Raw genomic sequence first — 57,671 nt, 5'->3', positions numbered from 1 at the left:
TCGACTGCCTGGATCCGGCGTTTGCCCCGGGCACCGGCACGCCGGTGATCGGCGGCCTGACCTCTGACCGCGCCATCAAACTGGTGCGCGGCCTGAAGGATCTGAACATCGTGGGTATGGACGTGGTGGAAGTGGCTCCGGCTTACGACCAGTCAGAGATCACTGCTCTGGCAGCGGCCACCCTCGCGCTGGAAATGCTCTACATCCAGGCCGCGAAAAAAGGCGAATAAGCCTTACGCCCGGATTGCTGCTGCGCGACGCATGCGCAGCAGCAACATGCCTCCTGCCAGCAGGGTGATAACCTGCGAGACGACCAGCACCGAAAACCCTGAGCTGACTGAACCCACCGATTTCATGACCATCCCCATCAGCAGCGGAATAAACGCCGCGCAAATATTCCCAATCCCGTTGATGATCCCGTAGGCACTGCCAACGGCTTCCCGCGCCGCATGATGCTGGATAACCGCCGGAATGGCTGCCCCCTGAAGTCCCCAGAAAATATTGGCCGAGAGCATAAATAGCGCCAGCCAGCCGGGCTGGTGGCTCAGCATCAGCATGACGACGGAACTCGCCGTTAAGATCCCGCCCACCACAAACAGCAGCGGTGCCTGGTCCGGGCGCATTTTGTCGAGCAGCACACCGCCCAGAAACTTTGAGCCAAGACTCAGCAGGAAGGGGATAGCCGCGAGAAAGCCGGTCGCGTGCAGGGAGAAGTGGTGTTCATCGCGCAGCCAGGCCGGAAGCCAGGCGCTGCTGCCCCAGAGATAACTCAGCGTGGCGATTTCAACCAGCAGGATCCAGCCCAGAAGCGGCGTCTGCCAGGCAAGCGTAAAGGTCTGCACAAACCCGGACGTTCGGCGCTTTTCCGTATGTTGAGGGGCCGGCAGGAAACGCCAGATTAACCCTCCACCCAGCGCCAGATTGATCGCCGCGAGGGCATAAAATGAGCCCGCCCAGCCAAGGTGTGCCATCAGCCAGGCGATCAGCGGAAAGCCTACCGCCAGCCCCAGTGAAACGCCCAGCGCGGTAACGGCGTTGGGCTTACCAATTTCCCCGGCGCTAAAGTTATCGCTGATAAAGCGTGTTTTCAGTGAAAAGAGTGGGCCTTCGGCAATGCCCAAAATCAGTCGGGCGATGAGCATGCCCATCAGCGACCCCAGCAGTGGCGAGATGGCGCAGACCACGGCCCATATCGCAATGCTGGTTAACAATCCCTGTCGATAATGTAATTTGCTTTCGATAACTGGGGTCAATAGTAAAGCGGAAAAACCATAACCCAGCAAAAAGCAGGTCATGAGCATTCCTTGTAACATTCTGTTTTCATTTAGCTGAAAATGTTCGGCAAATTCAGGGTTTAAAATCATCACCGAGATATTTACGCGGTCAACGTAGGAAATAATAATGAGCACCAGAAGTGCCAACGTGCCTTGCCATCTTGCCGTCATTTAATCCGCCTTAATCGTGCTGTCTGTTTATATTTTTTATGAACGTTATTGTCACGTAACTAAAATGGTTCACCTATGAAACTCATTGTTTTAATGAGATAAATTAAATTAAAGTTTCACAGGTGAAACGCCAGAGGTATGCGCGTATATAATTTTTAAGGAATAAAAAGAAAAGAAGTCAATCTCTATTTTAAAAAATAAAAGATCATCAAAAAAATGTATTCATTCACGCCTGAATAATGAAAATTTCATATCGCTGCATTTTTTCGTGATCGCTTGCACACTTAGCTAATTAAACCTCGACTGATTAACAAATTCGTCACATTCGTGCTTGACGAAACATTCATCGCTTTTATATTGACCGTATTAAATAAGAAACAGAGTTTCATATATGAAACAAAAGCCTGGAGGATCGTGATGAGCTGGATAGGCGTATGTGACGCAGAACAAGTACAGGAAGATTTCCCTTTTAGCGGTAACGTCGAGGGCAAAGAGATCGGCGTTTATTTGATTGATGGCGAATATTACGCGCTGGAAGACGTATGCCCGCACGCTTACGCGCTGCTGAGTCAGGGTTTCGTCGAGGACGGTAAAGTGGAATGTCCGCTGCATGAGGCGGTTTTCGATGTCAAAACCGGCCAGTGCCTGCACGGCCCCGGCGGACGTAACCTCAATCGTTACCCGGTTCGGGTATTTGAAAACCAGATCCAGATTACCTTCGTCGAGGAGACAGTGGCATGAGCGAAAGTCTGAACTTCAACCCGGCGCTGCCGGAAAGCCGTCAGTTTACCCCTCCGGCTGAGGGCGGTAACGGCGCCATCCATAAGCCCGGTGATTACCAGAACCTGATCTGGCAGACCCGCAGCCGCGTACCGGAAAACTGGGAAATCACGCTTATCTCCACGCTGGAAGACCTTTTCGAACAGGGCGCGGAAACCGTGCCGGAACTGGTCAACGGGCTGAACGCGGTACGTATGCACGATCAGCAGGGCGAGCCATGGAGTGATGCCAGCTTCCAGGCTTTCTTACAGGTTAACGGCTACTGAGGGCAATGCGATGACGACTACCGTACAAAACTATCTTGATAAAGGTCTGCGCGGCCTCTGGTACCCGGTGCTGGCCAGTTGGGAAGTTCAGTCTGCGCCCGTGGGGATCACCCGTCTGGGTGAACAGATTGTGGTCTGGCGCAACAAGGATGGCCAGGTGCAGGCGCTGGAAGATCGCTGTCCGCACCGTGGCGCGCGTCTGTCGATGGGCTGGAATCTGGGCGATCGTATCGCCTGCTGGTATCACGGCGTGGAAGTGGCGGGCAACGGCGAAGTGAAGGATGTGCCTGCGGTGGACAAATGTCCGCTGGTCGGCCAGCAGTGTGTGCGCAGCTACAACGTGCAGGAAGTGCACGGGGCCATCTTCCTTTGGTTTGGCGTTACCGCCGATCAGCAACCCGACGAACTGAGCTTCCCGGACGAACTGGCTGACACCGACGCCTACAGCAATTTCCTCTGCACCGCAGCGTGGAAATGCAATTACCAGTACGCACTGGAAAACGTGATGGACCCGATGCACGGCACCTATCTGCACTCTTCGTCGCACTCCATGGCGGAAGGGGATCGCAAAGCGGATATGGTTCTGCAGCCGACGAAAACCGGGTTTATCTTCGAGAAAAAAGGCCAGAGCGGCGTCAACTTCGACTGGGTTGAACTGGGCAACAGCGGCACCTACTGGATGCGTTTGTCCATTCCTTATAAGAAGCGTTTCGGGCCGGGCGGTCACTTCTTCATTGTTGGCATGGTGGTGCCGGAAGATAACGATAACTGCCGCGTCTTCTTCTGGCGTATCCGCCGCGTGCAGGGCTGGCAGCGCGATATGTGGCGTTTCATGTACCGTAACCGTCTGGAAAAACTGCACTGGGAAGTCCTTGAGCAGGACCGCGTGGTGCTGGAGAGCATGGCGCCAGATGCACGGGAACATGAATACCTTTACCAGCATGATGTGGGCCTTTCGCGCCTGCGCCGCATGATGCAAAAAGCGGCGAAAGAGCAGCTGGCGGCGCGTGAAGCTCAGCAGGGAGCCGCCTGATGAATGGGCTGCTGAACGGGAAACGCATCGTGGTGACCGGTGCCGCGCGTGGGCTGGGCTTTCATTTCGCGAAAGCCTGCGCAGAGCAGGGCGCGGCGGTGGTGATGTGCGACATCCTTCAGGGCGAGCTGGCTGAAAGCGCGCATGGCTTAAGTGAGAAGGGCTATGTGATTGAATCACACGTTATCGATCTGGCCGATCCGCTCTCCATTTCGCGGGTGTTCAGCACCATTGGCAAACAGGGACCGATCGACGGTCTGGTCAATAACGCGGCGATGGCGACCGGGGTCGGCGGCAAGGACATGCTTGATTACGATCCGGATCTGTGGGACCGGGTGATGAGCGTTAACGTCAAAGGCACCTGGCTGGTTACCCGGGATGCGGTACCGCTGCTGCGCGAAGGGGCAGCCATTGTCAATGTGGCTTCCGATACCGCGCTGTGGGGCGCGCCGCGTCTGATGGCCTACGTGGCCAGCAAGGGCGCCGTGATTGCCATGACCCGTTCAATGGCGCGCGAGCTGGGTGAAAAACGCATTCGTATTAACGCCATCGCCCCGGGCTTAACCCGCGTCGAAGCGACGGAATATGTTCCTGCAGAGCGGCATCAGCTTTACGAAAACGGCCGGGCGCTCACCGGGGCGCAGCAGCCGGAAGACGTCACCGGCAGCGTGGTCTGGCTGTTAAGCGATCTGTCGCGGTTTATCACCGGCCAGCTGATTCCGGTCAACGGCGGTTTTGTCTTTAACTGAGGTAAAGCAAATATGGCAAGCGATCACGAAGTGAAGTACCTGGTGCCCGGGCTGGAGCGAGGCTTACAGCTGCTGCTGGCCTTTGGCGAGCAGCACCGTGAACTGACCTTTGCCGAGCTGCACAGGCTGGTCGATATGCCGAAAGCCACCGCCTACCGCGTGGTACAAACGCTGGAATACATGGGTTTTCTGGAGCGCAACACGCGAACCAATACCTTCTCGCTTGGCATGAACGTCCTGCGTCTGGGCTTTGAATACATCGCCTCACTGGATGTGGCGCAGGTCGGTCAGCCGGTCATCGAGCAGCTGCGTGACGTCAGCCAGTGCAGCAGTCATCTGGCGATCCGCGACGGGCGCGACATCATCTATATCGCCCGCGTCAGCGCCGCCGGTTCTCGCATCAATCAGGTGAGCATTGGTACCCGTTTGCCGGTGCACTGCACGTCGCTGGGGCGCATGCTGCTGACCGATATTTCGCGAGCCGATTTCGAACAGCTGTTCCCGCACGAGCGTCTACCGGGCAACACGCCGGGCCAGATCCACGACCGTGAAGCGTTGTGGCAGATGGTGCAGCAGGACAAAGCACGCGGCTATGTGATCGGCGAATCCTTCTTCCGTCATGGCATCTCCTCCATCGTTTATCCGGTGTATGACCGCAGCGGAAGGGTGGCGGCCGTGGTGAGCATTCTGGTGCCTTCGGAGGAGATCCCGCAGACCGATCGCGAGCGCCTGCAAAACGATGTCCGCATGGCGGCGGATAAAATTTCTGGCTTCTTAGGGTATTTGTCACAGGCCAGTTAAATCATCAGGTTAACGCCAGGCGCTTCATTGCGTCGGGCATGTTTTACGCCCAATCTGGGCCAGACGAGGCAACGAACGATGTGTATAACCGGAATTGAAAAGCTGGAATTTGGCGTCGAGAACCTGACGCACTGCGCCAAATTTATGCGTGATTTTGGCCTGACGGGCGATGCCAGCGGCCAGCGTTTTACTACCCTGAGCGGCGCGCGCGTGGAGCTTAATCCTGTCGACAGCCCTGACCTGCCGCCAGCGTTTGAAGCAGGAAATACGTTGCGCCGGATGACCTGGGCAGTCGCCACCCGGGACGATCTGGAGGCGCTGCGCCCGAAGCTTGCGAAGCAGCCCGGTTTTCGTGAGGTGGGCGACGCGCTGGAGTGCCGCGATCCGAACGGCATGACCCTGCGCGTACAGGTCAGCCATCAGGTGCCGGTGGAGCTGAACGTCGAGCCGATTAACCAGTGGGGCGATGCCCGCCGTATCGACACGCCAAGCCCGGTCTACGATCGCGCCCAGCCTATTAATGTAGGCCACGTGGTGTTCTTCGTGGAGGAGCTGGCGGCGGTGGAGACGTTCTACAGTGAGGTGCTTGGGTTCCAGGTGTCTGACCGCTACATCAACCGTGCGGTGTTCCTGCGCTGTGGCGTGCGCGGCGGGCATCACAACCTGTTCCTTCTTCAGCTGCCTAACCGTAAGCGGGGTCTGAACCACGTGGCCTTTACCGTACGCGACATTCACGAGGTGATCGGCGGTGGGATAGCGATGAACAAAAACGCCTGGAGCACCTTTATTGGCCCGGGGCGTCATCCGGTCTCCTCGGCCTATTTCTGGTACGTCAACAGCCCAACCGGCGGGGCGTTTGAATACTACACCAACGATGATTACCTCACCGAAAACTGGCAGCCGCGCGAGCTGGAACATTCGCTGGTGTCGTTCACCGAGTGGGCGGTAGAGGGTGGGATTGACCACGACACTCGCCGTCAGCAGAAAAAGCCGGAGGCGGTATGACCTCGCGCATTGTCATTATTGGCGGCGGTCAGGCAGGTGGCTGGGCGGCGAAAACCCTGCGTGACGAAGGCTTCGACGGCGAGATTTGCGTCGTGGCGGAAGAGGCGTGGGATTTCTACGAACGCCCGCCGCTGTCCAAGGCTGCGTTACTGGAGCCAGACGCGCCGCTACCGCGTCTCTTTCCTGAAGCGGCGCAACAGGCATTGAACCTGACATGGCGCCGGCCGGTGCGCGCGGAATCTCTCGATCGTCACGCGAAAACGGTGCGCTTAAGCAACGGTGAATGCCTTAGTTACAACATTCTTTTAATCGCTACCGGTGGTCGGGCGCGTCTGCCGGGCGATGCATGGGCGGCCCACCCGCAGGTCTATACCCTGCGCCACTGGCAGGACGCACAGCGGCTGAAGGCGCGCCTGGCAGAGAGTCAAAACCTGGCGATTATCGGCGGAGGCTGGATTGGCCTGGAGATTGCGGCCTCCGCGCGTAAATGTGGCGTCGACGTGACGCTGTTTGAGCAGCAGCCCGCGCTGTGCATGCGTTCGGTGAGTGCCGAGGTATCGCAGCAGCTGGAAACACTTCACCGCGAACAGGGCGTGGATATCCGCACCGGCTGCGGAACGCTGGAGCTGGAAGATAACAATGGTCTGCCGGTCATTCACTGTGACGGCAAGCGTGAAACCTTTGATGCCGTGGTCGTCGGGATCGGTGTTGATCTCAATCTGGAGCTGGCGCGCGATGCGGGTCTGCAGACTGAGCGCGGGATCGTGGTGGACGCTCAGGGGCGAACGTCGGATCCGTTTATTTTTGCTGCCGGTGATGTGGCCCAGCACCATCACTATGGGCTGTGTATTCAGTCGTGGGCCTTTGCCCAGAATCAGGCGGTTGCCACGGCAAAGGCGATGCTCAATCCCGATGCCCCCGGCTATGACGACGCGCCGTGGCTGTGGTCGGATCAATACCAGCACAACATTCAGATCCTCGGTATTCCGCAGGCCGGCTGCACAACCCTTGCCCGGGATAATGCGCTGTTTTTCTCACTGGATGAAAACGGACGGCTGACCCAGCTGGTGGCGTTCAACGATGCGCGTACCGTCAAGCTGGCGAAGCGCTGGATGGCTGCCGGAAGGGATCTGTCCGATGTGCCGCTGGCTGACCCGACTTTTTCACTGATGTCATTGCGATAGCTAACCCGCACCCGTAGGGGGAGACATGACCACATTTGAGACTAACACCGCGCCGGTTGAGGCAAGCGGTGAGGGCACCCGCACGCCGGAAAAAGCGGTGCGCTGGGCCATCCCGCTGTCATTGCTGGCCTGCGTGCTGCTGGCATTTTTCGACAAAATCAGCATTGCGGCGCTCTTTTCCGACAGCCATTTCCAGCAGGCGATGGGCATTGATTTTGACACCACGCGCCTCGGCATTCTGATGAGCGCCTTTCTGTTGAGCTACGGCTTCTCATCGGTCTTTTTAAGCGGACTGGGGGACAAGATTGCACCGCTTCGCCTGCTCACCGGCATGATGGTGGTGTGGTGCGTGCTGATGGTGGCCATGGGGTTTACCCATAACTACACGGTCATGATCGTCCTGCGCATTTTGCTGGGCGTGGCAGAAGGGCCGCTGTTTCCACTGGCGTTTGCCATTGTGCGGCATAACTTCCCGCAGCATCTGCAGGCGCGAGCGACCATGTTGTGGCTGCTGGGTACCCCGGTAGGCGCGGCGATTGGTTTCCCTCTTTCTATCTGGCTGCTGAATGCCTTCGGCTGGCAGAGCACCTTCTTTGTGATGGCGATGCTCACCGTGCCGGTGCTGGTGTTCGTGCGCATTGGCCTGCGCGGGATCCGTCTGGGTGCCAAACCGGCTGCGGATCGCGAATCACAGGATGAACGACGTGCCGCGCGGCGCGAGCTGTTTGTCAGCCCGCACTTCTGGATTATCTGCATCTTTAACATCGCGTTTCTCACCTACCTGTGGGGAATCAATGGCTGGCTGCCGGGTTACCTGATTAAAGGGAAAGGCATTCATCTTGAACACGCGGGCTGGCTGTCGTCGATGCCGTTTATTGCCATGCTGGCGGGTGAGGTGATTGGCGCATGGCTTTCTGACCGGGTCGATAAACGCGCGGTGGCCTGCTTTATCTCGATGGCTGGCGCGGGGTTAGGCCTGACGGCGGTCATGCATCTTGATACCCCGCTGGCCGTTATCGCGGCGATGAGCTTTAGCACCTTTATGTGGGGCACCGGTGCGCCGAACATTTTCGCACTGCTGGCGAAGGCTACCCATCCCCGGGTGAGCGCGACGGCGGGCGGTATTTTCAACGGGCTGGGAAACTTTGCGGGCGCGCTGTCGCCGGCGGTGATGGGCGCGTTGATCGCCTTCACCCACAGCATGGATTCCGGGCTGATTTTTCTGGCGGTGATGGCGGCGGTGGGCTGCGTCCTGTTACTGCCGCTGCTGAGACGTTACTGAGGAGAGTGTCATGACTGATTCAACCGTAACTGCAAAACCAGGCATTAAACCTGACCATCTGACCATGGAAGAGTGGGTCGAGTCGCGCATTGCGCGCTTTGAAGGGCGTAAATATGACTGGAACGCGCTGAAGTTCCAGGCCGATTTCGATCCTAAATACCGCCGTGCGCAGATGCGCTACATCGGTACCGGGGCGACGGGCGTGGCAAGCGATACCAATACCGTGCCGGCTGAGCACTTTACCTTCTCCACCATGGTGCTGCCGTCGAAGTGCGAGGGACCATTGCATCTGCATGACGACGTGGAAGAGGTGTTCTTCATGCTTAAAGGGCAGATCACGCTGATGATCCAGGACGGCGATCACTACACCGAAACCGTGCTGCGTGAACGCGATCTGATCTCCGTTCCCCCGGGCATCTATCGTGGTCTGTTCAATCATGGTGAAGAAGAGGCGCTGATGTGCGTGATGCTCGGCACCAACAAGCCGGAAATCCCGACCTATCCGGCCGATCACCCGCTGTCGAAAGTGAAGCGGAACTAAGGGGGCGCGATGACGGGCTTTCGTGAACAGGGAAGCGGCATCCCGCTGATGCTGCTCCACGGCATCAGCTCCGGTGCTGCCTCCTGGCATAAACAGATGGCGCTGAACGGTTTTCGCGTGCTGGCGTGGGACATGCCCGGTTATGGCGAAAGCCCGATGCTGGCGGTTGAGCGCGCCAACGCGGGGGATTACGCCGACGCGCTGGCGGCCATGCTGGACCGCGCGGGCGTCTGGCAGGTTGTTCTGGTCGGGCATTCGCTTGGAGCGCTGGTGGCAAGCGCCTTTGCGGCGAAGTATCCCGAACGCGTGCTGCATCTGGTGCTGGCCGATGCCGCGCAGGGTTACGGCCAGGCCGAGCCGGCGCAGCGCGAGCAGGTCTGGCGTAATCGGGAGCAGCAGATGGCGCTCGGGGGCGAGATCCTGGCGCAAACCCGGGCCGCTAAATTATTACGCCCGGGCGCGCGTGAGGACGATATTGCCACCGTTGCGGCGGGCATGCGCAAACTGCGCCCGGAAGGCTACCTCGCTGCCGCATGGATGCTGGCACATGACGATATTCACGGCTGGCTGAAGCGTTACGCCGGTGACTTTGAAGTCTGGTGCGGCGAGCAGGACGCCATTACCCAGCCTGAGCTGGTTCAGGGGCTGGCGCTACGTTACGGCATGCCGTTTACCGCGATTCCCCTGGCCGGGCACGCCAGCTATCTCGATAACGACGCGTTTTTTAATCAACAGCTTTTACGTATCAACGAAGAGGTGCGCGATGAATGCACAAATTGACGGGCGCGTAGCGGTAGTCACCGGCGGTTCTTCTGGCATTGGTTTTGAAACACTGCGCTTGCTGCTGGGCGAGGGGGCAAAAGTGGCGTTCTGTGGCCGCGACCCGGACCGGCTTGCCAGCGCACATGCGTCGCTGCAAAACGAATTCTCTGATGGCGAGATTTTCTCTCACCGCTGCGACGTGCTGGATGCAGACCAGGTTCAGACCTTTGCCCAGGCCGTTAAGTCCCGCTTTGGCGGGACAGACTTGCTGATTAATAACGCCGGACAGGGGTATGTGGCGCACTTCAATGACACCCCGCGCGAGGCCTGGCTGCATGAAGCCGAACTGAAACTGTTTGGGGTGATTAACCCCGTGCAGGCTTTTCAGCCGCAGCTGGAGCAATCGGACATTGCCTCCATTACCTGCGTGAACTCGCTGCTGGCGCTGCAGCCAGAGGAACACATGATTGCCACCTCCGCAGCACGTGCCGCGCTGCTCAACATGACGCTCACGCTCTCGAAAGAGCTGGTGAGTAAGGGTATCCGCGTGAATTCCATTTTGCTTGGCATGGTGGAATCCGGCCAGTGGCAGCGTCGCTTTGAGAACCGGGCGGATAAAAGTCAGAGCTGGCCGCAGTGGACGGCGGATATCGCCCGCAAACGCGGCATTCCGATGGCGCGTCTCGGTAAGCCACAGGAGCCTGCGCAGGCTCTGCTGTTCCTCGCTTCGCCGCTGGCTTCGTTTACCACCGGTGCGGCGCTGGACGTTTCCGGCGGCTTCTGCCGTCATCTGTAAGGACACATCATGAAAAAAATCATGTTAATCGGCTACGGTGCCATGGCGCAGGCGGTCATTGAGCGCCTGCCCGAGCAGGTTGCCATCGGCTGGATCGTGGCGCGCGAGACGCATCATGCCGCGATTCGCCAGCAGTTTGGCGATGCGGTGGTGGCACTGACCTCGCCCGCATTATGTACGGATACTCCCGATCTGGTGCTGGAATGTGCCAGCCAGCAGGCGGTGGCGCAGTACGGGGAAGCGATTTTACGCCGTGGATGGCATCTGGCGGTGATCTCCACCGGCGCGCTGGCAGACAGCGCGCTGGAACAGCGTCTGCTCAACGCAGGCGGAAAGCTGACGCTGCTCTCCGGGGCGGTGGCGGGCATTGATGGCCTGGCAGCGGCAAAAGAGGGCGGGCTTGAGAAGGTGACCTACCAGTCGCGTAAAAGCCCGGCCAGCTGGCGCGGCAGCTATGCCGAGCAGCTTATCGATCTTAACGCCGTGTCCGAGGCGCAGATCTTCTTTGAAGGCAGCGCACGCGAAGCGGCACGACTGTTTCCGGCCAACGCCAACGTGGCGGCGACCGTGGCACTTGGCGGCGTGGGGATGGATGATACCCGTGTGCAACTGATGGTTGACCCGGCCACTCAACGCAATACCCACACGCTGCACGTCGAAGGGATGTTTGGCGAGTTCCATCTGGAGCTGAGCGGGCTACCGCTTGCCAGCAACCCCAAAACCTCCACCCTGGCGGCACTCAGCGCGGTTCGCGCCTGCCGTGAACTGACGCAGCGCTGAGGAGCGACGATGGACGATCTTAACATTTTCATTGGCGGCAACTGGCGGCGCGGCGGCGGAAACCTAATGCAGAGCCATTTCCCGGCAGACGGTGCGGTGAACGCCACGCTCCACGCGGCAAGCCTGGACGATCTGCAGGAGGCTATCGACGCCGGAGAGCGCGCGTGGCGCGATCCTGCCTGGCGTAACAGCCTGCCGCATGCGCGTGCGAAGATCCTGCATAAGGTGGCGGATCTGATCGAATCCCGCGTCGATGAACTGGCCCGCATGCAGAGTCGCGACAACGGTAAACCGCTGGCGGAAGCGCGGGGTCTGGTGATGAGCGCGGCAGGCACGGCGCGTTATTTTGCCGCCGCCTGCGAGCTGCTGGAAGGTGAACTGCCGACCCCACGCCAGCACGATGTGCTTACCCTCAGCCGATATGAACCGCTCGGCGTGGTGGCGGCTATCACGCCCTGGAATTCCCCCATTGCCAGCGAAATGCAGAAAGTGGCACCGGCCATTGCTGCCGGTAACGCGGTGGTTCTCAAACCAGCCGAAGCCACCCCGCTGATGGCGCTGGAGCTGGCGCGTATTTTTGAGCAGGCAGGCTTACCCGCCGGGCTGCTGAGCGTGCTGCCGGGCAAAGGCTCGGTGATTGGCGATGCGCTGGCGCGTCACCCGAAAGTGCGAAAAATCTCCTTTACCGGTGGTACCACCACGGGCCGTCATCTGGCGCACGTGGCGGCGGAAAAGTTGATCCCGGCTTCGCTGGAACTGGGCGGTAAATCCCCGACCATCGTACTGGAAGATGCCGACGTTGAGCTGGCTGCGCGCGGGATCTGTTACGGCATTTTCAGCTCGGCAGGTCAGGCCTGTATTGCCGGTTCGCGGCTCTTTATCCATGAGCGCCTTTACGCCCCACTGATGACGAGGCTGCTGGAATTAACGCGCGGCCTGCGGGTCGGGCATCCCTTTACCGACGGCACCCATGTGGGACCGCTGATTAACGACGCGCACCGCAAGAGCGTGCAGGCTTACGTTGAACTGGCAAAGCGTGAAGGGGGCCGCGTGCTGTGTGGCGGGGAGAGTCCTGCCGATCCACTGCTGGCAAACGGCAGTTACTTCCAGCCCACCATCATTGAAGGCCTGACCAACAGCGCGCGCGCCTGTCAGGAGGAGCTCTTCGGCCCGGTGCTGGTGGCGATGCCCTTTAGCGATGAAGCCGCGTTGATCCGTGAGGCGAATGACTCCGTTTATGGCCTTGCCGCCGGGATCTGGACGCGGGATACCGGGCGCGCCCTGCGCCTGAGCGAGCAGCTTGAAGCGGGCACGGTGTGGATAAACACCTACAAAGTGTTTGCGATTTCGACCCCGTTCGGGGGCTTTAAAGAGAGCGGTCTGGGCCGCGAAAAGGGCATTCAGGGGCTGAAAGCCTGGATGCAGCAAAAGAGCATTTATCTGGCGACGGGTAACAGCGTCAACCACTGGTGCGACTGAGAAAGGGTGAGTAATGAGCGAAATGATAACCGTCGGCGACGCCATCGCCAGAACGCTGGAGCAGTATCAGGTTGAGGCCATCTACGGCGTCATCTCCATCCACAATTTACCCATCGCCGATGCGGTAGGGCAGCGCGGGAATATTCGCTTTGTGCCCGCACGTGGCGAGGCGGGGTCGGTCACCATGGCCGATGCCCACGGCCGTTTTTCCGGGCTCGGCGTGGCGCTGACCAGTACCGGTGCCGGGGCGGGTAACGCCGTCGGCGCGCTGGTGGAAGCCATGAATGCCTGCACGCCGCTGCTGCATATCACCGGCCAGGTGGAAAAAGCCTGGCTGGATGCTGACACCGGCTTTATCCACGAAACCCGCGACCAGCTGACCTTCCTGAAGGCCAGCTCAAAACGGGCATACCGCATCAGCAACGCGAACCAGGCGATAGCGATCCTTCACAAGGCCATTCAGGAGGCGCAAACTCCGCCGTGCGGGCCGGTCTCCGTGGAGATCCCGATTGATATTCAGGGGGCGAAAATCCCCGTGTCGCTGATCACCGCTCCGGTGAAACCGACGTCGGTTTCCGCGGTTGATACGACAGTGGTCGACACGCTGTGGGCGCAGCTTAAACAGGCCAGACAGCCGCTGCTGTGGCTGGGTGGCGGAGCGCTTGGTAGCGCTGATGCGGTAAAAAAACTGGCGGATGCGGGAGTGACGGTTATCTCCAGCACCCACGCGCGCGGCGTGCTGCCGGACAGCCATCGCGCCAGCCTGCGGGCGTTTCATAACTCGCCGTCAGTTGAGGCGTTGATCGCCCAGTGCGACTTTACGCTGGTCGCCGGCTCACGCCTGCGCAGCAACGAAACTCGCTCGTGGACGCTTGAATTACCGCATCCCCGCGTCCAGATCGATATCGACCCCGCGGCGGCGAGCCGCAACTATCTGATGGACACAACCCTTGTGGCCGACTGCGCGGCGCTGTTAACCGCGCTGGCGGCTAAAGCGCAGGGGCGGGAATGGGGCGATGCACAGTGGGATACTCAGGTGCAGCAGGCGCTGGCGAAAGCCGTTGCGGGACTGCGTGAGCAGTGCGGTGCTTATGCGAAGCTCAACGACGCCATCGAGAACGCGCTGCCGCAAGATGGCCTGCTGGTTCGTGATATCACCGTTTCCGGAAGCCTGTGGGGCAGCCGTTTGTTCCGCGCCAACGGACCGCTGATGAACATTCACTCGCTGGCAGGCGCCATCGGCATGGGGCTACCGATGGCGATTGGCACGGCGATTGCCAACCCGCAACGCAAAGTGGTGGGGCTGGTGGGTGATGGTGGCGTAAGCCTGAATCTGGGCGAGATGGCAACGCTGGCGCAGGAGAAGGCCAACGTGACGCTGCTGGTGATGAACGACGGCGGTTACGGCGTCATGCGCGGCATTCAGGACAAGTATTTCGGCGGGCGTCAGTATTATAACGAGCTGCATACCCCGGACTTTACGCAGCTGGCGCATGCGATGGGGTTACAGGCGTGGAGCGTCGAACGGGCGGAGGATTTTGACGCGGTGATGACCGAAGCGCTTGCCATGCCAGGACCGTCGGTAGTGGAAGTGCGGATGGGACAGATTGGCGCGCTTAAGTTTGCCGGGCCGCCGCAGAAGACGTTGTACTAAACGTGTTTACCCTCACTCGCGCCCTCTCCCTTAGGGAAAAGGGCGGGTGAGGGGCTTAATCAGAACACGTTAAATGGGTATTCCACGTACGCGCGGATCTCATCCCCGCCCACGTTATAGTCGCTGGCGTTGCTGGACACGCGCAGGACGGAGTAACGGAGTTTCAGTTTCAGATCTTTAGCCGGGCCGTCCTGCACCTGATACTGGATCTGGTTAAACCACTCATGCTCTTTACCGTTGCTGGTTTCAGAGGTCTTGATGTTGTCGCCACGCACGTAAGCAGTGGTCCAGCTCAGGCCCGGTAAGCCCAGACCGCCGAAGTCCAGCGCGTAAGAAGCCTGCCAGGAGCGCTCGTCTTCGCCGTTGAAATCAGACCAGTAGGAGTTCGTCAGCCAGATGGTATTGCCGCCGTCACCTACGCCACCCTGATCGCGATAGCTGCCATAGTGATAGCCGGTGCTGCCGCTGCTCTGCTGATACGCCACCTTGAAGGTATGAATATCCCAGATGTAGCTTGCCGCCAGGCTCCAGATGCTATTGCTGCGTCCGGTATCAAGGCTGTCTGCGTAGCGCTGATCCAGGCGTGAGTTATAGCCGTTGAAATCGAGCACCAGCTGTTGCCCGGTGCTGAACGGCTGTTTGAAGTTCATTCCCAGGTACTGCTTGTTCATCACCTCTTCCACATGAGAGGCATACAGCGCACCGCTGAACTGGTCGTTGAACTGGTAGCTCGCACCGCCGAAGGAGAGGCTCTTCAGGCCACTGTCGTGGCGGTCGTCACTTTTGCGCTGCTCATCGGTGAAGTAACCGGCGTTCACTTCCAGACCCGCGATCTCTTTTGAGGTCAGCATGGTGCCGGTAAAGCTTTCAAACAGCAGACGGGAATTGTCGGCATTAACAATCGGTAATTCCGGACGCTGGTTACCGTAGCTCAGTACGGTATTGGAGATACGCATTTTTGCTGTGGCGCCAAATTTCGCCAGATCGGATTTAGCCCGGCCATCGTCTTCCTGTTTAAAGAAGTCAATGCCGCCCGCGCCGCTCTTTCCACGACCGCCGTCCAGACGCACGCCATACTGGGCAATGCCGTCCACACCAAAGCCAACCAGCCCTTCGGTATAGCCGGATTCAAACGTGGCAACGATGCCCTGACCCCATTCGGCTTTGTCCTGCTGGCCCTGATGATAATCACGGCTGATATACGCATTGCGTAAAAACAGATCTAAATGGCTGTCGTCAACAAACCCTTTGCTGTCGGATTGCTGGCTTGCAACGGCGGGTAATGCGGCGAATAAACTTAACGCAATTAATGATAATTCTTTTTTCACGGAGGGAACGTCTCTGTCTTAATATTGTAAATTGAATTACTGCGAGTTCGATAATTACCCGAATGGTAAATGATTGCAATAATTATGTGACGAGACGTTTCAGGGCGATAAGCCAGTGTTTGCGCGGCTTAGAAAGGTACTCAAGCGCTATTACCGATATGTGCGGTTAAATTAACAATTCATGCGAAATAAAAAGGAGGCAAATATGCCTCCTTTCGAATTATTTAATTCCGTCTGCGGCCATACGGTCGCGAATATGCTGTGCGCGCTCTTCTGACGCCGGGTGGTCATCAAACATAGAGCTCTGGCGACCGGCTTCCAGTTTGGCCAGTTTTTCGAAGCTGGTGGCTAAACCTGATGGATTAATGCCGCGTTTGCGCAACAGATCGTAGGAGTAGTCATCCGCTTCGGATTCCTGACGCTGCGAGAACTGAGAGTTAACCAGCTTTTCACCCACATCGCCAAGCTGCGACTGTGACAGGCTGCCGACGATACCGCCCGTAGACGCCGCCGCGGCGCGGATGGCGTTAGTGCCTAACGCAACCTGCATGCCTTTCTTCACGTGGCCAAGTGCAACGTGGCCCATTTCATGGCCGATAACCGCTTCAACTTCGTTGTCGGTCATCATATCCATCAGCCCGCTGTAAACGCGGATGCAGCCGTTCGCCATCGCGAAGGCGTTTACATCTTTGGCCATGTACACCTTATAGTTCACCGGCTGGCCATTAATGTTATCACCCAGCGCGGAGGCTATCTTATTCAGACGCTGCGTGTAGGTACTATTGGCCGGGGCAAGCGTGGCTTTTCCGTCCATATCTTTACAGGCCTGGTCGCTCAGCGCTTTAACCTGTGCGTCGCTCAGGGAGTAGGCCTGAAAGGCTTCTGCGCCTGAGGACATCAGGCCGTTAGAATCCATATTCTGACAGCCGCTCAGCAGGAGCGTTGTACCCAGGGCCAGCACTATTGCACGCATTTTCATGATGTCGCTTCCGTACTCGTTAATCTGAATAAAATCTGAAAAGTGCACCGGCAACGAAGCCGGGGTCGGGCTAAGTATAAGGAATATCTACGGGGCCGGGCGAGCAGATTGCGCAACATGCGAGCATGATCCAGAGATTTCTTAAGCTGCAAAAGAATGCTCCATGTACATGACATGCCGCTTGGGTTACATTGTTGGCACTTTTTTCCGGCGTAGCCCAAAACGCGCTGTCGTCAAGGGCATGGCCTTTAACAGTCCGATCTGGAGTTAAAATGTCCTCACGTAAAGAGCTTGCTAATGCTATTCGTGCGCTGAGCATGGACGCAGTACAGAAAGCCAAATCCGGCCACCCGGGCGCCCCTATGGGGATGGCTGATATCGCCGAAGTCCTGTGGCGCGATTTCCTGAACCACAACCCGCAGAACCCTTCCTGGGCTGACCGCGACCGTTTCGTGCTGTCTAATGGCCACGGCTCAATGCTGATCTATAGCCTGCTGCACCTCACTGGCTACGATTTGCCAATTGAAGAGCTGAAAAACTTCCGCCAGCTGCACTCCAAAACGCCAGGTCACCCGGAAGTGGGTTACACCGCAGGTGTAGAAACCACCACCGGCCCGCTGGGTCAGGGTATTGCTAACGCGGTGGGTATGGCGATTGCCGAGAAAACCCTGGCCGCGCAGTTCAACCGTCCAGGTCATGACATTGTTGACCACTTCACCTACGCATTCATGGGCGACGGCTGCATGATGGAAGGCATTTCTCACGAAGTGTGCTCCCTGGCAGGTACCTTGAAGCTGGGCAAACTGGTTGCGTTCTATGACGACAACGGCATCTCCATCGACGGTCACGTTGAAGGCTGGTTCACTGACGACACCGCGAAGCGTTTCGAAGCTTACGGCTGGCACGTTGTGCGTGGCGTTGACGGTCACGATGCTGACTCGATTAAACGTGCAGTAGAAGAAGCGCGCGCAGTGACGGACAAGCCGTCACTGCTGATGTGCAAAACCATCATTGGTTTCGGTTCCCCGAACAAAGCGGGTACCCACGATTCCCACGGTGCGCCACTGGGCGACGCGGAAATCGCTCTGACGCGCGAAGCGCTGGGCTGGAAATATCCTGCTTTCGAAATCCCATCTGAAATTTACGCGCAGTGGGATGCTAAAGAAGTGGGTCAGGCGAAAGAATCCGCATGGAACGAGAAGTTCGCTGCCTATGCGAAAGCCTTCCCACAGGAAGCGGCTGAATTTACCCGTCGTATGAAGGGTGACATGCCGTCTGACTTCGACGCCAAAGCGAACGAGTTCATTGCTAAACTGCAGGCGAACCCATCCAAAATCGCCAGCCGTAAAGCCTCTCAGAATGCGATTGAAGCGTTCGGTCCGCTGCTGCCAGAATTCCTGGGCGGCTCCGCTGACCTGGCGCCATCTAACCTGACAATCTGGTCTGGTTCTAAAGCAATCAACGAAGACACTGCCGGTAACTACATCCACTACGGTGTGCGTGAATTCGGTATGACTGCGATTGCGAACGGTATCTCCCTGCACGGTGGTTTCCTGCCGTACACCTCTACCTTCCTGATGTTTGTCGAGTACGCGCGTAACGCCGTGCGTATGGCTGCGCTGATGAAACAGCGTCAGGTGATGGTCTACACCCACGACTCCATCGGTCTGGGCGAAGATGGTCCAACTCACCAGCCGGTAGAGCAGGTGGCTTCCCTGCGCGTGACGCCAAACATGAGCACATGGCGTCCATGTGACCAGGTTGAGTCCGCCGTGGCGTGGAAATACGGTGTTGAGCGTCAGGACGGCCCAACCGCACTGATCCTCTCCCGTCAGAACCTGGCACAGCAGGAACGTACTCCAGAGCAGCTGGCGAACATCGCCCGTGGTGGTTACGTGCTGAAAGATTGCGCGGGTCAGCCAGAGCTGATCTTCATCGCGACCGGTTCTGAAGTTGAGCTGGCTGTTGCCGCATGGGAAAAACTGTCTGCCGAAGGCGTTAAAGCGCGCGTGGTTTCCATGCCGTCTACCGATGCGTTCGACAAGCAGGATGCCGCCTACCGCGAATCCGTACTGCCTAAAGCCGTTACCGCGCGCGTGGCAGTAGAAGCGGGTATCGCTGACTACTGGTTCAAATATGTGGGCCTGAACGGCGCAATCGTCGGCATGACCACCTTTGGTGAATCTGCTCCGGCAGAGCTGCTGTTCGAAGAGTTCGGCTTCACCGTTGAAAACGTTGTCGCGAAAGCAAAAGAACTGCTGTAATTGTTTGTAGGGGAGGGGCGCGAGCCCCTGTCCGTGCTCTCGCTGAGAAGAGGGCGCAAACACCCTAAACGGTAACCTTTGGGTTACCGTTTTGTTTTTTTCACACTATCCGCCTTATATGTCCACTATTCCTCAAACATGTAACGTTCCTGTGAATTATTCCATCCAAAATGTGACGCAAGTCATATAGCGCGCTTATTGCTCTGGACAGACATTCCTTTTATTCCCTGATTCGCTTATTCTAGCTGAAGCGTTTCAGTCGATTAAATGTTCGACAATTGACCAATCAATCGCAGTTTGTGACAGCAAGGATTCCCCTTCGGGCGTAGCTGGATTACTCTTTCAGCCACCTCAAACTCAGGGATAGCTTTGCAGGAGATCTATGACCGTACGCGTAGCGATTAATGGCTTCGGTCGCATCGGGCGTAACGTGGTTCGTGCTTTATATGAATCCGGGCGTCGGGCGGAAATAACCGTGGTGGCTATCAACGAACTGGCGGATGCTGCGGGCATGGCGCATTTGTTGAAATATGACACCAGCCACGGACGCTTTGCCTGGGATGTTCGCCAGGAAAGAGATCAGCTGTTTGTCGGCGACGATGCCATCCGCGTGCTGCATGAGAGCAGTATTGCCGGGCTACCGTGGCGTGAACTGGGTGTGGATATCGTACTTGACTGTACTGGCGTATACGGTAACCGCGAGCATGGCGAAGCGCATCTGACAGCAGGTGCGAAAAAAGTCCTGTTTTCCCATCCTGGCAGCAACGACCTCGACGCGACCGTCGTATTTGGCGTGAATCAGCATGAGCTGCAAGCCGAACACCGCATTGTTTCCAACGCCTCCTGCACCACCAACTGCATTATTCCGGTCATCAAACTGTTAGACGATGCGTATGGCATTGAATCCGGCACCGTAACCACGATTCATTCAGCGATGCACGATCAGCAGGTGATTGACGCCTATCATCCGGACTTACGACGCACGCGAGCCGCGAGCCAGTCAATCATTCCGGTGGACACAAAACTGGCGGCAGGTATCACCCGTTTTTTCCCGCAGTTTAACGATCGTTTTGAAGCAATTGCCGTACGTGTACCGACGATTAACGTCACCGCAATTGACCTGAGCGTGACGGTGAAAAAACCGGTAAAAGCCTGTGAAGTCAACCTGTTGCTGCAAAAAGCGGCACAGGGGGCATTTCATGGTATAGTTGACTATACGGAATTACCGTTGGTCTCAGTAGATTTTAACCACGACCCGCACAGCGCCATTGTCGATGGCACTCAAACGCGCGTCAGTGGCGCACACCTTATCAAGACGCTGGTCTGGTGTGATAACGAATGGGGCTTTGCTAACCGAATGCTCGACACCACGTTAGCAATGGCCGCTCAAGGTTTCAGGTAAGACGCATCGTGCGTCTGCAAAACTTTAAGAATCAACGAGAGGATTCACCATGTCTGTAATTAAGATGACCGATCTGGATCTGGCTGGTAAACGCGTTTTCATCCGTGCTGATCTGAACGTACCGGTTAAAGATGGCAAAGTGACCAGCGACGCGCGTATCCGTGCATCTCTGCCAACCATCGAACTGGCTCTGAAGCAGGGCGCTAAAGTGATGGTGACCTCCCACCTGGGTCGTCCAACTGAAGGCGAGTACAATGAAGAGTTCTCTCTGCTGCCAGTTGTTAATTACCTGAAAGACAAACTGTCCAACCCGGTTCGCCTGGTAAAAGATTACCTGGACGGCGTAGACATCGCTGCCGGTGAACTGGTTGTTCTGGAAAACGTTCGCTTCAACAAAGGCGAAAAGAAAGACGACGAAGCGCTGTCCAAAAAATACGCTGCACTGTGTGACGTATTCGTGATGGACGCCTTCGGTACTGCTCACCGTGCGCAGGCTTCAACCCACGGTATCGGTAAATTCGCAGACGTTGCGTGTGCCGGTCCTCTGCTGGCTGCTGAGCTGGACGCACTGGGTAAAGCGCTGAAAGAACCTGCTCGTCCAATGGTTGCAATCGTTGGTGGTTCTAAAGTTTCTACCAAACTGACCGTACTGGATTCCCTGTCTAAAATCGCTGACCAGCTGATCGTTGGCGGTGGTATCGCGAACACCTTCGTGGCGGCACAAGGCCATAACGTCGGTAAATCCCTGTACGAAGCGGATCTGGTTGACGAAGCAAAACGTCTGCTGACCACCTGCGATATCCCGGTTCCAACGGATGTTCGCGTCGCGACTGAGTTCTCTGAAACAGCGACTGCGACCCTGAAATCTGTTAACGACATCAAAGATGATGAGCAGATTCTGGACCTGGGCGACGTTTCTGCACAGAAACTGGCTGAAATCCTGAAAAACGCAAAAACTATCCTGTGGAATGGTCCTGTTGGCGTGTTCGAATTCCCGAACTTCCGCAAAGGTACTGAAATCGTTGCTAACGCTATCGCAGACAGCGAAGCGTTCTCTATCGCAGGCGGCGGTGATACGCTGGCAGCAATCGACCTGTTCGGTATTTCTGACAAGATCTCCTACATCTCCACTGGTGGCGGCGCATTCCTCGAGTTCGTAGAAGGCAAAGTACTGCCAGCAGTAGCAATGCTCGAAGAGCGCGCTAAGAAGTAAGCCATTCAAGGGCAGGGAAACCTGCCCAATTTTCAGCGCGCTTTAAGAGCTCGCACCTTTTCTAACGGCCGAAGATACAGGACTAAGCAACATGTCTAAAATTTTTGATTTCGTAAAACCTGGCGTGATCACTGGTGATGACGTTCAGAAAGTGTTCCAGGTAGCTAAAGAAAACAACTTCGCTCTGCCAGCAGTTAACTGCGTTGGTACCGACTCCATTAACGCCGTACTGGAAGCTGCTGCAAAAGTTAAAGCACCGGTTATCGTGCAGTTCTCTAACGGTGGCGCAGCATTCATCGCTGGTAAAGGCGTGAAAACTGACGTTCCTCAGGGCGCGGCAATCCTGGGCGCAATCTCTGGTGCGCACCATGTACACCAGATGGCTGAACACTACGGTGTTCCGGTTATCCTGCACACTGACCACTGCGCGAAGAAACTGCTGCCGTGGATCGACGGTCTGCTGGACGCGGGTGAAAAACACTTCGCAGCGACCGGTAAGCCACTGTTCTCTTCTCACATGATCGACCTGTCTGAAGAGTCCCTGCACGAAAACATCGAAATCTGCTCTAAGTACCTGGCGCGCATGGCCAAAATGGACATGACCCTGGAAATCGAACTGGGTTGCACCGGTGGTGAAGAAGACGGCGTGGACAACAGCCACATGGACGCTTCTGCACTGTATACCCAGCCAGAAGACGTTGATTACGCTTACACCGAGCTGAGCAAAATCAGCCCACGCTTCACCATCGCAGCGTCCTTCGGTAACGTACACGGCGTTTACAAACCAGGTAACGTGGTTCTGACCCCAACCATCCTGCGTGATTCTCAGGAATACGTTTCTAAGAAACACAACCTGCCGCACAACAGCCTGAACTTCGTCTTCCACGGCGGTTCCGGTTCTTCTGCTCAGGAAATCAAAGACTCCGTAAGCTACGGCGTAGTGAAAATGAACATCGATACCGACACCCAGTGGGCAACATGGGACGGTATCCTGCAGTACTACAAAACGAACGAAGCTTACCTGCAGGGCCAGCTGGGCAACCCGAAAGGCGAAGACCAGCCGAACAAGAAATACTACGATCCACGTGTATGGCTGCGTGCTGCGCAGACTTCCATGGTGGCGCGTCTGGAGCAGGCTTTCAAAGAACTGAACGCGGTTGACGTTCTGTAATTTAAGCAGCTCATAGCATCAGAAGGCCCGCGAATGCGGGCCTTTTTTTATGCTTTTTCAATGGACTGCCCGGCCCGTTTATGTGATCTGTTTGGCAAAACCGGTCCTTTTTGTTTACCCTTTACTGACCTGCCTGTCTCCATGGGGGATGGATTTTGTGTTTTTGGGATAACAAAAGGAAGACTAAATGGAACAACTCGATGTTGTAGACAGCATCAATAATGCCGGTAACTGGCTGGTGCGCAACCAGGCGCTGCTGCTGAGCTATGCCGTTAACATCGTCGCGGCGATTGCCATCATCATCGTCGGGATGATCGTGGCACGTATCGTATCAAACGCCGTAAACCGCGTGATGCTGGCGCGTCACATTGACGCCACTGTGGCTGACTTCCTCTCTGCACTGGTGCGCTACGGTATTATTGCCTTTACGCTGATTGCTGCACTGGGGCGTGTTGGCGTACAGACTGCCTCGGTGATTGCTGTTCTCGGTGCCGCCGGTCTGGCCATTGGTCTGGCGCTGCAGGGGTCGCTCTCGAACCTGGCTGCGGGTGTGTTGCTGGTAACCTTCCGTCCGTTCCGCTCTGGCGAGTACGTTGACCTGGGCGGTATTGCCGGCACCGTACTGCAGGTGCAGATTTTCTCAACCACCCTGCGAACTGTTGATGGCCGTATCGTGGTGGTACCGAACGGGAAAATTATCGCGGGCAACATCATTAACTTTTCCCGCGAGCCGGTGCGTCGTAACGAGCTGATTATCAGCGTGGCGTATGATTCTGATATCGATCAGGTGAAATCGCTGATCGCCAATATCATTGCCTCCGACGATCGTATTCTGAAAGATAAAGAGCAGACCGTTCGCCTGAACGAGTTGGGGGCATCCTCCATCAACTTTGTCGTGCGCATCTGGAGCAAAAGCAGCGATCTGCAAAACGTTTACTGGGATGTTCTGGAACGTATCAAACGTGATTTTGATGCCAACGGGATCAGCTTCCCGTATCCACAGATGGACGTGAACCTTAAACGCGAGAAAGAAGCCGAGTAATCCTCTTCCTCAGGAGGCCCGGTGAGCGGCAACACCACCGGGCCTTTTTATTAGCAATACTAATCACCAATTAATATTATCAATTTCCTCTAATAAGGTTCTCGCAGTATAGTCAGCTCCCAGGACAACTTGCTGAGAATTTATTCATGTTATCTTATTATTTTCAAGGCCTTGCATTAGGTGCGGCCATGATCCTTCCCCTTGGCCCGCAAAACGCGTTCGTGATGAACCAGGGCATTCGCCGTCAGTATCATCTCATGATTGCCCTGCTGTGCGCGGTGAGCGATTTGCTGCTGATCTGCGCCGGAATCTTTGGCGGCAGTGCGCTGCTGATGCAGTCTCCCTGGCTTCTGGCGCTGGTGACCTGGGGTGGGGTAGCGTTCCTGCTGTGGTATGGGTTTGGGGCGCTGAAAACGGCAATGAGCAGCAATCTCGAACTGGCGAGCGCCGAGGTCATGAAGCAGGGCCGCTGGAAGATTATCGTTACCATGCTGGCGGTCACCTGGCTCAACCCGCACGTTTATCTGGATACCTTTGTGGTGCTGGGCAGCCTGGGTGGGCAGCTCGACGTTGAGCCAAAACGCTGGTTTGCCCTGGGTACCGTCAGCGCCTCATTCCTGTGGTTCTTCGGTCTCGCGATTCTGGCGGCATGGCTGGCCCCGCGTCTGCGTACCGCTAAAGCCCAGCGGATCATCAACACGCTGGTGGGCGTGGTGATGTGGTTTATCGCCTTTCAGCTGGCAAAAGAGGGGATTCATCATGTTCAGGAATTGCTCAACTAAGCGTTGTCTTATGGACAACTGAGCGAGAGCCGCTAAGCTTGCTGGCATGCGCCCTGTTGTTGGGCACTCTTCGCAACATGGAGGAATGACAGTGAAGTTTAAAGTGATGGCCCTGGCGGCATTAGTGAGTTTAGGTGCGGTGTCGGTGCAGGCAAGTGAATTGCCTGATGGCCCGCACATCGTCACTTCAGGCACCGCAAGCGTGGATGCGGTACCCGATGTTGCAACGCTGGCAATTGAAGTGAACGTGGCCGCGAAAGATGCCGCTTCTGCCAAGAAGCAGGCTGACGATCGTGTTGCGCAATATCTCTCTTTCCTGGAGCAGAACGGTGTCGCTAAAAAAGACATCAGCTCTGCCAACCTGCGTACCCAGCCTGATTACGACTACCAGAACGGTAAAAGCATCCTGAAAGGCTACCGTGCCGTGCGCACCGTTGAAGTGACCGTGCGTCAGCTCGATAAACTGAACTCGCTGCTGGATGGCGCGCTGAAAGCGGGTCTGAACGAAATTCGTTCCGTCTCACTGGGCGTTGCGCAACCGGAAAAATACAAAGACCAGGCGCGTAAAGCCGCCATTGATGATGCAATCCATCAGGCGCAACAGCTGGCGTCCGGGTTCAACAGTAAGCTCGGTCCGGTATACAGCGTGCGTTACCACGTCTCAAATTATCAGCCAAGCCCGATGGTGCGGATGATGAAGGCCGACGCGGCACCGGTGTCTGCTCAGGAAACTTATGAGCAGCCGACGATTCAGTTCGACGATCAGGTTGATGTGGTATTCCAGCTGCAGCCGACCCAAAGTCAGCAGACTGAGCCGGCAAAAGCGCAGTAATCTGTCTTCACTTTCCCCCTCTCCCGTCAGGAGAGGGGGATTGTTCCTTAATCCTGTCTCAACACCTTATGCCCATACGCCAGCAGCGCGTCGGTGACGTTGCGCATCATGCGGCTTTCTGGCGCAAAACGGTGCCAGTAGAGCATCCGGCGCTGATACAGCCCCGGCGTTAAGTCAATCAGCTCACCGCTTTTCAACTCTTTCTCTATCTGCAGGTGCGGGATCATACAGCAGGTGGTGCCCTGACGTGCGAGCTGCACAAACGCTTCAGACGAGTTCACGATATGACATGGCACGCTGCCCGGCGGCAGATCGAAGTTTTGCTGCAGGAAGGCCTGATGCATATCGTCCAGATGGTCGAACGCCACCGCAGGGGCTTTCAGCAGCGCGGCGCGGGTGACGCCGTTCGGGAAGTAGCGCTCGGCAAACGCTTTTGAGCCGACAAACAGGTAGTCCAGTGCGCCCAGCTGATCGACAAGACAGCTCGGCAGCGCCTGAGGCTGGATACTGACTGCCCCAACCACTTCACCGCGACGCAGGCGCTCCTGCGTACGGGTTTCATCTTCAACCTGCAGATTCAGGCGAATCGGGGAGTCAGCTAACACCGGCGCAAGGGCCGGCAACAGCCAGGTTGCCAGACTGTCGGCGTTCACCGCCAGCGAGAGCAGCAGCGGCGTTGAGCCAGTCTGTTCGTCACCCAGCCACTCATCTTCGAGCAGCTCAACCTGGCGCAGCAGGGCGAGGAGCTTTTGCCCTTGCTCCGTTGGACGCGGTGGAACAGTACGTACCAGCAGAGGCTGCCCGAACATGTTTTCCAGCTGCTTGATGCGTTGTGATACGGCGGACTGAGTGATACAAAGCTTTTGCGCTGCGCGCTCAAAACCGCGTTCACGAATAACTGCATCAAGTGCCTGTAGTGTTCTGTAGTCCGGACGTTTCATTGCTCTGGCTGACTCCTTAATTTTGCTTAATCTGCACTATGACACAATTTTCCCTTCGTGGCAGACGAAATCCATCCGACGTGTTCTATAATGCGGCCTACGTTTTCACACCACAGGCTAAACGATCATGACGCAGGATGAACTGAAAAAAGCAGTAGGATGGGCCGCTCTCCAGTATGTGCAACCGGGTACCATTGTCGGTGTTGGTACGGGCTCGACGGCGGCACACTTTATCGATGCGCTGGGCACGATGAAAGGGCAGATCGAGGGCGCAGTTTCCAGCTCCGACGCTTCCACGGAAAAGCTGAAAAGCCTTGGCATCACCGTTTTCGATCTGAATGAAGTTGACCGTCTTGGCATCTACGTTGATGGCGCGGATGAAATCAACGGCCATATGCAGATGATCAAAGGCGGCGGTGCGGCGCTGACGCGTGAAAAAATCATCGCCTCCGTGGCGGATAAATTCATCTGTATCGCCGATGCGTCAAAGCAGGTTGATATCCTGGGTAAATTCCCGCTGCCGGTAGAAGTGATCCCAATGGCGCGTAGCGCTGTGGCGCGTGAACTGGTGAGACTGGGTGGACGCCCGGAATATCGTCAGGGCGTCATCACTGACAACGGCAACGTGATCCTCGACGTTCACGGTCTGGAAATTCTCGACGCCATTGCGCTGGAAAATGCGATTAACGGTATTCCAGGCGTAGTGACTGTAGGGTTATTCGCCAACCGTGGCGCGGATGTCGCGCTGATCGGCACGGCAGATGGCGTGCAAACCATCGTAAAATGATCTGATGGGGGGAGGCCTCCCCCCGCTAAAAAAATTTTGAAAAGCTAAATTCGGTGACTTGTGTCACGCTTTTTACCTCTCGTTTGCCGATCCTGCCGCATTCGCAAATTTCTACAGCATTTTCCTCTGTCATTTTGCTCTGTATGACTTTTCTTCAGAGTGCCGACGCAAACGTTCATATTGCTGCAATAGTTTTTTTTGATATGTTGGCTACAGCGGATTTAAATCCAGCACAACATCAGTTCAGACAAAAACAGGGTCGGGTAAGGTAAATGGCAAAGGTATCACTGGAGAAAGACAAGATTAAATTCCTGCTGGTTGAGGGCGTGCATCAGAAAGCGCTTGATAGCCTTCGTGCAGCAGGTTACACCAACATCGAATTTCACAAAGGCGCGCTGGACACCGAAGAGCTGAAAGCGTCCATCCGTGATGCCCATTTCATTGGCCTGCGATCCCGTACCCAACTGACTGAAGACGTGATTGCCGCGGCGGAAAAGTTGGTTGCCATCGGCTGTTTCTGCATCGGTACCAACCAGGTTGATCTGAATGCCGCCGCAAAACGCGGTGTGCCTGTCTTTAACGCCCCGTTCTCCAACACCCGTTCCGTGGCGGAGTTAGTGATTGGCGAGCTGCTGCTGTTGCTGCGCGGTATTCCGGAAGCTAACGCCAAAGCGCACCGCGGCGTGTGGAACAAACTGGCTGCGGGTTCATACGAAGCCCGTGGTAAAAAACTCGGTATCATCGGCTATGGTCACATCGGTACTCAGCTGGGGATCCTGGCTGAATCCCTGGGGATGCATGTCTATTTTTATGATATCGAAAGCAAACTGCCGCTGGGCAACGCCACTCAGGTTCAACACCTCTCTGACCTGCTGAACATGAGCGACGTGGTCAGCCTGCACGTGCCGGAAAATGCGTCGACGAAGAACATGATGGGTGCTGAGGAACTGGCGCTGATGAAGCCGGGGTCACTGCTGATCAACGCCGCGCGCGGTACGGTTGTCGATATTCCGGCGCTGTGCGATGCGCTGAAGCGTAAGCATCTGGCGGGGGCGGCAATCGACGTCTTCCCGACTGAGCCTGCTACCAACAGCGATCCGTTCACCTCTCCGCTGTGCGAATTCGACAACGTGATCCTGACGCCGCACATCGGCGGCTCGACGCAGGAAGCGCAGGAAAATATCGGTCTGGAAGTCGCGGGCAAGCTGAGCAAATACTCCGACAACGGTTCTACGCTCTCTGCCGTGAACTTCCCGGAAGTGTCTCTGCCGTTGCACGGTGGCCGTCGTCTGCTGCACATCCATGAAAACCGTCCGGGCGTGCTGACTGCGATCAACCAGATCTTTGCCGAGCAGAGCGTCAACATTGCCGCGCAGTATCTGCAAACGAACTCTCAGATGGGTTACGTGGTAATTGATATTGAAGCGGACGAAGATGTAGCGGAAAAAGCGCTGCAGAGCATGAAGGCTATTCCGGGTACCATTCGCGCCCGTCTGCTGTACTGATTCTGTTTCTGTGAGCATAAAGCCGGGTCGCTACCCGGCTTTATTTTACCAGCGCCAGGTTTTGCCCGGCGTCACTACCGCAGGCAGCGGAATATCCCACTTCTCTACCGGCAAGGCTTCCACGCCCTGACAGTCATGTGCGTACCCCACAGGCTGCAAATTATAAAGCTGCCAGTTTTGCAGCGTCCTGTCATAAAAACCGCCACCCATCCCTAAGCGCTGACCCTGCTCATCAAATGCAACCAGCGGCGTGATCAGTACATCCAGTTCTGAGAGGGGGAGGACGTCGCGGACGTCGAGTTTTGGTTCGGTGATTTTCAGACGATTCACCACCAGTTCGCTGTGCGGATGGTAGTGTAAAAACAGCAGATTTCCCTGGCTAAACGGATGCAGCACCGGCAGGTACACTCTTTTCCCGGCGCGCCACAGCTGTTCTATCAGCGGTTGAGTATCCAGTTCGCCATCAAACGAGAGGAACAGGGCGACGGTACGCGCCATCACAACAGGGGGATAGGCCATCATACGGGCTGCGCCTTGCTGGGCAAACTGTGCTTGCTGTTCGGGAGTTAACGCACGACGGCGTTGACGCATGAGCTGACGGATGTCCTGGCGTGAGGAAGAGACTTCAGGGAGTTGGGTCATGGTAGTCGGTAGAAGAAAAAGAGAGGGAATCTCCGAGATGCCGCCGCAGGCTGTAACCCTTGAACCCTTGGTTCAAGGTGAATGTGTCGTCATAGTTTTAAGGCTTCTCGGACGAACCGAGCATGCTCACCAACCATGGAGCGCCACATTCTTGTGGTATGAAATATCGGCTCAGGGGACTGGCCCGCTTGCGAACATCTCAGAGAAATTTTGTCTTCACAGTTACTCTACCATAGTCAACTGAGAAGTGTTATTCAAACTTTGGTCCCGGTCTTTCGGGATTGCGACCTTGATCAAGCAATGCCTGTTCTATGGTCTGCTGGAGCATTTTAATGCGCTGCTCCATGCTTGCCGCGTAATCGCGGGTCTTCGCTTTTTCCTGAGTCAGTTCATAACTGATGTTCAACGCGGCGATGAAAACCAGCTGCTCAGTATTTGTGACTCTAGTGCGTTCTTTGAGATCTTGCAACCGCTGATTCAAATCGTCCGCAGCCTGATTCAAGGCATCCCTTTGTTCAGGTGGACAATTCACTCGCAGTGAACGGCCAAAAATCTGGAGATCGACGGGTTGTGCAGACATGCCACCTTCCTGCTGATTGACTGCGCTGCCTTCGCTTACTGCCCCGGGGGCTGCGAAGGGGCGACACTATAGCTACCCTGATGTGAAGATACAAGCCCTTTTCTGGTATCACCAGGGTCCAAAGTGGTAGCATATCATGAATATTCCTCCCAACGATGACGAATGCGCATGTCTATACAGAACGAAATGCCTGGTTACAAGGATTTAAACCAGTTACTGAACCAGCAGGGAGTCGGTTTAACCTCTGCGGAAATGCACGGTCTGATCAGTGGCATGCTGTGCGGTGGAAACAGCGACAGCTCATGGCAGCCGCTGATCCACGACCTGACGAACGAAGGGCTGGCGTTTGGTCACGAGCTGGCGGAAGCCGTGCGTAAAATGCACTCCGCGATCAGCGATTCGCTGGAAGACGATGGCTTCCTTTTTCAGCTTTATCTGCCTGAAGGCGATGACGTCAGCGTCTTCGATCGTGCCGATGCGCTCGCAGGTTGGGTCAACCACTACCTGTTGGGGCTGGGCGTCACGCAGCCGAAACTCGATAAAGTGACCGGCGAAGCGGGTGAGGCGATCGACGATCTGCGTAACATTGCGCAGTTGGGCTACGATGAAGACGAAGACCAGGAAGAGCTGGAAATGTCTCTCGAAGAGATCATCGAATACGTTCGCGTTGCAGCGTTGCTGTGCCACGATCACTTTACGCGTTCGCAGCCGACCGCGCCGGAAGTCCGCAAGCCAACCTTACATTAAGAAAAATAACGCACAGGAGGGTGTCATGGTTATCTTAAATCAAGAGTATTCGCGCCGTCGTCAGGCGCTGCTGGCCAATATGCAGCCGGGCAGCGCCGCGCTGATTTTTGCTGCGCCAGAAGTGACGCGCAGCGCCGACAGCGAATACCCCTATCGCCAGAGCAGCGATTTCTGGTACTTCACCGGCTTCAACGAGCCGGAAGCGGTACTGGTGCTGATTAAGAGTAATGACACCCACAACCACAGCGTGATTTTTAACCGCGTACGCGATCTCGCTGCCGAAATCTGGTTCGGCCGCCGCTTAGGGCAAGAGGCTGCGCCAGAGAAGCTGGGGGTGGATCGGGCGCTGGCATTCAGTGAAATCAACCAGCAGCTCTATCAACTGCTCAATGGCCTGGATGTGCTTTACCACGCGCAGGGCGAGTATGCGTATGCCGATGAGATTGTCTTTACCGCTCTGGATAAGCTGCGCAAAGGTTCGAGGCAGAATCTGTCCGCGCCAGCCACCCTGACGGACTGGCGTCCGGTGGTGCATGAGATGCGTCTGTTCAAATCCCCGGAAGAGCTGGACGTGATGCGCCGCGCGGGGGAAATCAGCGCGCTGGCGCACACCCGCGCCATGGAGAAATGCCGCCCGGGAATGTTTGAATACCAGCTGGAAGGGGAGATTCATCACGAATTTAACCGCCACGGCGCGCGTTATCCTTCTTACAACACCATTGTCGGCGGCGGTGAAAACGGCTGCATTCTGCACTACACCGAAAACGAAAGTGCGCTGCGCGATGGCGATCTGGTGTTGATTGACGCCGGATGCGAATTCCAGGGGTATGCGGGCGATATTACCCGTACGTTCCCGGTGAACGGTAAATTCACCCCCGCACAGCGCGCGGTGTATGACATCGTCCTCGAATCGCTCGAGACGGCGCTCAGGCTGTACCGTCCAGGCACGTCCATTCAGGAAGTGACCGGCGAAGTGGTGCGCATCATGATCACCGGTCTGGTGAAGCTCGGTATCCTGAAAGGCGACGTGGATACCCTGATTACCGAGAACGCGCATCGTCCGTACTTTATGCACGGCCTGAGCCACTGGCTGGGGCTGGATGTGCATGACGTGGGAGCATACGCTGCCGATCGTTCCCGCGTGCTGGAGCCAGGCATGGTATTAACCGTTGAGCCGGGGCTGTATATCGCGCCGGATGCCGACGTGCCGGAAGCATACCGTGGGATTGGCATTCGTATCGAAGATGACATCGTCATTACCGAAACCGGCAACGAAAACCTGACCGCCAGTGTCGTGAAAAATGCTGACGATATCGAGGCGCTGATGGCAGCGGCACGCGTATGAGCGTGATTATCGTTGGCGGCGGGATGACCGGAGCCACGCTGGCACTGGCCATCTCGCATTTTACGCAGGGAAAACTGCCGGTGCATCTGGTGGAGGCCGTTGCGCCAGAGGCCTCTGATCACCCCGGTTTTGATGCCCGCGCCATTGCACTGGCGCAGGGTACCTGTCAGCAACTCTCACGCATTGGCATCTGGCAGGCGATAGCCGACTGCGCGACGGCGATTAACACCGTTCACGTCAGCGATCGCGGTCATGCCGGTTTCGTTACTCTGGATGCGCATGATTACCGTATAGATGCGCTGGGCCGGGTTGTGGAGCTGCACGACGTCGGGTTACGCCTGTTCCGCCTGCTTAAGGATGCGCCAGGCGTGACTCTGCATTGCCCGGCGCGTGTGGCCAGTTTTAGCCGCAGTGACGCGTCGGTCAACGTGGTGCTGGATAACGGTACCGTCCTTGAAGGCCAGCTTCTGGTAGCGGCAAACGGTTCGCGCTCTTCGCTCGGCACGCAGTGCGGCGTGGAGTGGCGACAACAGCCCTACGGGCAGGTGGCCATCATTGCTAACGTTTCGACAGCGGGCGCTCACAACGGCCGCGCTTTTGAGCGTTTCACGCAGCATGGCCCGCTGGCGATGCTGCCCATGTCCCACGATCGCAGTTCGCTGGTATGGTGCCATCCGCAGGACAACGCGGCTGAGATACAGACCTGGTCTGACGAACGTTTTTGTACCGAGCTGCAAAAAGCCTTTGGCTGGCGGCTGGGACGTATTACCCACACGGGAAAGCGGAGCGTATACCCGTTGTCGCTGACCACCGCCTCGCAGTCCATCTCCCATCGCATGGCGCTGGTCGGCAATGCCGCGCAGACATTGCATCCCATCGCCGGGCAGGGGTTTAACCTCGGGCTTCGCGACGTGATGAGCCTGGCAGAAACGCTTTCACAGGCGTGGAGCGAGCAAAAAGACTGTGGTGCCTGGTCGGTGCTCAGTCATTACCAGAAGCGACGCCGGGCAGATAAAGAGGCGACGATTGGTGTGACGGATGGTCTGGTGCACCTGTTTGCCAATCGCTGGGCCCCCCTGGTTGCAGGCCGCAATCTTGGGCTGATGGCGATGGAATTATTCATTCCGGCACGTGACGTGCTGGCGCAGCGGACTCTTGGTTGGGTCGCGCGTTAAGGAGTTATCACCGTGCAAAATGTTGATGTCGCCATCGTTGGCGGCGGAATGGTAGGACTGGCGCTGGCCTGTGGTTTACAGGGCAGCGGCCTGCGCGTTGCGGTACTGGAGCAAAACGTGCCTCAGCCTGTCGCGCAGGACGCGCCGCCGGAACTGCGCGTCTCGGCAATCAATGCGGCCAGTGAAAAGTTGCTGACGCACCTTGGCGTCTGGTCAGATATCGTGGCGCAGCGTGCCAGCTGTTATCACGGCATGGAAGTGTGGGACAAAGACAGCTTTGGTCATATCGCGTTTGATGATGAAAGCATGGGCTACAGCCATCTGGGACACATCATCGAAAATGCCGTTATCCACCATGCTCTGTGGCAAAAGGCGCAGTCCTGCAGCGATGTCACGCTGCTGGCACCGGCGCAAATCCAGCAGGTTGCCTGGGGAGAAAACGACGCCTTTATCACCCTGCAAAGCGGTGACATGCTGACCGCGCGACTGGTTGTGGGCGCTGACGGTGCCAACTCCTGGCTGCGTAACAAGGCGGATATTCCGCTGACGTTCTGGGACTATCGCCATCACGCTCTGGTGGCAACGATTCGCACTAAAGAGCCGCACGGTGGGGTGGCGCGCCAAATCTTCCACAATGACGGCATTCTGGCATTCCTGCCGTTGAGCGATCCGCACCTGTGTTCGATTGTCTGGTCTCTGGTTCCTGATAAAGCGCAACAGATGCAGGAGGCGACTCCCGAGGCGTTTAACCAGGCGCTGTGCGTCGCGTTTGATAACCGTCTTGGGCTATGCACCCTTGAAAGCGAGCGGCTGGTGTTCCCGTTAACCGGGCGCTATGCGCGTCAGTTTGCGGCGCACCGTCTGGCGCTGGTGGGTGACGCGGCGCATACGATCCATCCGCTGGCCGGGCAGGGCGTGAACCTTGGCTTTATGGACGCGGCAGAGCTGGTTGAAGAGTTGCGTCGCCTGCATCGCGAAGGCAAAGATATCGGCCAGCATCTCTATCTGCGTCGCTACGAACGCAGCCGTAAGCACAGTGCAGCGGTGATGCTGGCAGGCATGCAGGGTTTCCGTGAGCTGTTTGCCGGCGCGAATCCAGCGAAAAAACTGCTGCGCGACCTCGGCCTTAAACTTGCCGATACCCTTCCGGGCGTAAAACCTCAACTCCTTCGCCAGGCGATGGGTCTTAACGACCTGCCGGACTGGCTGCGCTAATATAGACCCCCGTCACACTTTGTTTTCCCGGCCTCTGCGCCGGGGAAATTCACTCGTTTGAAATAATCTAATTTCACCGCATTTTTCGCATTAGAAAATCTAATCTTACTATTTTTATGTTACGGAAATTCCGCCCGTTTTTCAGCATGAAATATCACCATCTGCTAAATCCTGTTAGAGCAATGTTAATTTTATGCGGGTTTAATCGCAGTTTGCCAGTGAATAACTCTGTAAGCTTTTTCGTGTTTTTAGGTCATAAGCTAATGTGATGACCCGTTTTACCTTATGGTTAATCGCCGGTTTCGGTGGTAAGTTCAGGTAAAAGAGAACGTTTGCGTCGGGGTCCAGAAAGCGATCGCGGCGCCGGGTTTTGTGGCACTGTTCAGGTGTGCGAAACGCAAGACAGCCCTGCTTATTCAACGAGGAAAAGATGGCTCAACAGACTCCTTTGTACGAACAACACGTGTTATGCGGCGCACGCATGGTGGACTTCCATGGCTGGATGATGCCGCTGCACTACGGCTCGCAGATTGATGAGCACCACGCGGTGCGCACCGATGCCGGTATGTTCGACGTGTCACACATGACGATTGTCGACCTGCATGGCAGCCGCACCCGGGAGTTTTTACGTTATCTGCTGGCAAACGACGTCGCCAAACTGAAGACGCCAGGCAAAGCGCTCTACACCGGCATGCTGAATGCCTCCGGCGGCGTAATTGATGACCTCATCGTCTATTACTTCTCTGAAGATTTCTTCCGCCTCGTTGTAAACTCCGCCACCCGCGAAAAAGACCTCTCCTGGATTACCCAACACGCTGAACCTTACGCCATCGACATCACCGTCCGCGATGATCTGTCGCTGATCGCCGTACAGGGGCCGAACGCGCAGTCTAAAGCCGCCTCTCTGTTCAGCGATGAGCAGCGTAAAGCCACCGACGGCATGAAGCCGTTCTTCGGCGTACAGGCGGGCGATCTGTTTATCGCGACCACCGGCTACACCGGTGAAGCGGGCTATGAAATTGCCATGCCGAATGAGAAAGCCGCCGATTTCTGGCGTGCGCTAGTGGAAGCCGGCGTTAAGCCGGCAGGTCTGGGCGCGCGCGATACGCTGCGTCTGGAAGCCGGTATGAACCTCTACGGGCAAGAGATGGATGAAGGCGTGTCACCGCTGGCGGCCAACATGGGCTGGACCATCGCCTGGGAACCGGCTGACCGTGAGTTTATTGGCCGTGAAGCGCTGGAAATGCAGCGTGAAAAGGGCACTGAACAACTGGTAGGCCTGGTGATGACCGAGAAAGGCGTGCTGCGCGGCGAGCTGCCGGTGCGTTTTACAGATGCTGACGGCAACCCGCGTGAAGGCGTGATCACCAGCGGTACCTTCTCCCCGACGCTGGGCTACAGTATTGCACTGGCGCGTGTTCCGGCGGGCATTGGCGAAACGGCAGTGGTGCAAATCCGCAACCGTGAAATGCCGGTCAACGTGACCAAACCGATTTTTGTTCGCGCCGGTAAGCCGGTCGCCTAATCATTTTTATCAGGAGAACTTCAATGAGCAATGTGCCAGCAGAACTGAAATACAGCAAAGAACACGAGTGGCTGCGCAAAGAGGCGGACGGCACTTACACCGTAGGGATCACCGAGCATGCGCAGGAGCTGCTGGGCGACATGGTGTTTGTTGACCTGCCTGAAGTCGGCGCATCCGTGGAAGCAGGCGATGACTGCGCCGTGGCCGAGTCCGTAAAAGCGGCTTCTGATATCTACGCCCCGGTAAGCGGTGAAATTGTTGCCGTGAACGACGCCCTGAGCGACTCCCCGGAGCTGGTGAACAGCGAGCCTTATGAAGGCGGCTGGATCTTCAAAATCAAAGCCAGCGACGAATCGCAGGTCGCCGCGCTGCTGGATGCCACCGCGTACGAAGCGCTGTTAGAAAACGAGTAAGCCTTAACCCTCTCCCCTTTGGGGGGAGGGTAGGGTGAGGGGAACAGACGACACCCTCACCCCAGCCCTTTCCCTCCGGGAGAGGGAGAAAACACATTCACTGCACGTTTCAGGAACCATCGCTCATGACACAGACTTTAAGCCAGCTTGAAAACCGTGGCGCCTTCATTGAACGTCACATTGGGCCGGATGCTCAGCAACAGCAGGAGATGCTGAAGACAGTTGGCGCGGATTCATTAAATGCACTGATCGGCCAGATTGTGCCAAAAGACATCCAGCTTGCCACGCCGCCTCAGGTGGGTGAAGCCACCACTGAATTCGCCGCTCTGGCGGAGCTGAAGGCGATTGCCGGCCTGAACAAGCGCTATAAGTCTTACATTGGCATGGGCTACACCAACGTGCAGTTACCCCCGGTTATTCTGCGTAATATGCTGGAAAATCCGGGCTGGTACACCGCCTACACCCCGTATCAGCCAGAAGTTTCTCAGGGCCGTCTGGAAGCGCTGCTGAACTTCCAGCAGGTTACGCTGGATTTGACCGGCCTGGATATCGCGTCCGCTTCACTGCTGGATGAAGCCACCGCCGCCGCCGAAGCAATGGCAATGGCGAAGCGCGTGAGCAAACTGAAAAATGCCAACCGCTTCTTCGTGGCAGCGGACGTGCATCCGCAAACGCTTGATGTGGTTCGTACCCGTGCCGAAACCTTTGGTTTTGACGTGATTGTCGACGACGCCGACAAAGTCCTCGATCATCAGGATGTGTTTGGCGTGCTGCTGCAACAGGTCGGCACCACCGGTGACGTTCACGACTACAGCGCACTGATTGCTGAGCTGAAAGCCCGCAAAGTGGTTGTCAGCGTCGCGGCTGATTTTATGGCGCTGGTCCTGCTGACGGCTCCAGGTAAACAGGGCGCGGACATTGTTTTCGGTTCTGCACAACGCTTTGGTGTCCCGATGGGCTACGGTGGCCCACATGCGGCGTTCTTTGCCGCAAAAGATGAATTCAAACGCTCCATGCCTGGCCGTATCATCGGCGTTTCAAAAGATGCCGCCGGTAACACCGCGCTGCGCATGGCAATGCAGACTCGCGAGCAGCATATTCGTCGCGAGAAAGCGAACTCCAACATCTGTACCTCGCAGGTCCTGCTGGCCAATATCGCCAGCCTGTACGCTGTCTTCCACGGTCCGGTTGGCCTGAAACGCATTGCCAGCCGTATTCACCGTCTGGCGGATATTCTGGCCTGTGGTCTGCAGCAGAAAGGCCTGAAACTGCGCCACGCCCATTACTTTGACACGCTGTGCGTTGAAGTGGCTGACAAAGCCGCGGTGCTGGCTCGTGCTGACGCGGCAGAGATCAACCTGCGTAGCGACATCCATAACGCGGTAGGCATTACCCTGGATGAAAGCACTACCCGCGAAGATATCGTTAACCTGTTTAACGTCTTGCTGGGCGATGCACACGGCCTGGATATTGATACGCTCGATAAAGATGTCGCGCTCGACAGCCGCTCTATCCAGGAAAGCATGCTGCGTGATGATGCGATCCTGACTCACCCGGTGTTCAATCGCTACCACAGCGAAACCGAGATGATGCGCTATATGCACTCTCTGGAGCGCAAAGACCTGGCGCTGAATCAGGCGATGATCCCGCTGGGCTCCTGCACCATGAAGCTGAACGCTGCGGCAGAGATGATCCCAATCACCTGGCCTGAATTTTCCGAGCTGCACCCGTTCTGCCCACCAGAGCAGGCGGAAGGTTACCATCTGATGATCAACCAGCTCTCCGACTGGCTGGTGAAGCTGACCGGTTACGATGCACTCTGCATGCAGCCAAACTCCGGGGCGCAGGGGGAATACGCGGGCCTGCTGGCAATTCGTCACTATCACGAAAGCCGCAATGAAGGGCATCGCGATATCTGCCTGATCCCGAGTTCTGCGCATGGCACCAACCCGGCGTCTGCCCAGATGGCGGGTATGGAAGTGGTGGTGGTGGCCTGCGACAAGAATGGCAATATTGACCTGGCCGATCTGCGTGCGAAAGCCGAGCAGGCGGGCGAAAAACTCTCCTGCATCATGGTGACCTACCCGTCCACCCACGGTGTGTACGAAGAGACCATCCGTGAAGTGTGTGAAGTCGTCCATCAGTTCGGCGGTCAGGTTTATCTCGACGGTGCAAACATGAACGCACAGGTTGGCATTACCTCTCCGGGCTTTATCGGCGCGGATGTGTCGCACCTGAACCTGCATAAAACCTTCTGTATTCCACACGGCGGTGGCGGCCCGGGTATGGGCCCAATCGGTGTGAAAGCACACCTGGCGCCGTTTGTCCCAGGCCACAGCGTAGTGCAGATTGAAGGCATGTTGACCCGTCAGGGCGCGGTCTCTGCGGCACCGTTCGGTAGCGCCTCAATCCTGCCCATCAGCTGGATGTATATCCGCATGATGGGCGCGGAAGGGCTGAAGCAGGCAAGCCAGGTGGCTATCCTCAATGCTAACTACATCGCAACGCGTCTGAAAGAAGCGTATCCGGTGCTCTACACGGGCCGTGATGGTCGCGTGGCGCACGAGTGCATCCTCGATATCCGTCCTTTGAAAGAAGAGACAGGTATCAGCGAGCTGGATATTGCTAAGCGTCTGATCGACTACGGATTCCATGCGCCAACCATGTCGTTCCCGGTGGCGGGTACGCTGATGGTTGAACCCACCGAGTCTGAAAGCAAAGTTGAGCTGGACCGCTTTATTGACGCGATGCTGGCTATCCGCGCTGAAATCGACCGCGTGAAAGCCGGCGAGTGGACGCTGGCTGATAACCCGCTGGTTAACGCACCGCACACCCAGAATGAGCTGGTCTCCGGGTGGGAGCACGATTATACCCGTGAGCAGGCGGTGTTCCCGGCTGGCATAGCAAACAAATACTGGCCGACCGTGAAACGTCTCGATGACGTCTACGGTGACCGTAATCTGTTCTGCTCTTGTGTGCCAATGAGCGAATACCAGTAATCTTTCCGCGGTTATAACGTGTACAGGCCGGGTCAGCGTTAACGCTACCCGGCTTTTTTTATAAGGAGACATAGATGGCAATTGCACTGGTCACCGGCGCCAGCCGCGGTATTGGTAAAGCTACCGCGCTGCAACTGGCGCGCGAAGGCTACACCGTGGCGGTGAACTATCACCACAACATCAAAGCCGCGACGGATGTGATCACGATGATTACCGACGCGGGGGGTAACGCGTTTGCCGTGCGTGCAGATATCAGTGATGAAGCTCAGGTGCTGGCAATGTTCGACAGTATCGATCGTGAAGCCGGACCGCTTACCGCACTGGTGAACAACGCCGGGATCCTGTTTGAACAATCCACGATTGAACACCTCTCCGCTGAACGGATCAACCGCGTGTTAGCTACGAACGTGACCGGTTATTTCCTCTGCTGCCGCGAAGCGGTAAAACGCATGTCGTTCAGACATGGTGGCAAAGGCGGCGCGATCGTGAACGTGTCATCCGCGGCATCGCGCCTCGGTGCTCCGGGTGAATATGTGGATTACGCCGCGTCCAAAGGTGCTGTCGATTCGTTGACGACGGGATTATCGCTGGAAGTGGCAGCGCAAGGGATCCGCGTAAACTGCGTGCGTCCCGGGCTGATTTACACCGAGATTCATGCATCTGGCGGTGAGCCGGGCCGGGTGGATAGGGTCAAATCCATGCTGCCTATGCAGCGTGGCGGTCAGCCGGAAGAGGTGGCGCAGGCGATTGTCTGGCTGCTGAGCGAGAAAGCCTCGTATGTGACGGGAAGTTTTATTGAACTGGCGGGTGGGAAATAAACATCTCCTCTCCCCATCGGGGAGAGGAGAAAAGCGTTAAAGCGTCTCGCCGTTGCTGGCAATCACGTCTTTGTACCAGTTAAAGCTCTTTTTCCGCGAGCGTGACATATCGCCGGTACCGTCGTCGTGCTTGTTCACATAGATAAAGCCGTAGCGCTTGCTGTACTGGCCGGTAGTGAACGACACGCAGTCGATGCAGCCCCACGGGGTATAACCCATCAGATCCACGCCATCATACGTGACGGCTTTCATCATCTCTTCCACGTGCGCACGCAGGTAGTCGATGCGGTAGTCATCATTGATGCTGCCGTCTTCTTCTACTTTGTCGTAGGCGCCAAAGCCGTTTTCCACGATAAACAGCGGTTTCTGGTAACGCTCGTACAGTTCGCACAGGGAATAGCGCAGACCCACCGGGTCAATCTGCCAGCCCCAGTCAGAGGCTTTCACATGCGGGTTCGGTACGCTGCCTTCAAAGCCTGAGATAGCATCGCCAGTACCGCCTTCCGCTTTCACGGCGTTGGTCATGTAATAGCTGAAGCCCAGATAGTCACAGGTGCCTTCACGCAGGATCTGCTCGTCACCCGCTTCCATATGGATGGTGAAGCCACGGCGTTCCCATTCATTAAGCACATAGGATGGGTAGTAACCGCGCAGCTGGACATCGGTAAAGACATAGCGTTCTCGCATGGATTCCTGTGCAAACATCACGTCCTCTGGTTTACAGGAGAACGGATAGAGCGCCACCATTGCCAGCATACAGCCGACTTTCATTTCCGGGTTAATGCGACGCGCCGCTTTCACCGCCAGCGCGCTGGCAACGAACTGGTGGTGCAGCACCTGGTACATGGTCTCTTCCGGATTGTCATGCTCGGTATAAACCACGCCTGAGCAACAGTAGCCAAACAGCGGCGCACGCCAGTTACGCTGGTTGTTGATCTCGTTAAAGGTCATCCAGTATTTGACCTTATTTTTGTAGCGCTCAAACACCACTTCCGCGAAGCGCACAAAGAAATCCACCACTTTACGGTTGGTCCAGCCGCCGTACTCCTGCACCAGGTGGAGCGGCATTTCGAAGTGGGAGAGGGTGATGACCGGTTCAATATTGTATTTCAGCAGCTCATCGAACATGTCGTCGTAGAACTTCAGGCCTTCTTCATTCGGCTGTGTTTCATCCCCTTTCGGGAAGATACGCGTCCAGGCGATAGAGGTGCGGAAACATTTGAAACCCATCTCAGCAAACAGCTTGATGTCTTCTTTGTAATGGCCATGGAAGTCGATAGCTTCGTGGTTCGGATAGTACTTCCCCGGCACGACTTCCTGCGTGATTTCGCGCGGCACGCCGTGCGCACCGCCCGTTAAGACATCGCAGATACTCGGCCCTTTACCGCCTTTGTTCCAGCCGCCTTCAACCTGGTGAGCGGCCACTGCGCCGCCCCATAAAAAGTCTTTTGGTAGGGTAAGTTTTTTCATCGCTGCTATTCTCAGTAAATGACATATTGCGTTCGAGTCTAGCAAAGCGGAATTAAATGTCACGATATAACAATTCGCTGAAAATGTAATTTGTCACATCGAAAAAACAGGGTGTTTTATTCTGTCAGTTTCTTCGCCAGTTTCCGGCCAAGCGATTCGAGAATATAGATGACGGGTATTTGTGTGGTGATATCGTACACGCCGCCTATCCGTGTCTGAGGGACATGCCAGGAGAGGTTAAAGTCCGCGAGCTTTGCCAGGCGCGAGTGCTCGTGGCTGGTAATGGAGAGCACTTTGCAGCGATGCAGGCTAAACTGGCTGGCAAAGCGCAGGATCTCTTCAGTTTCACCGGATACCGACAGCACAATCGCCAGCGCGTTTTTAGCCATATCATTGGTGACCGGGAAATAAGGATCGTCGATGTGGTTGCTGAATTTACCGATATTCGAAAAGAAGCGTGCGCCATATTTTGCCAGCGAGCCAGACGTGCCCGCACCGACAAATATAATACGTTCGGAAGATAAAATAATATCGACCGCCTCATCTAATAAAGCATCGAACTCTTCGTTATTAACGCCTTTAAAGAAGCTAATAATTTCACTGGCACCAAAATTTGCCTGCTGAGGTTCGTTCTGCTCTAAATAGAGCTTAAAGCGCACGCGGAATTCAGAGTAGCCTTCGCAGTTGAGTTTGCGGCAAAAGCGCAGGATAGTGGTCGTTGAGACGCCAGCCGCATCCGCCAGCTCGCGGATGGTCATGTACATGACTTTGTCACGATTTTTAATGACATAGTTGTAGACCATCATTTCCAGATTATTGAGACTGGCAATGGCGGCGTGGGTGAACATACTCACAATGGCGAAACTCTCATTCAGACATCATTTATCCATCATAACATGCAGCAAGTCGGCAGGATCCAATTTTATGCCCTTGATTCTTAATGATTAAATTTTAATGTGAACAAATGTTAGGTGAATAATTTGTTTATGTTCATGATTTATAGATAAAAATTATGTTTGTGAAATTATTTTAGCTAACAGGTGTTCACTGGAATCATTCTCAGTTAGCATAGACAGGTGATGAATATTCATCGTTAGTTTTCCCGGAGTTTTGTATGGTGAGCAGACCATTAATTGCACAGGGATATTCGCTGGCTGAGGAAATAGCCAACAGTATTAGCCACGGTATTGGCCTGGTTTTTGGGATTGTCGGTTTAGTGTTATTGCTGGTGCAGGCGGTGGATACGAATGCCAGCGCAATGGCCATCACCAGCTACAGTCTGTATGGCGGGAGTATGATCCTGCTGTTCCTGGCGTCGACGCTGTACCACGCTATCCCGCATCAACGGGCCAAGATCTGGCTCAAGAAATTCGACCACTGCGCTATCTATCTTCTTATTGCAGGGACCTACACGCCTTTCCTGCTGGTGGGTCTTAACTCGCCGCTGTCGCGTGGCCTGATGATTGTTATCTGGAGCCTGGCGCTGCTGGGGATCCTGTTTAAGCTGACCATTGCGCACCGGTTTAAGGTGCTGTCGCTGGTGACCTATCTCACGATGGGCTGGCTTTCGCTGATTGTGGTTTATCAACTGGCGATCAAGCTGGCGGTAGGGGGCGTGACGCTTCTGGCCGTTGGGGGCATCGTCTACTCGCTGGGCGTCATTTTCTATGTCTGCAAGCGTATCCCGTACAATCATGCTATCTGGCATGGGTTTGTGCTGGGCGGTAGCGTGTGCCACTTTTTAGCGATTTATCTCTATGTGGGGCAGGTTTAATTTCAGAACGTTGATCTTCTTGCCTCAGCCCTCTCTTTGTGAGAGTAAGCAAAAAAAACGGTAACCGTCAGGTTACCGTTTTTTTATCTCGTCGCCGGGCAATGACGCCTTACTCTTCCAGCGAATACGGCAGTGGCTCAATGCTCAGCGTATTGGCATCGTCACGCACGCGGAACACGCTGTCGGCTTCCATATCGTTGTTCATGACGGCCTGAACCAGAAGGCGGCCATCATCCAGTTGAACTGCGGCTAACACCGTGCCGGTACGGCGCCAGTTCTCGCCCATCTTCAGTTCTAAATCTTCACCAGCGTCAGGCACGCGGCTGGCGTGGCCCGCCAGGGTCCACAGTGCGCGTTTGTTGGCTCCGCGGAATTTGGCGCGTGCCACCATCTCCTGGCCGGTATAGCACCCTTTCTTAAAGCTAATGCCACCCAGCGCCTGCAGGTTGGTGGCCTGAGGAATGAACTGCCCGCTGTTTGCGGCGTCAATCACCGGCAGACCGGCTTCAATGTTCAGCGCCAGCCACTGTTGGCTGTTATTAAACTGGGCTTCACCACGCAGCGCCTCGGTGACGCGTTCGGCGGTCGCGGTATCCGTGACTAACAGAAAGCGTTCCGCCGGGTGTTCAAACCACAGAATAGACGTTGCGCCTTCGCTGACGACCTGTTTCTGGGCATCCGGGAGTTCACTGAACAGATTTTTCAGCGCCGCACGGGCCTGGAAGCCTGCCACGCCCAGCAGAACGTGTTCATCATCCGCGGCGATAGTGACTTTTGAGAAGACCGCGTATTTTTTCAGCTCGGTGAGCTGCGCGTCCCGCAGGCTGCGGCGCTCAATAAAGGCAAAACCCTCCTGACGACGGAACAGGCGCAGGTTGCTCCACATCTTCCCTTTTGGATCGCAGTGTGCGACCAGCAGATGCTGATGTTCGTCCATCTGGCTGACGTCGGCGGTTACCTGGCCCTGCAGGTATTTTTCGCTGTCTGCACCGGTGAGTGTCGCCAGCGCCCAGTCATCAAGAGTAATAAGCGTCAGCGGCAGACGCGCAGAGGCGGCGGGCTGGCGAGGAGAAAATGGTGTAAAGGCCATAACGATATCCTGAATTGCTTAACGCTTTGATAATGCCTAATGGTAAAAGAGCCTGCTGGCATTGCAAGCGCTTTCAACAGGCCATTTGTGCCATAGCCCGGTTATGCGTAGCGCCACGCAAAATAGTGTAATCCGCTGTCTTTATAGGGTTTATTGTGGAAGCGCGCTCGTGGTTCGCAATATTCCAGTAAAGAAACGGTCAAAAACACGTTACACTAGCTGGTGTCCCCGCAGAGAAATCAAGAACACTGGACGGGGTGCCGACTGTGCCAAACGTAATGCAGGAAACAGAACATGGATATTAACAACAAGGCCCGTATTCACTGGGCGTGCCGTCGCGGCATGCGTGAACTTGATATTTCCATCATGCCTTTCTTCGAATATGAGTATGACAGCTTAAGCGATGATGATAAGCGTCTGTTTGTTCGCCTGCTTGAGTCTGACGATCCTGATTTATTTAACTGGCTGATGAATCACGGCAAACCCGCCGACACCGAGTTGCAACGGATGGTGCAATTAATTCAAACACGGAATCAGGAACGTGGTCCTGTGGCAATCTGACCTTCGCGTCTCGTGGCGCTCGCAGTGGATGTCGTTGTTGCTCCACGGCCTGGTCGCGGCCTTTGTGTTACTGATGCCGTGGCCGCTTAGCTATACGCCTCTGTGGCTGCTGTTGCTGTCGTTTGTGGTGTTTGACAGCGTGCGCAGCCAGCGCCGCATTCATGCCCGTCAGGGGGAGATCAAATTACTGATGGATTCCCGCCTGCGCTGGCAGGGAAAAGAGTGGGAAATTCTCGGTATGCCCTGGATGATCGCTTCCGGCATGATGCTGCGGCTACGTAGCGTGGACAGCGGGCGTCGCCAGCATCTGTGGCTGGCCGCGGACAGTATGGATAGCGCTGAGTGGCGGGACCTGCGTCGGATGTTATTACAGCAGCTGACGCAGGAGTAATTCGCGTTAGCTAAACTGTTCTGCCATTTCGCCCAGAATCTGCTCACACCAGCTTTGCAGGCGCTCATCGCTGAGATCGTACTGGTTGGTTTCATCCAGTGCCAGCCCGACAAACAGCTGCCCATCGGCAATAATCGGTTTCTTACTGGTGAACTCGTACCCTTCGGTTGGCCAGTAACCGATAAACGTGACGCCCTTCGGTGCCAGTTTGTCGTGCAGCATGCCGAGTGCGTCCAGGAACCACTCACCGTAACCCAGCTGATCTCCCATGCCGTACATGGCAATGATTTTGCCGTCGAGGTTAAGCGTATCAAGCTGGTCCCAGATGGCTTCCCAGTCTTCCTGTATTTCGCCGAAATCCCAGGTCGGGATGCCGAGGATCAGCACGTCGTACTGCTCCATCAGCGTAAGCGCGTCATCTTTCAGGTTATGCAACGTCACCAGTTCCGGGCCAATGATGTCCCGAATTTTCTCTGCCGCCATTTCGGTGTAGCAGGTGCTGGAACCATAGAACAGACCAATATTCATCGCGTGACTATCTCAATTCTTGCTTTGACTTTGCGCGTAGTGTACCAGAAACCGATCGCAATCAGGCATAATGGCCTGACTGCAGAATCAAAGGGGCTGATGTGGAAAAGGATCTCGCACTCATCGAACAGTTTCTCGATGCACTGTGGCTGGAGAAGAACCTGGCCGAGAATACGCTCAGTGCCTACCGGCGCGATCTCACCATGCTGGTGGAGTGGCTGGCGCACCGCGGGCTGTCGCTGGCGAACGCCCAAAGCGACGACCTGCAGGCGCTGCTGGGCGAGCGGATGGAAGGGGGCTACAAGGCCACCAGTTCCGCACGTTTGCTCAGCGCAATGCGTCGGCTGTTCCAGCACCTCAACCGTGAGAAAATTCGCGAAGACGATCCCAGCGCGCTTCTGGCCTCCCCGAAACTCCCGCAGCGGCTGCCGAAAGATCTCAGCGAAGCACAAGTTGAGAGATTATTACAGTCACCCGCAGTTGACCTGCCGCTGGAGTTACGCGATAAAGCCATGCTTGAGCTATTGTATGCTACCGGTTTGCGTGTTTCTGAACTGGTCGGCCTGACGATGAGCGACATTAGCCTTCGTCAGGGCGTGGTTCGCGTAATCGGTAAAGGAAACAAGGAAAGGCTGGTACCGCTGGGTGAAGAGGCGGTGTACTGGCTGGAAACGTATCTGGAGCACGGTCGTCCATGGTTGCTTAATGGCGCTTCAATCGACGTCTTGTTCCCCAGCCAGCGCGCACAACAGATGACGCGGCAAACGTTCTGGCATCGCATCAAACATTACGCCACACTGGCGGGTATCGACAGTGAAAAGCTTTCGCCACACGTTTTGCGTCATGCCTTTGCGACGCATCTGCTGAACCACGGCGCCGACCTGCGCGTGGTGCAGATGCTGCTGGGACACAGCGATCTTTCCACGACCCAAATTTATACCCATGTCGCGACGGAACGGCTGCGGCAGCTACACCAACAGCACCACCCACGAGCGTGAGTGCCGACGAATTAGGATCTTATATGAAAAAGTCTTTCGCGCTGTTCACCCTGCTGGCAGCCTCATTTACCGGTTTTGCCCATGCGGATGACGCCGCTATCAAACAGTCTCTGGCGAAGCTAGGCGTCACCAGCAGTGATATCCAGTCTGCACCGGTTGCCGGCATGAAAACGGTTCTGACGAACAGCGGCGTGCTGTACGTGACCGAAGACGGAAAACACATTATTCAGGGGCCAATGTACGACGTGAGCGGTGCACAGCCGGTCAACGTAACCAACCAGCTGCTGATGAAAAACCTGAACGCGCTCGAAAAAGAGATGATCGTTTATAAAGCGGCGCAGGAAAAACACGTCATTACCGTCTTCACCGACATCACCTGTGGCTACTGCCATAAGCTGCATGAAGAAATGAAAGATTACAACGCGCTGGGGATCACCGTGCGTTATCTGGCCTTCCCGCGCGCGGGCGTTGAGAGCAAGCCAGAGCAGGATATGAAAGCTATCTGGTGTGCGAAAGACCGCAACAAAGCCTTTGATGACGCGATGAATGGCAAAGGCGTGCAGCCTGCATCCTGCGACATTGATATCGCTAACCACTACGCGCTGGGTGTGCAGTTTGGCGTGAACGGTACGCCAGCGATTGTCCTGAGCAATGGCTATGTTGTTCCGGGTTATCAGGGACCTAAAGAGATGAAAGAGTTCCTCGACGCGCACCAGAAACAGTTTGGTGGTAAATAATTCGCGTGAAAGCCCCAATAAAACTGCGCCGCCGCGAGGCGGTTGAACATGCTGATTTGCCTGACGACCTCCCGCCGCTGCTAAAGCGGCTATACGCCAGCCGTGGCGTGCGTACCGCCGCCGACCTTGAGCGCAGCGTTAAAGGGATGTTGCCATGGCAGCAGTTAAACGGCATCGAAAAAGCCACAGAAATACTCTACAACGCGCTGTGTGAAGGTACGCGTATTGTGGTGGTGGGGGATTTTGATGCTGATGGCGCAACCAGTACCGCGCTGAGCGTGCTGAGCCTGCGCGCGCTGGGCTGCGACAACGTGACATATCTGGTGCCGAACCGGTTTGAAGATGGTTACGGCCTCAGCCCGGAAGTGGTCGATCAGGCCCATGCCCGCGGTGCACAGCTGATCCTGACCGTTGACAACGGGATCTCTTCCCATACGGGCGTCGATCATGCGCATCAGCTGGGGATCCCGGTGCTGGTTACCGATCACCACCTGCCGGGTGAAACGCTGCCTGCCGCGGAAGCGATCATCAACCCGAATCTGCGCGACTGCGATTTCCCGTCGAAATCACTCGCAGGCGTCGGCGTGGCATTTTATCTGATGCTGGCGTTACGCACGCTGCTGCGTGATAAGGGCTGGTTCGACGCCCGCGGTATTGCCGTGCCGAACCTGGCCGAGTATCTCGACCTGGTCGCACTGGGGACCGTCGCGGACGTGGTGCCGCTCGATACCAATAACCGTATTCTGACCTGGCAGGGCTTAAGCCGCATCCGGGCGGGCAAATGCCGTCCTGGTATCAAAGCGCTGCTTGAGATTGCTAACCGCGATCCGCTCAAGCTGGCGGCAAGCGATCTGGGCTTCGCTCTGGGGCCTCGCCTGAACGCGGCCGGCAGACTGGACGATATGTCCGTTGGCGTTGCGTTGCTGCTGTGCGACAACATTGGTGAAGCGCGCGTGCTGGCTAATGAACTGGACGCCCTGAACCAGACCCGTAAAGAAATTGAACAGGGAATGCAGGTTGAAGCGCTGACCCTGTGCGAAAAACTGGAACGCAGCGGCGATACGCTGCCGGGCGGCCTGGCGATGTATCACCCTGAGTGGCATCAGGGCGTGGTGGGCATTCTGGCTTCGCGTATTAAAGAGCGTTTCCACCGCCCGGTCATTGCGTTTGCACCGGCTGGTGATGGCACCCTCAAAGGCTCCGGGCGTTCGATTCAGGGGCTGCACATGCGCGATGCGCTGGAGCGTCTGGATACCCTCTACCCGGGTCTGATGCTCAAGTTCGGCGGCCATGCCATGGCGGCAGGTTTGTCGCTGGAAGAGGCGAAGTTCGACGAGTTCCAGCGTCTGTTCGGCGAGCTGGTCACCGACTGGATTGACCCGGCCCTGCTGCAGGGCGAAGTGGTTTCCGACGGCGAACTCACGCCGGTTGAGATGACGATGGAAGTGGCACAGATGCTCCGGGATGCAGGGCCGTGGGGGCAGATGTTCCCGGAACCCCTGTTCGATGGCCGCTTCCGTCTGCTGCAACAGCGCATTGTTGGTGAGCGCCATCTGAAAGTGATGGTCGAGCCTGTAGGCGGTGGCCCGCTGCTGGACGGTATTGCCTTTAACGTCGATACCGCTGTCTGGCCGGACAACGGCGTGCGCGAAGTTGAGCTGGCATACAAACTGGATATAAACGAGTTCCGCGGTAACCGCACCCTTCAGATCATCATCGACAATATCTGGCCAATTTAGCGGCAGTAATCTCTATAAAAAAGGGCGTGGATTCGGTACAATCCCGCTCTTATCACCGCATTTTGACAAGTCCATAAAAGAAAACAGACCATGTTTGAAATTAATCCGGTAAAAAACCGTATTCAGGACCTCACGGAGCGCTCTGACGTTCTTAGGGGGTATCTTTGACTACGATGCCAAGAAAGAGCGTCTTGAAGAAGTAAACGCCGAGCTGGAACAGCCGGACGTCTGGAACGAACCTGAACGCGCGCAGGCGCTGGGTAAAGAGCGTTCCTCTCTCGAAGCTATCGTAGATACGCTGGATCAAATGGCTCAGGGGCTGGAAGATGTTTCCGGTTTACTGGAGCTGGCCGTCGAAGCTGACGACGAAGAAACCTTTAACGAAGCCGTGGCTGAACTCGACGTGCTCGAAGAGAAGCTGGCACAGCTTGAATTCCGTCGCATGTTCTCCGGTGAATACGATAACGCTGACTGCTATCTCGATATTCAGGCAGGTTCTGGCGGTACCGAAGCCCAGGACTGGGCCAGCATGCTGATGCGCATGTATCTGCGCTGGGCGGAAGCCCGCGGCTTCAAAACCGAAATCATCGAAGAGTCTGAAGGTGAAGTGGCCGGTATTAAATCTGTCACCATCAAGATTATTGGCGATTACGCCTACGGCTGGCTGCGTACCGAGACGGGGGTTCACCGCCTGGTGCGTAAGAGCCCGTTCGACTCCGGCGGCCGTCGTCACACCTCCTTCAGCTCCGCATTTGTCTATCCGGAAGTTGACGAAGATATCGATATCGACATCAACCCGGCGGATCTGCGTATCGACGTTTACCGCGCATCCGGCGCGGGTGGTCAGCACGTTAACCGTACGGAATCTGCGGTGCGTATCACCCACATTCCAACCGGGCTGGTGACGCAATGCCAGAACGACCGTTCCCAGCATAAGAACAAAGACCAGGCCATGAAGCAGATGAAAGCGAAGCTTTATGAGCTGGAGATGCAGAAGAAAAATGCTGAGAAACAGGCGATGGAAGATAACAAATCTGACATCGGTTGGGGCAGCCAGATCCGTTCTTACGTCCTTGATGACTCCCGCATCAAAGACCTGCGTACCGGGGTTGAAACCCGTAACACGCAGGCGGTGCTGGACGGCAGCCTGGACCAATTTATCGAAGCAAGTTTGAAAGCAGGGTTATGAGGAACCAACATGTCTGAACAACAAGCACAGGGCGCTGACGCGGTAGTCGATCTTAATAACGAACTGAAAACCCGCCGCGAGAAGCTGGCAGCACTGCGCGAGCAGGGCGTGCCGTTCCCGAACGATTTTCGTCGTGACCATACCTCAGACCAACTGCACGCTGACTTCGACGGTAAAGAGAACGAAGAGCTGGAAGCGCTGAACATCGAAGTGGCCGTTGCTGGCCGCATGATGACCCGTCGTATCATGGGTAAAGCCTCCTTCGTGACGCTGCAGGACGTTGGCGGCCGTATTCAGCTGTACGTCTCCCGCGACGACCTGCCGGAAGGCATCTACAACGAGCAGTTCAAGAAGTGGGACCTGGGCGATATCCTGGGGGCGAAAGGTAAGCTGTTCAAAACCAAGACCGGTGAGCTGTCTATCCACTGCACCGAACTGCGTCTGCTGACCAAAGCCCTGCGCCCGCTGCCGGACAAATTCCATGGCCTGCAGGATCAGGAAGCGCGCTACCGTCAGCGTTACCTGGATCTCATCTCCAACGATGAATCCCGTAAGACCTTCAAGATTCGCTCTCAGATCATGGCCGGTATCCGCCAGTTCATGGTTAACCGCGACTTTATGGAAGTGGAAACCCCAATGATGCAGGTGATCCCAGGCGGTGCGTCTGCACGTCCGTTCATCACCCATCACAACGCCCTCGATCTGGACATGTACCTGCGTATCGCGCCGGAACTGTACCTGAAGCGTCTGGTCGTCGGTGGTTTTGACCGCGTGTTCGAAATCAACCGTAACTTCCGTAACGAAGGCATCTCCGTGCGTCATAACCCAGAGTTCACCATGATGGAACTCTATATGGCGTATGCGGATTATAAAGATTTGATCGAGCTGACCGAATCTCTGTTCCGTACCCTGGCGCAGGACATTCTTGGCACCACTAAAGTGCCTTACGGTGAAGAAGTCTTCGACTTCGGCAAGCCGTTCGAAAAACTGACCATGCGCGAAGCGATCATGAAATACCGTCCAGAAACCAACATGGCCGATCTGGATAACTTCGACTCTGCGAAAGCGATCGCGGAAAGCATCGGTATCAACGTTGAGAAGAGCTGGGGTCTGGGCCGTATCGTGACCGAGATCTTCGAAGAAGTGGCCGAAGCGCATCTGATTCAGCCGACCTTCATCACCGAATACCCGGCAGAAGTTTCTCCGCTGGCACGTCGTAATGATATGAACCCGGAAATCACTGACCGCTTTGAGTTCTTCATCGGTGGCCGCGAAATCGGCAACGGCTTTAGCGAGCTGAACGATGCAGAAGATCAGGCTCAGCGCTTCCAGGATCAGGTTAACGCGAAAGCGGCGGGCGATGACGAAGCGATGTTCTTCGACGAAGACTATGTGACTGCGCTGGAGCACGGTCTGCCACCAACCGCAGGGCTGGGGATTGGTATCGACCGTATGGTTATGCTGTTCACTAACAGCCACACCATCCGTGATGTGATCCTGTTCCCGGCGATGCGCCCGGTGAAGTAAGCCGTTAAGACAGTAAAAAAAGCCCCGAAAGGGGCTTTTTTATTGCGCCGCGAAGGCCCTGAGCGCGTCGCGGGCGACCGTCGCTTCCTGCACCATCCACGGGCTAAAGCTCCAGGGGGCAGCGTCCAGTGCGCGGAACAACGCTTCCAGCTCGACCCATTCATACTCCATCACTTCATCGTGATTAATATGCAGTTCGCTGGTGACGCGTGCTGCGAATACCGGGCAAATCTCGTTCTCCACGATCCCCGAAGGATCGGCTTCACGATAACGGAACTCAGAGGCGATGGGAGTGATATTGGCGATCTCCGCGCCAACCTCAAAGCGGCAACGGCGGATGATAGCCTGTTCCGTCTTTTCACCAGACTGAGGATGTCCACAAACGGAGTTGGTCCAGACACCTGGCCAGGCTTTTTTGCTTAAGGCGCGTCGGGTAACCAGACACTCACCTCTGGCGTTAAAAAGCCACGATGAGAAAGCCAGGTGCAGCGGGGTGTGGGCGGTGTGGGCGGCGTACTTTTCCTGAGTGCCAATCACCATTCCCTGGTCATTTACCAAAATAACGTGTTCTTGAATACTCATTGATGCTCCAGTGCCAACGATGCGGATGGCTCAGCACCATCAGCAGCTGCATTATACCGCATTCCTCCATGCGCCGTTTGCTCTCAAGAGCGGAAAAGGGCTGACCCATATCAGTCTGGGCTGGTATCATAGTGCGCCATTCACGCTGACCGAGGATCTGTTTTGTTTGCAGGAAGCCTGACGAGAAATCCCATTACCGCCGTTTTTTGTCTGACGCTGACGCTATTACTGGCAGGCTGTTCAGGAAGCAAGTCGTCGGATATGGGCAGCTATTCCGGTGCGGTCTATACCGTTAAGCGCGGGGATACGCTGTATCGGATTTCGCGCGCAACGGGGACCAGCGTGAAGGATCTGGCGCGTCTGAATAACATCTCTCCACCCTACACTATCGAGGTGGGGCAGAAACTGAAGGTTAACGGTGGCGCGTCTTCAACGAAGAAATCCTCTAAAGGCAAAACAGCCAAAGTGACGCCGTCTTACGCGGTGCCGCAGTCCTCATGGCCTCCGGTCGGCCAGCGTTGCTGGGTCTGGCCTGCCAGCGGCAAGGTCGTGTTGCCTTACTCCTTGTCTGAGGGAGGCAATAAAGGCATTGATATCGCTGCTGCGCGCGGCACGCCAGTCTATGCATCAGGGGCAGGGAAGGTGGTCTACGTCGGCAACCAGCTGCGCGGTTACGGTAACCTGATCATGATTAAACATGGGGAAGATTACATCACTGCCTATGCCCACAACGATACGATGCTGGTGAACAACGGGCAGAATGTGAAGGCTGGGCAGAAGATTGCCACCATGGGCAGTACCGGCACGGACTCGGTGAAGTTACACTTCCAGATCCGCTATCGCGCTACAGCCATCGATCCGCAGCGTTATCTTCCGGTGCCAGGCAGCAAGCCAAAGTGCTAAGTGATTATATAATCGCCATTTAGTTGCAAAGAGGCTTGTATGAAGAGGCGTAAGGTCTATAATGCCTTACGCACCTCAAAGCGGGCGTAGTTCAATGGTAGAACGAGAGCTTCCCAAGCTCTATACGAGGGTTCGATTCCCTTCGCCCGCTCCAGTCTCCTGATAAATCAATAAATTATGATTTATCAGTTAGTTACGTTGCCCCGCTTTAGCAGGTACAACTTAAACTACCCATTGTTCTACGCCCGCACCTGTCGCGTGATTGGTCTGTGGTACAAGGGAGCATATTATCACGCTGGCGGTGGTTCCAAGTTCTTACCGCGACAGTACAACAACGAACAAAAAGCTACATACCTGGCATAACTCCCGAACAGATTGAACACACGCATTTAAGCCCGATGTGTGGCCCTATAAGCCACGTAAACAGGTGAATAGTGGTAATGCCCCGGTAGCTACAGATCCGGCTCTGCCAGCGCTTCGCTCACGCTCCGAAAGGTACACGAGCACCCTGATAAGGTGTTATCTCTCTGAACATTGATGTAGTCGCCTAACGGCTCCGCTTGTTGCTTGTACCACTAACGGGGCTTTATGGCTTCTATTGTCTGAAATCTGATACATTGCACAAACATCATGTGGATTGCTGTAAAGTTCATCAGTATGATTGCTTGCACAATCAGCGATTGGGAAAGCACTTCTGGAAGATAAGGGACGAGACAATATGAAAGTGACTGATGAGGCGTTGTTACGTTCAGGATTTACACCATCGGATTTGCAGAAAATAAAAAACAACGTTGAAAGCTATGGTGGAACGTTGGGGGAAGCGATTCAGGATCTGGCTAATCGATTCAGGGTTGTTTTATGGATAACATCGGCATGTCTGATGGTTTTTATCCTTTTAGTGTTGTTTACTGCGAAAGAAACCGTCGTGGGTGGTGGGATATCAATTCTGATCGCAATAGTCATCGTTGCATTTATTCAGCCGCCAGTCCTTTCTTACAAATCCTGGCGGTTCTGGAGAAAATTCAGAGGCTAATGGCTCGCTGTGTCAGTAGAAAGCAGGTCAAAAATTACTTTGGCCTTAAGTCCATAACCTACTATTTTCATTGTTAATTTGGGACGGCTCATCGTGTCGACCTTGCGATAAAAATCACGGGGCATCCATTTAAATAGCCTCCATGCTTCGGGTCTTCTGGCTAATCCAAAGATGCTATATACACTTGCAGTTAACGTAATAGCGTTATAAATCGCAAGTCCTGTTTCAGGCTTGAAACCCATAAACTGGGCCGCTTCCATAGCACCATCAGCCACAAATCCCTCTGTGTGATATTGTTTTCCATATATAGCAGGGATGATTTCTTTTGACAGACCGTTAATGCCATCTGTTACAAGGATGGCCCCTGCCAGCATACCTAAAGGTGTCATCGTAGCGACCATCAACGCACCGCCAGCAATTGCTATTCCAGAAACCACAATGTGAATAGCTGAAATCATGTAGCCGACGATTTTATTATTTTCCTTAACAAACTCGACCTTCGCGTAAAGCTGTGCGGACTTGGTTCTTAACAGACGTTCTTGTTCTTGTAGATTATCTGTTTCAGCACGCAGATTTTTGATGCATACAATGCATTCTTCATCGGTTTTAGCTCGTCGTGCTGTTTCAAATTCTTTCTCTACAACCTGTTTTATCTCTTCAACAAACTTGATACGAGTTATCCCATCTTGCAAATAGAATGCTGACAGCCGGTTTGCTGTTTCGACGAGTTTCCGGGCTTCAAGATTCACCATGGTATCTGACCATGTTCTGTTCCAGCCCCTGTTGAGCAGTGCGATATCCATAAAGACTCCTTCCCAAAATGTGTCTGGTCATTTTACGTGCAATAAGGTCGAAGACAACAGGAAATACTTTCACAACCCCCCCCCCGTGTGTGTCCCGTACCTTTATCCTCCCATTTTACATTCTCCTGCTGAAAATATTCCCGGCTCTGTTGGACCGCTGCTAGACGTGACAGGCCAGCAGTCAATACTTCCTTGTCTTCTTGCTGAAATATCGGACATCCCAGCCACATCTGTTCAGATAGATAATTTGTTAAAAAATGGGTCTATTTAACATAATGTACGTTATACGACTAACCGGATCGGCACTCATTGTCTAATCAGGCTGTATGCCTTATTTAGGAAGGTTTTCTCGTGAAAAGGCGATCAAAGTGAGTGCATAAACACTGCATAAAAGAGGGGTGTTTTTGCATAGCCTTTTTACAGAGTCTGATGCTTGTTTTCTGATGTTTTCCCACAACAAAGGGTTGTATAGGTTCAGTATTATTTCATGCGTGTGCAGAGCGGCCTGCGGCACAATAACAGATACATTCAACCGGTTTCACTACCAGACAACCCACCAACAACAGGCGAAATTCTCCCGCCCTGGCAGGTCACGGATGCGTACCTTTTCCACACAATTGTGAACTGCTCAACCAATAGCCCCATATGCTCCACCAGAAGCCTGTAACGGCGATTTCTAGCTAAACTGCGTACCGATAATCCACGACGTCCCACAGCGCACTACAGGCGGCTCAATGCATCCAAAAATAGACGGATTTTCAGAAGGTTGTGAAAAAAATTTATTTTTTCGATATGGGAGGACGGATCGGTGATGGTGTTTAGCTACAATATGGCTGGCAGATCTGCCGAGGCCCTGCCACTACTGGCTTCGTTATGTATCCGATACCATAACGATCACCATTCCCCACAGGCGAGCCAGTGACAACAGACAGGATTTTCTATCAATTAACCGCAATTTATGGGTATTTAAATCCTATTATTTCCCGCCGAAAATCCAACCTATGACTGCACCGATCACCGCAGAGCGGGTCTCACCTGCTGCACTTTTGAGGACGTTAATAATGATATCACCTGAAGTCGGGGCTTTCTGAGTAAGGACGCTTACACCAAGTGGGGTTAACTTGGCAGCGTAGTCCATATCTGTTGAGGTGGCCAAATTCAGTAAACCACTACAGACAGATATACGAGCACACCTGATAAGGTGTGACCCTCAGACAATCTGATGAAGTCGCTACGCTCCGCTTGTTACTTGTACCACTAACGGGGCTTTATGGCTTCTATTGTCCAAAATCTGTTAGTTGCGCATTTTATGCACCCTGGATACCCTGAGATTAATCCTATTAACTCAAGGGTGAGCATGGCTATCGGGAAGAGACAGAATCAAAAAGAATTACCTGAAGAAGAGTTGGATCGCTTGCTGGATGATCTTGAACTCACACAGGAGCAACGAGAGTTTATAGAATCCATGCGGCAAAATAACGAGAATAAAAACAACGAGGAGTAGTGTTTATGGCGGGGATCTGTGAAGGGGGCAGCCGTAGCTGCTAATCTTCATCTTTCTAAACAAAATGGGCTAAACTCTTTATTTGAGCTTTTTTCAAATACGCATCAGGCCTATTATAGAGTAAATTCTCCGCATCCTTATTTATCCAATGCTCATTCTATTAATCCTATAAGCAGAAATTTTTTAACCTAGATCGTTAAGCGTTTTGGAAGAGGCGAGAGTAAGCAGAATTAAAAAACCTCTCGAAAAGAAAAATGGGTGATAAATTATGTTATCTGAGAACATAAAGTTATTGAGTCAATCTCGATGTTGGTAGTGTTATGATATAATTCAAGGGTATAGTGATGCTTTTCTTTCTATATGAGTCGACCTTTCTTCTGATTTTTCTCAATTTTATTTGCACATCAAGAACGGCTCTACTTTTTATAGCAGAAGTCAATAAATTTATCAGGTCAGTTGGATTGTTATAAATTCCTCGTGCCAACTTAATCTTAAAAGACCTCATTAAATATTAAAAATATCGAAAGAATATATCCCTATGGATGGATTGCAAAGTGAGAGTGGGTGTTTTTTATAACAA

General features: G+C 55.3%; 56 protein-coding genes, 1 tRNA gene and 1 other RNA gene (1 of these 58 cut by a window edge). 45 read left to right on the top strand and 13 right to left on the bottom strand.

The window, feature by feature from the left end; translation table 11 throughout:
* Positions 1-230: the 3' portion of an agmatinase gene (gene speB, locus JTA15_RS13740; protein ID WP_014071686.1), read on the top strand. It extends 691 nt beyond the left edge of the window; only the last 230 of its 921 coding nucleotides appear in the window; the start codon falls outside the window, past its left edge; the stop codon is at positions 228-230.
* 3 nt (positions 231-233) lie between these two features.
* Here the strand turns inward: speB and JTA15_RS13735 are convergent, their stop codons facing one another.
* On the bottom strand, positions 234-1,445 hold the full coding sequence (locus tag JTA15_RS13735) for an MFS transporter (RefSeq protein ID WP_219372407.1): 1,212 nt from the start codon (positions 1,443-1,445) through the stop codon (positions 234-236).
* Positions 1,446-1,862: 417 nt separating this feature from the next.
* Here JTA15_RS13735 and JTA15_RS13730 point away from each other — a divergent pair, with 417 nt between their 5' ends.
* The 14 genes from JTA15_RS13730 (at position 1,863) to JTA15_RS13665 (ending at position 14,557) form a co-directional block, all read left to right on the top strand.
* Positions 1,863-2,186, top strand: a complete 324-nt coding sequence (locus JTA15_RS13730) for a non-heme iron oxygenase ferredoxin subunit (protein ID WP_013098654.1) — start codon at positions 1,863-1,865, stop codon at positions 2,184-2,186.
* A complete protein-coding gene (locus JTA15_RS13725) occupies positions 2,183-2,491 on the top strand; it encodes a recombinase-like helix-turn-helix domain-containing protein (RefSeq protein WP_014171555.1) in 309 nt (102 codons plus the stop codon). The genes JTA15_RS13730 and JTA15_RS13725 overlap by 4 nt, the downstream gene beginning before the upstream one ends.
* A gap of 10 nt (positions 2,492-2,501) precedes the next feature.
* Positions 2,502-3,524, top strand: coding sequence for an aromatic ring-hydroxylating dioxygenase subunit alpha (locus tag JTA15_RS13720; protein WP_020883703.1), 1,023 nt, complete (start codon positions 2,502-2,504; stop codon positions 3,522-3,524).
* Entirely contained in the window at positions 3,524-4,273 is a 750-nt protein-coding gene (locus JTA15_RS13715) for an SDR family oxidoreductase (protein ID WP_073396425.1), read from the top strand. The genes JTA15_RS13720 and JTA15_RS13715 overlap by 1 nt, the downstream gene beginning before the upstream one ends.
* A gap of 12 nt (positions 4,274-4,285) precedes the next feature.
* Positions 4,286-5,074, top strand: coding sequence for an IclR family transcriptional regulator (locus tag JTA15_RS13710; RefSeq protein WP_020883705.1), 789 nt, complete (start codon positions 4,286-4,288; stop codon positions 5,072-5,074).
* A gap of 78 nt (positions 5,075-5,152) precedes the next feature.
* Complete coding sequence (locus tag JTA15_RS13705; RefSeq protein WP_219372406.1) at positions 5,153-6,079, top strand: VOC family protein; 927 nt, start codon at positions 5,153-5,155, stop codon at positions 6,077-6,079.
* On the top strand, positions 6,076-7,263 hold the full coding sequence (locus JTA15_RS13700) for an NAD(P)/FAD-dependent oxidoreductase (RefSeq protein WP_183516708.1): 1,188 nt from the start codon (positions 6,076-6,078) through the stop codon (positions 7,261-7,263). The genes JTA15_RS13705 and JTA15_RS13700 overlap by 4 nt, the downstream gene beginning before the upstream one ends.
* Before the next feature lie 25 nt (positions 7,264-7,288).
* On the top strand, positions 7,289-8,545 hold the full coding sequence (locus JTA15_RS13695) for an MFS transporter (RefSeq protein ID WP_025203265.1): 1,257 nt from the start codon (positions 7,289-7,291) through the stop codon (positions 8,543-8,545).
* 10 nt (positions 8,546-8,555) lie between these two features.
* Positions 8,556-9,086, top strand: a complete 531-nt coding sequence (locus tag JTA15_RS13690) for a cupin domain-containing protein (RefSeq protein ID WP_014171547.1) — start codon at positions 8,556-8,558, stop codon at positions 9,084-9,086.
* A 9-nt stretch (positions 9,087-9,095) separates the two neighbouring features.
* Complete coding sequence (locus tag JTA15_RS13685; RefSeq protein WP_025203266.1) at positions 9,096-9,866, top strand: alpha/beta fold hydrolase; 771 nt, start codon at positions 9,096-9,098, stop codon at positions 9,864-9,866.
* Positions 9,850-10,644, top strand: a complete 795-nt coding sequence (locus tag JTA15_RS13680) for an SDR family oxidoreductase (RefSeq protein ID WP_219372405.1) — start codon at positions 9,850-9,852, stop codon at positions 10,642-10,644. The genes JTA15_RS13685 and JTA15_RS13680 overlap by 17 nt, the downstream gene beginning before the upstream one ends.
* A gap of 9 nt (positions 10,645-10,653) precedes the next feature.
* A complete protein-coding gene (locus JTA15_RS13675) occupies positions 10,654-11,424 on the top strand; it encodes an aspartate dehydrogenase (RefSeq protein ID WP_020883712.1) in 771 nt (256 codons plus the stop codon).
* A 9-nt stretch (positions 11,425-11,433) separates the two neighbouring features.
* Positions 11,434-12,903, top strand: a complete 1,470-nt coding sequence (locus tag JTA15_RS13670) for an aldehyde dehydrogenase (RefSeq protein WP_219372404.1) — start codon at positions 11,434-11,436, stop codon at positions 12,901-12,903.
* A gap of 13 nt (positions 12,904-12,916) precedes the next feature.
* Positions 12,917-14,557, top strand: coding sequence for a thiamine pyrophosphate-binding protein (locus JTA15_RS13665; protein ID WP_040018857.1), 1,641 nt, complete (start codon positions 12,917-12,919; stop codon positions 14,555-14,557).
* Between the two features lie 59 nt (positions 14,558-14,616).
* Here JTA15_RS13665 and JTA15_RS13660 read toward each other — a convergent pair whose 3' ends face one another.
* Both JTA15_RS13660 and JTA15_RS13655 read right to left on the bottom strand, forming a co-directional pair.
* Positions 14,617-15,885: an OprD family outer membrane porin gene (locus JTA15_RS13660; protein ID WP_219372403.1), complete on the bottom strand. Its 1,269-nt coding sequence runs from the start codon at positions 15,883-15,885 to the stop codon at positions 14,617-14,619.
* Between the two features lie 220 nt (positions 15,886-16,105).
* Complete coding sequence (locus JTA15_RS13655; protein WP_020883714.1) at positions 16,106-16,864, bottom strand: M48 family metallopeptidase; 759 nt, start codon at positions 16,862-16,864, stop codon at positions 16,106-16,108.
* 272 nt (positions 16,865-17,136) lie between these two features.
* Here JTA15_RS13655 and tkt point away from each other — a divergent pair, with 272 nt between their 5' ends.
* The 7 genes from tkt to JTA15_RS13620 all read left to right on the top strand — a co-directional run bounded on the left by tkt (position 17,137) and on the right by JTA15_RS13620 (position 25,570).
* Positions 17,137-19,128: a transketolase gene (gene tkt / locus JTA15_RS13650; protein WP_020883715.1), complete on the top strand. Its 1,992-nt coding sequence runs from the start codon at positions 17,137-17,139 to the stop codon at positions 19,126-19,128.
* A 382-nt stretch (positions 19,129-19,510) separates the two neighbouring features.
* Positions 19,511-20,530 carry an erythrose-4-phosphate dehydrogenase gene (epd, locus tag JTA15_RS13645; protein WP_014171537.1) on the top strand — a complete coding sequence of 340 codons (1,020 nt, stop codon included), beginning with the start codon at positions 19,511-19,513 and terminating at the stop codon, positions 20,528-20,530.
* A gap of 49 nt (positions 20,531-20,579) precedes the next feature.
* The gene (pgk, locus tag JTA15_RS13640; protein WP_014171536.1) at positions 20,580-21,743 is read left to right on the top strand and encodes a phosphoglycerate kinase; all 1,164 of its coding nucleotides are present in this window, start codon (positions 20,580-20,582) and stop codon (positions 21,741-21,743) included.
* Between the two features lie 91 nt (positions 21,744-21,834).
* Complete coding sequence (gene fbaA / locus JTA15_RS13635) at positions 21,835-22,914, top strand: class II fructose-bisphosphate aldolase (RefSeq protein WP_014171535.1); 1,080 nt, start codon at positions 21,835-21,837, stop codon at positions 22,912-22,914.
* Between the two features lie 187 nt (positions 22,915-23,101).
* Positions 23,102-23,956, top strand: a complete 855-nt coding sequence (gene mscS, locus JTA15_RS13630) for a small-conductance mechanosensitive channel MscS (protein ID WP_014171534.1) — start codon at positions 23,102-23,104, stop codon at positions 23,954-23,956.
* Between the two features lie 146 nt (positions 23,957-24,102).
* Entirely contained in the window at positions 24,103-24,738 is a 636-nt protein-coding gene (argO, locus tag JTA15_RS13625) for an arginine exporter ArgO (RefSeq protein ID WP_014171533.1), read from the top strand.
* 91 nt (positions 24,739-24,829) lie between these two features.
* Complete coding sequence (locus JTA15_RS13620; protein ID WP_025203272.1) at positions 24,830-25,570, top strand: oxidative stress defense protein; 741 nt, start codon at positions 24,830-24,832, stop codon at positions 25,568-25,570.
* A 47-nt stretch (positions 25,571-25,617) separates the two neighbouring features.
* On the opposite strand, the gene argP is transcribed toward JTA15_RS13620, so the two are convergent.
* The gene (gene argP, locus JTA15_RS13615; protein WP_008499727.1) at positions 25,618-26,511 is read right to left on the bottom strand and encodes a DNA-binding transcriptional regulator ArgP; all 894 of its coding nucleotides are present in this window, start codon (positions 26,509-26,511) and stop codon (positions 25,618-25,620) included.
* Positions 26,512-26,638: 127 nt separating this feature from the next.
* Here argP and rpiA point away from each other — a divergent pair, with 127 nt between their 5' ends.
* Both rpiA and serA read left to right on the top strand, forming a co-directional pair.
* Positions 26,639-27,298, top strand: coding sequence for a ribose-5-phosphate isomerase RpiA (gene rpiA / locus JTA15_RS13610; protein ID WP_014171530.1), 660 nt, complete (start codon positions 26,639-26,641; stop codon positions 27,296-27,298).
* A gap of 272 nt (positions 27,299-27,570) precedes the next feature.
* The gene (serA, locus tag JTA15_RS13605) at positions 27,571-28,803 is read left to right on the top strand and encodes a phosphoglycerate dehydrogenase (RefSeq protein ID WP_014171529.1); all 1,233 of its coding nucleotides are present in this window, start codon (positions 27,571-27,573) and stop codon (positions 28,801-28,803) included.
* A gap of 45 nt (positions 28,804-28,848) precedes the next feature.
* Here serA and JTA15_RS13600 read toward each other — a convergent pair whose 3' ends face one another.
* The 3 genes from JTA15_RS13600 to zapA all read right to left on the bottom strand — a co-directional run bounded on the left by JTA15_RS13600 (position 28,849) and on the right by zapA (position 30,025).
* Positions 28,849-29,445 (bottom strand): 5-formyltetrahydrofolate cyclo-ligase, encoded by a 597-nt coding sequence (locus tag JTA15_RS13600; protein ID WP_151887170.1) that lies wholly within the window; start codon positions 29,443-29,445, stop codon positions 28,849-28,851.
* A 25-nt stretch (positions 29,446-29,470) separates the two neighbouring features.
* Positions 29,471-29,654: non-coding RNA, 6S RNA (ssrS, locus tag JTA15_RS13595), on the bottom strand.
* A gap of 41 nt (positions 29,655-29,695) precedes the next feature.
* Entirely contained in the window at positions 29,696-30,025 is a 330-nt protein-coding gene (gene zapA / locus JTA15_RS13590; RefSeq protein ID WP_006811891.1) for a cell division protein ZapA, read from the bottom strand.
* A 168-nt stretch (positions 30,026-30,193) separates the two neighbouring features.
* Here zapA and JTA15_RS13585 point away from each other — a divergent pair, with 168 nt between their 5' ends.
* From JTA15_RS13585 to JTA15_RS13550, 8 genes are all read left to right on the top strand, one after another.
* Positions 30,194-30,772: a YecA family protein gene (locus JTA15_RS13585; RefSeq protein ID WP_025203274.1), complete on the top strand. Its 579-nt coding sequence runs from the start codon at positions 30,194-30,196 to the stop codon at positions 30,770-30,772.
* Between the two features lie 31 nt (positions 30,773-30,803).
* Positions 30,804-32,117 (top strand): Xaa-Pro aminopeptidase, encoded by a 1,314-nt coding sequence (gene pepP, locus JTA15_RS13580; RefSeq protein ID WP_219373258.1) that lies wholly within the window; start codon positions 30,804-30,806, stop codon positions 32,115-32,117.
* Positions 32,114-33,292, top strand: coding sequence for a 2-octaprenyl-6-methoxyphenyl hydroxylase (ubiH, locus tag JTA15_RS13575; protein WP_219372402.1), 1,179 nt, complete (start codon positions 32,114-32,116; stop codon positions 33,290-33,292). Before pepP ends, ubiH begins: the two co-directional genes overlap by 4 nt.
* 12 nt (positions 33,293-33,304) lie before the next feature.
* Positions 33,305-34,507 carry an FAD-dependent 2-octaprenylphenol hydroxylase gene (gene ubiI, locus JTA15_RS13570; protein WP_219372401.1) on the top strand — a complete coding sequence of 401 codons (1,203 nt, stop codon included), beginning with the start codon at positions 33,305-33,307 and terminating at the stop codon, positions 34,505-34,507.
* Positions 34,508-34,937: 430 nt separating this feature from the next.
* Positions 34,938-36,032: a glycine cleavage system aminomethyltransferase GcvT gene (gcvT, locus tag JTA15_RS13565; protein WP_020883724.1), complete on the top strand. Its 1,095-nt coding sequence runs from the start codon at positions 34,938-34,940 to the stop codon at positions 36,030-36,032.
* A gap of 23 nt (positions 36,033-36,055) precedes the next feature.
* Positions 36,056-36,445, top strand: coding sequence for a glycine cleavage system protein GcvH (gene gcvH, locus JTA15_RS13560; RefSeq protein WP_014171522.1), 390 nt, complete (start codon positions 36,056-36,058; stop codon positions 36,443-36,445).
* A 125-nt stretch (positions 36,446-36,570) separates the two neighbouring features.
* The gene (gcvP, locus tag JTA15_RS13555; RefSeq protein WP_138014143.1) at positions 36,571-39,444 is read left to right on the top strand and encodes an aminomethyl-transferring glycine dehydrogenase; all 2,874 of its coding nucleotides are present in this window, start codon (positions 36,571-36,573) and stop codon (positions 39,442-39,444) included.
* A gap of 74 nt (positions 39,445-39,518) precedes the next feature.
* On the top strand, positions 39,519-40,262 hold the full coding sequence (locus JTA15_RS13550; RefSeq protein ID WP_014171520.1) for an SDR family oxidoreductase: 744 nt from the start codon (positions 39,519-39,521) through the stop codon (positions 40,260-40,262).
* A 36-nt stretch (positions 40,263-40,298) separates the two neighbouring features.
* Here JTA15_RS13550 and bglA read toward each other — a convergent pair whose 3' ends face one another.
* Positions 40,299-41,732 carry a 6-phospho-beta-glucosidase BglA gene (gene bglA, locus JTA15_RS13545; RefSeq protein WP_032678925.1) on the bottom strand — a complete coding sequence of 478 codons (1,434 nt, stop codon included), beginning with the start codon at positions 41,730-41,732 and terminating at the stop codon, positions 40,299-40,301.
* Positions 41,733-41,848: 116 nt separating this feature from the next.
* A complete protein-coding gene (locus JTA15_RS13540) occupies positions 41,849-42,580 on the bottom strand; it encodes a MurR/RpiR family transcriptional regulator (RefSeq protein WP_040018863.1) in 732 nt (243 codons plus the stop codon).
* A gap of 266 nt (positions 42,581-42,846) precedes the next feature.
* Here JTA15_RS13540 and JTA15_RS13535 point away from each other — a divergent pair, with 266 nt between their 5' ends.
* Positions 42,847-43,506, top strand: a complete 660-nt coding sequence (locus JTA15_RS13535; protein ID WP_014171517.1) for a hemolysin III family protein — start codon at positions 42,847-42,849, stop codon at positions 43,504-43,506.
* Positions 43,507-43,615: 109 nt separating this feature from the next.
* Here JTA15_RS13535 and ygfZ read toward each other — a convergent pair whose 3' ends face one another.
* Entirely contained in the window at positions 43,616-44,596 is a 981-nt protein-coding gene (gene ygfZ / locus JTA15_RS13530) for a tRNA-modifying protein YgfZ (protein ID WP_020883730.1), read from the bottom strand.
* A gap of 294 nt (positions 44,597-44,890) precedes the next feature.
* Here ygfZ and sdhE point away from each other — a divergent pair, with 294 nt between their 5' ends.
* Together sdhE and JTA15_RS13520 are read left to right on the top strand one after the other, a co-directional pair.
* Positions 44,891-45,157 carry an FAD assembly factor SdhE gene (sdhE, locus tag JTA15_RS13525; protein WP_003863437.1) on the top strand — a complete coding sequence of 89 codons (267 nt, stop codon included), beginning with the start codon at positions 44,891-44,893 and terminating at the stop codon, positions 45,155-45,157.
* Positions 45,138-45,548, top strand: a complete 411-nt coding sequence (locus JTA15_RS13520) for a protein YgfX (protein WP_014171514.1) — start codon at positions 45,138-45,140, stop codon at positions 45,546-45,548. Before sdhE ends, JTA15_RS13520 begins: the two co-directional genes overlap by 20 nt.
* A gap of 6 nt (positions 45,549-45,554) precedes the next feature.
* Here JTA15_RS13520 and fldB read toward each other — a convergent pair whose 3' ends face one another.
* Positions 45,555-46,076: a flavodoxin FldB gene (gene fldB, locus JTA15_RS13515; RefSeq protein WP_014171513.1), complete on the bottom strand. Its 522-nt coding sequence runs from the start codon at positions 46,074-46,076 to the stop codon at positions 45,555-45,557.
* 101 nt (positions 46,077-46,177) lie between these two features.
* Between fldB and xerD the strand changes: the two genes are divergently transcribed.
* From xerD to lysS, 5 genes are all read left to right on the top strand, one after another.
* Entirely contained in the window at positions 46,178-47,074 is an 897-nt protein-coding gene (xerD, locus tag JTA15_RS13510) for a site-specific tyrosine recombinase XerD (protein WP_014171511.1), read from the top strand.
* Between the two features lie 23 nt (positions 47,075-47,097).
* The gene (gene dsbC, locus JTA15_RS13505; RefSeq protein ID WP_020883731.1) at positions 47,098-47,811 is read left to right on the top strand and encodes a bifunctional protein-disulfide isomerase/oxidoreductase DsbC; all 714 of its coding nucleotides are present in this window, start codon (positions 47,098-47,100) and stop codon (positions 47,809-47,811) included.
* A gap of 5 nt (positions 47,812-47,816) precedes the next feature.
* A complete protein-coding gene (recJ, locus tag JTA15_RS13500) occupies positions 47,817-49,550 on the top strand; it encodes a single-stranded-DNA-specific exonuclease RecJ (RefSeq protein ID WP_014171509.1) in 1,734 nt (577 codons plus the stop codon).
* A gap of 90 nt (positions 49,551-49,640) precedes the next feature.
* A protein-coding gene (gene prfB / locus JTA15_RS13495) for a peptide chain release factor 2 (RefSeq protein WP_104440355.1) occupies positions 49,641-50,739 on the top strand; the annotation gives its coding sequence in 2 pieces (ribosomal slippage) (positions 49,641-49,715 and positions 49,717-50,739; 1,098 coding nt in all).
* 9 nt (positions 50,740-50,748) lie between these two features.
* Positions 50,749-52,266 (top strand): lysine--tRNA ligase, encoded by a 1,518-nt coding sequence (gene lysS / locus JTA15_RS13490; RefSeq protein WP_020883733.1) that lies wholly within the window; start codon positions 50,749-50,751, stop codon positions 52,264-52,266.
* Positions 52,267-52,305: 39 nt separating this feature from the next.
* Here the strand turns inward: lysS and idi are convergent, their stop codons facing one another.
* On the bottom strand, positions 52,306-52,848 hold the full coding sequence (idi, locus tag JTA15_RS13485) for an isopentenyl-diphosphate Delta-isomerase (RefSeq protein WP_020883734.1): 543 nt from the start codon (positions 52,846-52,848) through the stop codon (positions 52,306-52,308).
* A 25-nt stretch (positions 52,849-52,873) separates the two neighbouring features.
* On the opposite strand from idi, the gene JTA15_RS13480 reads away from it, so the two are divergent.
* From JTA15_RS13480 to JTA15_RS13465, 4 genes are all read left to right on the top strand, one after another.
* Positions 52,874-53,029, top strand: a complete 156-nt coding sequence (locus tag JTA15_RS13480) for a hypothetical protein (protein WP_153852832.1) — start codon at positions 52,874-52,876, stop codon at positions 53,027-53,029.
* On the top strand, positions 53,011-53,751 hold the full coding sequence (gene actS / locus JTA15_RS13475; protein WP_032680337.1) for an amidase activator ActS: 741 nt from the start codon (positions 53,011-53,013) through the stop codon (positions 53,749-53,751). Before JTA15_RS13480 ends, actS begins: the two co-directional genes overlap by 19 nt.
* Before the next feature lie 80 nt (positions 53,752-53,831).
* Positions 53,832-53,905 (top strand) — tRNA-Gly (locus JTA15_RS13470).
* A gap of 564 nt (positions 53,906-54,469) precedes the next feature.
* The gene (locus JTA15_RS13465; RefSeq protein WP_032678921.1) at positions 54,470-54,784 is read left to right on the top strand and encodes a hypothetical protein; all 315 of its coding nucleotides are present in this window, start codon (positions 54,470-54,472) and stop codon (positions 54,782-54,784) included.
* On the opposite strand, the gene JTA15_RS13460 is transcribed toward JTA15_RS13465, so the two are convergent.
* Positions 54,781-55,587 (bottom strand): DUF4225 domain-containing protein, encoded by an 807-nt coding sequence (locus JTA15_RS13460; protein WP_032678920.1) that lies wholly within the window; start codon positions 55,585-55,587, stop codon positions 54,781-54,783. The genes JTA15_RS13465 and JTA15_RS13460 overlap by 4 nt on opposite strands.
* A 1,270-nt stretch (positions 55,588-56,857) precedes the next feature.
* Here JTA15_RS13460 and JTA15_RS13455 point away from each other — a divergent pair.
* Positions 56,858-57,091, top strand: a complete 234-nt coding sequence (locus JTA15_RS13455; RefSeq protein ID WP_081308099.1) for a hypothetical protein — start codon at positions 56,858-56,860, stop codon at positions 57,089-57,091.
* The last annotated feature ends 580 nt before the right edge of the window (positions 57,092-57,671 follow it).

Origin of the sequence: Enterobacter sp. BIDMC 29, from assembly GCF_019378755.1 — a bacterium.
Taxonomy (GTDB): Bacteria; Pseudomonadota; Gammaproteobacteria; order Enterobacterales; family Enterobacteriaceae; genus Enterobacter; species Enterobacter ludwigii.
This window is presented reverse-complemented; position numbering and strand designations above follow the sequence as displayed.

Coding starts and splice junctions, on each gene's coding strand:
- mscS (WP_014171534.1), top strand. CDS start 23,102: ATGGAACAACTCGATGTTGTAGACAGCATCAATAATGCCGGTAACTGG.
- pgk (WP_014171536.1), top strand. CDS start 20,580: ATGTCTGTAATTAAGATGACCGATCTGGATCTGGCTGGTAAACGCGTT.
- JTA15_RS13735 (WP_219372407.1), bottom strand. CDS start 1,445: ATGACGGCAAGATGGCAAGGCACGTTGGCACTTCTGGTGCTCATTATT.
- JTA15_RS13705 (WP_219372406.1), top strand. CDS start 5,153: ATGTGTATAACCGGAATTGAAAAGCTGGAATTTGGCGTCGAGAACCTG.
- zapA (WP_006811891.1), bottom strand. CDS start 30,025: ATGTCTGCACAACCCGTCGATCTCCAGATTTTTGGCCGTTCACTGCGA.
- JTA15_RS13655 (WP_020883714.1), bottom strand. CDS start 16,864: ATGAAAATGCGTGCAATAGTGCTGGCCCTGGGTACAACGCTCCTGCTG.
- sdhE (WP_003863437.1), top strand. CDS start 44,891: ATGGATATTAACAACAAGGCCCGTATTCACTGGGCGTGCCGTCGCGGC.
- fldB (WP_014171513.1), bottom strand. CDS start 46,076: ATGAATATTGGTCTGTTCTATGGTTCCAGCACCTGCTACACCGAAATG.
- gcvP (WP_138014143.1), top strand. CDS start 36,571: ATGACACAGACTTTAAGCCAGCTTGAAAACCGTGGCGCCTTCATTGAA.
- JTA15_RS13675 (WP_020883712.1), top strand. CDS start 10,654: ATGAAAAAAATCATGTTAATCGGCTACGGTGCCATGGCGCAGGCGGTC.
- gcvT (WP_020883724.1), top strand. CDS start 34,938: ATGGCTCAACAGACTCCTTTGTACGAACAACACGTGTTATGCGGCGCA.
- gcvH (WP_014171522.1), top strand. CDS start 36,056: ATGAGCAATGTGCCAGCAGAACTGAAATACAGCAAAGAACACGAGTGG.
- argO (WP_014171533.1), top strand. CDS start 24,103: ATGTTATCTTATTATTTTCAAGGCCTTGCATTAGGTGCGGCCATGATC.
- argP (WP_008499727.1), bottom strand. CDS start 26,511: ATGAAACGTCCGGACTACAGAACACTACAGGCACTTGATGCAGTTATT.
- ygfZ (WP_020883730.1), bottom strand. CDS start 44,596: ATGGCCTTTACACCATTTTCTCCTCGCCAGCCCGCCGCCTCTGCGCGT.
- fbaA (WP_014171535.1), top strand. CDS start 21,835: ATGTCTAAAATTTTTGATTTCGTAAAACCTGGCGTGATCACTGGTGAT.
- serA (WP_014171529.1), top strand. CDS start 27,571: ATGGCAAAGGTATCACTGGAGAAAGACAAGATTAAATTCCTGCTGGTT.
- JTA15_RS13695 (WP_025203265.1), top strand. CDS start 7,289: ATGACCACATTTGAGACTAACACCGCGCCGGTTGAGGCAAGCGGTGAG.
- dsbC (WP_020883731.1), top strand. CDS start 47,098: ATGAAAAAGTCTTTCGCGCTGTTCACCCTGCTGGCAGCCTCATTTACC.
- epd (WP_014171537.1), top strand. CDS start 19,511: ATGACCGTACGCGTAGCGATTAATGGCTTCGGTCGCATCGGGCGTAAC.
- JTA15_RS13700 (WP_183516708.1), top strand. CDS start 6,076: ATGACCTCGCGCATTGTCATTATTGGCGGCGGTCAGGCAGGTGGCTGG.
- JTA15_RS13455 (WP_081308099.1), top strand. CDS start 56,858: ATGGCTTCTATTGTCCAAAATCTGTTAGTTGCGCATTTTATGCACCCT.
- JTA15_RS13670 (WP_219372404.1), top strand. CDS start 11,434: ATGGACGATCTTAACATTTTCATTGGCGGCAACTGGCGGCGCGGCGGC.
- JTA15_RS13730 (WP_013098654.1), top strand. CDS start 1,863: ATGAGCTGGATAGGCGTATGTGACGCAGAACAAGTACAGGAAGATTTC.
- ubiH (WP_219372402.1), top strand. CDS start 32,114: ATGAGCGTGATTATCGTTGGCGGCGGGATGACCGGAGCCACGCTGGCA.
- JTA15_RS13665 (WP_040018857.1), top strand. CDS start 12,917: ATGAGCGAAATGATAACCGTCGGCGACGCCATCGCCAGAACGCTGGAG.
- JTA15_RS13685 (WP_025203266.1), top strand. CDS start 9,096: ATGACGGGCTTTCGTGAACAGGGAAGCGGCATCCCGCTGATGCTGCTC.
- JTA15_RS13550 (WP_014171520.1), top strand. CDS start 39,519: ATGGCAATTGCACTGGTCACCGGCGCCAGCCGCGGTATTGGTAAAGCT.
- JTA15_RS13725 (WP_014171555.1), top strand. CDS start 2,183: ATGAGCGAAAGTCTGAACTTCAACCCGGCGCTGCCGGAAAGCCGTCAG.
- JTA15_RS13600 (WP_151887170.1), bottom strand. CDS start 29,445: ATGACCCAACTCCCTGAAGTCTCTTCCTCACGCCAGGACATCCGTCAG.
- JTA15_RS13535 (WP_014171517.1), top strand. CDS start 42,847: ATGGTGAGCAGACCATTAATTGCACAGGGATATTCGCTGGCTGAGGAA.
- JTA15_RS13720 (WP_020883703.1), top strand. CDS start 2,502: ATGACGACTACCGTACAAAACTATCTTGATAAAGGTCTGCGCGGCCTC.
- JTA15_RS13465 (WP_032678921.1), top strand. CDS start 54,470: ATGAAAGTGACTGATGAGGCGTTGTTACGTTCAGGATTTACACCATCG.
- JTA15_RS13715 (WP_073396425.1), top strand. CDS start 3,524: ATGAATGGGCTGCTGAACGGGAAACGCATCGTGGTGACCGGTGCCGCG.
- tkt (WP_020883715.1), top strand. CDS start 17,137: ATGTCCTCACGTAAAGAGCTTGCTAATGCTATTCGTGCGCTGAGCATG.
- bglA (WP_032678925.1), bottom strand. CDS start 41,732: ATGAAAAAACTTACCCTACCAAAAGACTTTTTATGGGGCGGCGCAGTG.
- JTA15_RS13710 (WP_020883705.1), top strand. CDS start 4,286: ATGGCAAGCGATCACGAAGTGAAGTACCTGGTGCCCGGGCTGGAGCGA.
- lysS (WP_020883733.1), top strand. CDS start 50,749: ATGTCTGAACAACAAGCACAGGGCGCTGACGCGGTAGTCGATCTTAAT.
- JTA15_RS13680 (WP_219372405.1), top strand. CDS start 9,850: ATGAATGCACAAATTGACGGGCGCGTAGCGGTAGTCACCGGCGGTTCT.
- JTA15_RS13460 (WP_032678920.1), bottom strand. CDS start 55,587: ATGGATATCGCACTGCTCAACAGGGGCTGGAACAGAACATGGTCAGAT.
- JTA15_RS13585 (WP_025203274.1), top strand. CDS start 30,194: ATGTCTATACAGAACGAAATGCCTGGTTACAAGGATTTAAACCAGTTA.
- rpiA (WP_014171530.1), top strand. CDS start 26,639: ATGACGCAGGATGAACTGAAAAAAGCAGTAGGATGGGCCGCTCTCCAG.
- idi (WP_020883734.1), bottom strand. CDS start 52,848: ATGAGTATTCAAGAACACGTTATTTTGGTAAATGACCAGGGAATGGTG.
- JTA15_RS13540 (WP_040018863.1), bottom strand. CDS start 42,580: ATGTTCACCCACGCCGCCATTGCCAGTCTCAATAATCTGGAAATGATG.
- JTA15_RS13690 (WP_014171547.1), top strand. CDS start 8,556: ATGACTGATTCAACCGTAACTGCAAAACCAGGCATTAAACCTGACCAT.
- JTA15_RS13480 (WP_153852832.1), top strand. CDS start 52,874: ATGGCTCAGCACCATCAGCAGCTGCATTATACCGCATTCCTCCATGCG.